At 68.7% G+C, this 43,226-nt stretch carries 37 protein-coding genes and 1 pseudogene; 13 read left to right on the plus strand and 25 right to left on the minus strand.

From position 1 onward, the window contains the following. The first annotated feature begins 313 nt into the window (after positions 1 to 313). Entirely contained in the window at positions 314 to 631 is a 318-nt protein-coding gene (locus ABTZ94_RS13915) for a hypothetical protein (RefSeq protein ID WP_351200756.1), read from the plus strand. 97 nt (positions 632 to 728) lie between these two features. Further along, entirely contained in the window at positions 729 to 2,951 is a 2,223-nt protein-coding gene (locus tag ABTZ94_RS13920) for a DEAD/DEAH box helicase (RefSeq protein WP_351200758.1), read from the plus strand. Positions 2,952 to 2,956: 5 nt separating this feature from the next. On the opposite strand, the gene ABTZ94_RS13925 is transcribed toward ABTZ94_RS13920, so the two are convergent. Further along, entirely contained in the window at positions 2,957 to 4,048 is a 1,092-nt protein-coding gene (locus ABTZ94_RS13925; protein ID WP_351200760.1) for a multicopper oxidase domain-containing protein, read from the minus strand. 286 nt (positions 4,049 to 4,334) lie between these two features. Between ABTZ94_RS13925 and ABTZ94_RS13930 the strand changes: the two genes are divergently transcribed. Further along, positions 4,335 to 6,827 (plus strand): ThuA domain-containing protein, encoded by a 2,493-nt coding sequence (locus tag ABTZ94_RS13930; protein ID WP_351200762.1) that lies wholly within the window; start codon positions 4,335 to 4,337, stop codon positions 6,825 to 6,827. Positions 6,828 to 6,901: 74 nt separating this feature from the next. After that, positions 6,902 to 9,055: an OmpL47-type beta-barrel domain-containing protein gene (locus tag ABTZ94_RS13935; protein ID WP_502967239.1), complete on the plus strand. Its 2,154-nt coding sequence runs from the start codon at positions 6,902 to 6,904 to the stop codon at positions 9,053 to 9,055. A gap of 181 nt (positions 9,056 to 9,236) precedes the next feature. On the opposite strand, the gene ligD is transcribed toward ABTZ94_RS13935, so the two are convergent. Beyond that, on the minus strand, positions 9,237 to 10,247 hold the full coding sequence (ligD, locus tag ABTZ94_RS13940) for a non-homologous end-joining DNA ligase (protein ID WP_351200825.1): 1,011 nt from the start codon (positions 10,245 to 10,247) through the stop codon (positions 9,237 to 9,239). A 97-nt stretch (positions 10,248 to 10,344) separates the two neighbouring features. Here ligD and ABTZ94_RS13945 point away from each other — a divergent pair, with 97 nt between their 5' ends. Next, positions 10,345 to 11,412, plus strand: a complete 1,068-nt coding sequence (locus tag ABTZ94_RS13945) for an ATP-dependent DNA ligase (protein ID WP_351200766.1) — start codon at positions 10,345 to 10,347, stop codon at positions 11,410 to 11,412. On the opposite strand, the gene ABTZ94_RS13950 is transcribed toward ABTZ94_RS13945, so the two are convergent. From ABTZ94_RS13950 to ABTZ94_RS14030, 17 genes are all read right to left on the minus strand, one after another. Further along, positions 11,395 to 12,645, minus strand: coding sequence for a lytic transglycosylase domain-containing protein (locus ABTZ94_RS13950; RefSeq protein WP_351200768.1), 1,251 nt, complete (start codon positions 12,643 to 12,645; stop codon positions 11,395 to 11,397). The two genes, ABTZ94_RS13945 and ABTZ94_RS13950, sit on opposite strands and share 18 nt — an antisense overlap. A 22-nt stretch (positions 12,646 to 12,667) precedes the next feature. Further along, positions 12,668 to 13,420 carry a hypothetical protein gene (locus ABTZ94_RS13955; RefSeq protein WP_351200770.1) on the minus strand — a complete coding sequence of 251 codons (753 nt, stop codon included), beginning with the start codon at positions 13,418 to 13,420 and terminating at the stop codon, positions 12,668 to 12,670. Positions 13,421 to 13,461: 41 nt separating this feature from the next. Further along, a complete protein-coding gene (locus tag ABTZ94_RS13960; RefSeq protein WP_351200772.1) occupies positions 13,462 to 13,992 on the minus strand; it encodes an Rv1363c family protein in 531 nt (176 codons plus the stop codon). A gap of 54 nt (positions 13,993 to 14,046) precedes the next feature. Then, complete coding sequence (locus ABTZ94_RS13965; protein WP_351200774.1) at positions 14,047 to 14,637, minus strand: hypothetical protein; 591 nt, start codon at positions 14,635 to 14,637, stop codon at positions 14,047 to 14,049. A gap of 23 nt (positions 14,638 to 14,660) precedes the next feature. Beyond that, positions 14,661 to 15,182, minus strand: a complete 522-nt coding sequence (locus tag ABTZ94_RS13970; protein WP_351200776.1) for a hypothetical protein — start codon at positions 15,180 to 15,182, stop codon at positions 14,661 to 14,663. Further along, on the minus strand, positions 15,179 to 16,441 hold the full coding sequence (locus ABTZ94_RS13975) for an MCE family protein (protein WP_351200778.1): 1,263 nt from the start codon (positions 16,439 to 16,441) through the stop codon (positions 15,179 to 15,181). Before ABTZ94_RS13975 ends, ABTZ94_RS13970 begins: the two co-directional genes overlap by 4 nt. Continuing rightward, entirely contained in the window at positions 16,438 to 17,592 is a 1,155-nt protein-coding gene (locus ABTZ94_RS13980) for an MCE family protein (RefSeq protein ID WP_351200780.1), read from the minus strand. Before ABTZ94_RS13980 ends, ABTZ94_RS13975 begins: the two co-directional genes overlap by 4 nt. Further along, a complete protein-coding gene (locus tag ABTZ94_RS13985) occupies positions 17,589 to 18,707 on the minus strand; it encodes an MCE family protein (protein WP_351200782.1) in 1,119 nt (372 codons plus the stop codon). The genes ABTZ94_RS13980 and ABTZ94_RS13985 overlap by 4 nt, the downstream gene beginning before the upstream one ends. A gap of 1 nt (position 18,708) precedes the next feature. Further along, a complete protein-coding gene (locus ABTZ94_RS13990; protein ID WP_351200784.1) occupies positions 18,709 to 19,728 on the minus strand; it encodes an MCE family protein in 1,020 nt (339 codons plus the stop codon). After that, positions 19,725 to 20,756: an MCE family protein gene (locus ABTZ94_RS13995; protein ID WP_351200786.1), complete on the minus strand. Its 1,032-nt coding sequence runs from the start codon at positions 20,754 to 20,756 to the stop codon at positions 19,725 to 19,727. Before ABTZ94_RS13995 ends, ABTZ94_RS13990 begins: the two co-directional genes overlap by 4 nt. After that, entirely contained in the window at positions 20,753 to 22,066 is a 1,314-nt protein-coding gene (locus ABTZ94_RS14000) for an MCE family protein (protein ID WP_351200788.1), read from the minus strand. The genes ABTZ94_RS13995 and ABTZ94_RS14000 overlap by 4 nt, the downstream gene beginning before the upstream one ends. After that, positions 22,066 to 22,869 carry an MlaE family ABC transporter permease gene (locus ABTZ94_RS14005; RefSeq protein WP_351200790.1) on the minus strand — a complete coding sequence of 268 codons (804 nt, stop codon included), beginning with the start codon at positions 22,867 to 22,869 and terminating at the stop codon, positions 22,066 to 22,068. The genes ABTZ94_RS14000 and ABTZ94_RS14005 overlap by 1 nt, the downstream gene beginning before the upstream one ends. Before the next feature lie 3 nt (positions 22,870 to 22,872). Then, a complete protein-coding gene (locus ABTZ94_RS14010) occupies positions 22,873 to 23,733 on the minus strand; it encodes an MlaE family ABC transporter permease (protein WP_351200792.1) in 861 nt (286 codons plus the stop codon). After that, positions 23,730 to 24,725 (minus strand): ABC transporter ATP-binding protein, encoded by a 996-nt coding sequence (locus ABTZ94_RS14015; RefSeq protein WP_351200794.1) that lies wholly within the window; start codon positions 24,723 to 24,725, stop codon positions 23,730 to 23,732. Before ABTZ94_RS14015 ends, ABTZ94_RS14010 begins: the two co-directional genes overlap by 4 nt. Before the next feature lie 703 nt (positions 24,726 to 25,428). After that, positions 25,429 to 26,871, minus strand: a complete 1,443-nt coding sequence (locus tag ABTZ94_RS14020) for a DUF6801 domain-containing protein (RefSeq protein WP_351200796.1) — start codon at positions 26,869 to 26,871, stop codon at positions 25,429 to 25,431. Between the two features lie 306 nt (positions 26,872 to 27,177). Beyond that, positions 27,178 to 27,864 (minus strand): hypothetical protein, encoded by a 687-nt coding sequence (locus ABTZ94_RS14025; protein ID WP_351200798.1) that lies wholly within the window; start codon positions 27,862 to 27,864, stop codon positions 27,178 to 27,180. Between the two features lie 438 nt (positions 27,865 to 28,302). Then, positions 28,303 to 29,235: a hypothetical protein gene (locus ABTZ94_RS14030; protein ID WP_351200800.1), complete on the minus strand. Its 933-nt coding sequence runs from the start codon at positions 29,233 to 29,235 to the stop codon at positions 28,303 to 28,305. Positions 29,236 to 30,260: 1,025 nt separating this feature from the next. Between ABTZ94_RS14030 and ABTZ94_RS14035 the strand changes: the two genes are divergently transcribed. From ABTZ94_RS14035 to ABTZ94_RS14050, 4 genes are all read left to right on the plus strand, one after another. Beyond that, complete coding sequence (locus tag ABTZ94_RS14035; protein WP_351200802.1) at positions 30,261 to 31,475, plus strand: PucR family transcriptional regulator; 1,215 nt, start codon at positions 30,261 to 30,263, stop codon at positions 31,473 to 31,475. 207 nt (positions 31,476 to 31,682) lie between these two features. After that, positions 31,683 to 31,946, plus strand: coding sequence for a hypothetical protein (locus tag ABTZ94_RS14040; RefSeq protein ID WP_351200803.1), 264 nt, complete (start codon positions 31,683 to 31,685; stop codon positions 31,944 to 31,946). Positions 31,947 to 32,260: 314 nt separating this feature from the next. Beyond that, entirely contained in the window at positions 32,261 to 33,088 is an 828-nt protein-coding gene (locus ABTZ94_RS14045) for an ATP-grasp domain-containing protein (protein ID WP_351200805.1), read from the plus strand. Between the two features lie 58 nt (positions 33,089 to 33,146). Further along, positions 33,147 to 35,222, plus strand: coding sequence for an MDR family MFS transporter (locus ABTZ94_RS14050; RefSeq protein WP_351200807.1), 2,076 nt, complete (start codon positions 33,147 to 33,149; stop codon positions 35,220 to 35,222). A gap of 26 nt (positions 35,223 to 35,248) precedes the next feature. Here the strand turns inward: ABTZ94_RS14050 and ABTZ94_RS14055 are convergent, their stop codons facing one another. Both ABTZ94_RS14055 and ABTZ94_RS14060 read right to left on the minus strand, forming a co-directional pair. After that, entirely contained in the window at positions 35,249 to 35,698 is a 450-nt protein-coding gene (locus ABTZ94_RS14055) for a YchJ family protein (protein ID WP_351200809.1), read from the minus strand. A 30-nt stretch (positions 35,699 to 35,728) separates the two neighbouring features. Next, positions 35,729 to 36,694: a GlxA family transcriptional regulator gene (locus ABTZ94_RS14060; protein WP_351200811.1), complete on the minus strand. Its 966-nt coding sequence runs from the start codon at positions 36,692 to 36,694 to the stop codon at positions 35,729 to 35,731. 53 nt (positions 36,695 to 36,747) lie between these two features. On the opposite strand from ABTZ94_RS14060, the gene ABTZ94_RS14065 reads away from it, so the two are divergent. After that, positions 36,748 to 37,164 (plus strand): cupin domain-containing protein, encoded by a 417-nt coding sequence (locus ABTZ94_RS14065; RefSeq protein ID WP_351200813.1) that lies wholly within the window; start codon positions 36,748 to 36,750, stop codon positions 37,162 to 37,164. Between the two features lie 279 nt (positions 37,165 to 37,443). Here ABTZ94_RS14065 and ABTZ94_RS14070 read toward each other — a convergent pair whose 3' ends face one another. The 3 genes from ABTZ94_RS14070 to ABTZ94_RS14080 all read right to left on the minus strand — a co-directional run bounded on the left by ABTZ94_RS14070 (position 37,444) and on the right by ABTZ94_RS14080 (position 39,444). Further along, positions 37,444 to 38,253 (minus strand): SAM-dependent methyltransferase, encoded by an 810-nt coding sequence (locus tag ABTZ94_RS14070; RefSeq protein WP_351200815.1) that lies wholly within the window; start codon positions 38,251 to 38,253, stop codon positions 37,444 to 37,446. A 94-nt stretch (positions 38,254 to 38,347) separates the two neighbouring features. Next, positions 38,348 to 38,584 (minus strand): DUF397 domain-containing protein, encoded by a 237-nt coding sequence (locus ABTZ94_RS14075; RefSeq protein WP_351200817.1) that lies wholly within the window; start codon positions 38,582 to 38,584, stop codon positions 38,348 to 38,350. Then, a complete protein-coding gene (locus tag ABTZ94_RS14080; protein WP_351200819.1) occupies positions 38,584 to 39,444 on the minus strand; it encodes a Sco1979 family transcriptional regulator in 861 nt (286 codons plus the stop codon). Before ABTZ94_RS14080 ends, ABTZ94_RS14075 begins: the two co-directional genes overlap by 1 nt. Before the next feature lie 209 nt (positions 39,445 to 39,653). Here ABTZ94_RS14080 and ABTZ94_RS14085 point away from each other — a divergent pair, with 209 nt between their 5' ends. Further along, positions 39,654 to 40,112, plus strand: a complete 459-nt coding sequence (locus ABTZ94_RS14085; RefSeq protein ID WP_351200821.1) for an ATP-binding protein — start codon at positions 39,654 to 39,656, stop codon at positions 40,110 to 40,112. After that, complete coding sequence (locus ABTZ94_RS14090) at positions 40,106 to 40,546, plus strand: hypothetical protein (protein ID WP_351200823.1); 441 nt, start codon at positions 40,106 to 40,108, stop codon at positions 40,544 to 40,546. Before ABTZ94_RS14085 ends, ABTZ94_RS14090 begins: the two co-directional genes overlap by 7 nt. 435 nt (positions 40,547 to 40,981) lie before the next feature. On the opposite strand, the pseudogene ABTZ94_RS14095 reads toward ABTZ94_RS14090, so the two are convergent. Then, positions 40,982 to 41,233 (minus strand): annotated as a pseudogene (locus ABTZ94_RS14095) (cysteine hydrolase family protein); the annotation flags it as partial. 108 nt (positions 41,234 to 41,341) lie between these two features. Here ABTZ94_RS14095 and ABTZ94_RS14100 point away from each other — a divergent pair. After that, positions 41,342 to 42,895: a CHAT domain-containing protein gene (locus tag ABTZ94_RS14100; protein WP_351200827.1), complete on the plus strand. Its 1,554-nt coding sequence runs from the start codon at positions 41,342 to 41,344 to the stop codon at positions 42,893 to 42,895. Positions 42,896 to 43,226 lie beyond the last annotated feature (331 nt).

Genomic DNA, 43,226 nt, shown 5'->3' on the forward strand with positions numbered 1-43,226 from the left:
GATGGGGCCTCCCCTGGTCGAGCGAAGCCGAGAGCTCGGGGAAGGAGCGTCGTTGACTGACGACAACGCCGCAAGCGGAGTCGCAGGGCGTCGGGCGCCCGCTCCCTATCGTGGGGGAGGTCGTTACGGTGGCAGGGGACCTTCCTGACGTTCCGAGTCTTGCACCGGGCAGTGACAACCGCAGCCCGCACCCGAGGGGCGGGCCGCGTCGGTGTCGAAACTGAGCGCCAGCCTGGCAAGCAGGGTGGGCGCGAGGCGCAGCGGCTCGGGGTCGGTCCGGGCCGTGACGTCGACGGGTTCGGGCAGGAAGCCCGTGGGCGCGCAGCGCTGCCTCCTGCTCGGCAAGGAGGGCGAGGCGTTCCGCGGAGGGGTCGGGGTGGAGCGGGCCCTTCACGTACACGGCATCGACATCACCGCGCCGCAGCGCCGCCGGCTCGGCGGCCCACTGGCGTTCGTGCTCCGAGGCGGGTACGTCAACGAGCGTGGCGTCGTCAAGTGCGAGTCCGGCGCAGGCGAGCGCGCCCTCGAAGCCGCGCGCACCGACTGGTTCCAGTCGCAGGCCCGCTCCTGCGCGCGGGCCCCGGAGATCCTGCTGCTGTCCCCGGCGGAACGCCGACCGCCCATGCCGTGAGCCGAAGGCACTGTCGGCGTCGCGTGGCACGATATGAATCGCTCGGGGCAGGTGCCGGGCAGGACGGCAGCCGGACTGCGCGGACAGAGGAACGTACATGACAGAGGCCGGACCGACGGAGGCCGGAGCCCCCACGGGAAGGGGCGCCCGGGAGCTGCTGGCGCAGGCCGAGCAACTGCTGGACACGGCGCGCACGGTGCTGGCCGATCACGCCCGCGCCGTCGATGCCGTGCACACGGCGCTGGCTCCGCTGCTCGATTCCCTCATCCGTCGCGAACTGTCGGCCATCCCGGTCTCCAGGCTCAAGGACGTCACCGAGGGCAGATTGCGGCTCGGCGCGATCGAACAGGCCGGCTTCACGACCGTCGGCCAGGTCCACGAGGCGAACCGTTACGAGCTCCGCCAGATCCCCGGGGTCGGCGCGCAGACCGCCGACCAGGCGCTGGCCGCGGCCGGGCAGATCGCCCACGCGGTACGGGACACCGTCGCGGTCCGGATGGACGTGGACACCCCGGACGACTCCACGACCGCGTTGGTCACCGCCTTGCACCGGCTGGTCGAGGCCGGTCCCGACGTCCGCCGGGCCGTGGATGCGGCGGGCCGGCTCGTCGGACGCCTCGATCCCTTGTTGGCCGCGGCGGGACCCGCGCGGGGGCGGCTGCGCATGCTGTTCACCCGGCGCCGGGCCCGCGCCCAGGCGCTGGAAGCCGTGACCTCGGTACGGGCCGCCGTCGCCGAGGCAGCCGCGCGCGGGCTTCTCCTGCTGTTCGGACAGGTGTCGGTCGATCTGCTGCGGGACGCGGAGTCGGACGTCGCGGCGTGGGTCGACTTCGAGCTGCGCTCCGCCGAGTACTACAGCCTGCTCGCCGAGATGTCGGACACCGGCCCGGACCGGGACGCGGCCGAGGGGTTCCTCCCGTCCGGGATCGCGGACCGGGTGCGCGATCTGCGGCTGGACGACGCCCATCTGCGTGTCTCCCTGCGCGGCTACCAGTCGTTCGGCGCCCGGTTCGCGCTCGCGCAGAAGCGGGTGATCCTCGGCGACGAGATGGGGCTCGGCAAGACCGTCCAGGCCATTGCCGCGCTCGCGCACCTCTCGGCGCGGGGCGAGACACACTTTCTGGTGGTCTGCCCGGCGAGCGTGCTCATCAGCTGGGCGCGCGAGGTCCGTTCCCGCTCCACCCTGCGCGCGCTGCCGGTGCACGGCCCCGAGCGACAGGGCGCCTTCACCGAGTGGCGTGAGACCGGCGGGGTCGCCCTCACCACGTTCGATGCCCTGCACACCCTGCCGCCCGCCCGGGACTGCGGCATAAGGCCCGGCATGCTGGTGGTCGACGAGGCACACTACGTCAAGAACCCCGAGACCCGCCGTTCCCGGGCGGTGTCCGGCTGGACGCAACGTACCGAACGGGTGCTGTTCCTGACCGGTACGCCGATGGAGAACCGGGTCGAGGAGTTCCGCAGCCTCGTCCGCCATCTCCAGCCCGAACTGGCGCCCTCGATCCACACCACCCATGGAGCCGCCGGTTCGCACGCGTTCCGCAGGGCCGTCGCCCCAGCCTATCTGCGGCGCAATCAGGAGGATGTGCTGACCGAACTCCCGGCGCTGGTGCAGGTCGACGAGTGGGAGGAGTTCAGCGAGGACGATCTCGATGCCTACCGCGAGGCGGTGGGCGCCGGGCACTTCATGCGGATGCGCCGGGCCGCGTACGCCCGGCCCGCTACGTCCGCCAAGCTTCACCGGCTGCGCGAACTGGTCGCGGAGGCCGCGGACAACGGCCTCAAGGTCGTCGTGTTCTCGTACTTCCGCGAGGTGCTCCTCACCGTCGGACAGGCCCTGGGAGAAAGCGTGTTCGGACCTCTCGCGGGGAGTCTCCCGGCCGCCCGGCGCCAGGAGATCATCGACGACTTCACCGCCGAGGAGGGGCATGCCGTCCTGCTGAGTCAGATCCAGGCCGGCGGGGTCGGGGTGAACATGCAGGCCGCCTCGGTCGTCATCATCTGTGAACCGCAGATCAAGCCGACGATGGAGCACCAGGCGGTGGCCCGCGCCCATCGGATGGGACAGATACGGACCGTCCAGGTGCACCGGCTCCTCGCGGCCGACAGCGTCGACGAACGGATGCTGAACATCCTGGCCCGCAAGGAGCGACTCTTCGACCTGTACGCACGGCGCAGCGCCGTCGCCGAGACGACGCCGGACGCCGTGGATGTGTCGGACGGGGCTCTGGCCCGACGCGTCGTCGAGGAGGAACAGCTGCGCCTCGCCACCGGAGCGGCCGGAGCAGCCGGAGCAGCCGGAGCGGTGTCCGAGACCTGACTGTGTCAGGACCCGTGCGCCGCCGGGCCGTGGGCAGCCGACTCCTTCGCCGTCTCGCCGGGAGCGGTTTCGCCCGAATCGGTCCTGCCGGGAGCCGTACTGCCCGGAGCGGTCTTGTCCGGAGCGGTCGTGTGGGTCGTCATGTCGTGCGGGTCGTACCCCGGCACGGTGCCGTCCGGCTTGGCGACCAGCAGCAGTCCGGCCATGCCCATGTCGGAGTGGCTCTGCACATGGCAGTGGTACATCCAGGCACCGGCGCCCACGTGTTCGCCCGCGATGACCTGGAACCCGAAGGAGTCCGCCGGGCCCACGATCTTCGTGTCGATGACCCGGCTCGGATCGTCGGGGCCGGCGAGCAGGCCGGTTCGGTTGTCCGCCCAGCGATGACCGTGGATGTGGAACGTGTGGTAGTACTCGCCGTGGGTGATCATGACCACTTCGAGCCGGTCGCCCACCGTGACCTCGAAGTCGGGGCCCTCATGGGCCGCCTTGTTGTTGATCGTCATGTCGTTGAAGACGATCGTGATCGTCCTGTCCGGCAGGATGTCTCCCTTGCGCCGGACGATCAACGGACCGTACAGGCCCTTGCGGATGCCGCCGGTGCCGTGGTCCGTTCCGACGACATGGTCGTGGTAGTGCCAGTAGCCCGCACTGCCCGGCTGCCAGGTGCCGTCCTTGCGCCGGCCCGGCGCATGGGTGCGCCAGGTGTAGGTGCGGGTGTCGCCCGGCTCGACGATGCTCCTGTTCATCCGGGTGCCGTCACTCGCGATGTCGTAGTCGACGCCGTGCGCGTGAAGACTGGCCGGCACGTCCATCGCGTTCTCGAACTCGATGTGCAGGGTGTCGCCCTCGTTGATCTCGATGAGGGGTCCGGGCACCGATGCCTTGCCCTTCTCCAGGGCGTACCCCATCCGACCGTCCGCCAGCTTCTCCGCGTACAGCTTGAGATGGCGGACGACACCTCCTGCCGGGGCGGTCTTGGGCGGGGCCTCTGCCGAGCCGGCCTCGATCGTACCGAGCGACAACGATGTCACGCCGGTCGCGGCCGCCACCCCACCGCTCACCAGAATCCGTCGGTTGAAGCTCCTTCTGTCCATGTCGAACTCCCCACTGCACTAAGGAATTTACGGAGTCTTTGTGAACGCGCCCGGCTCTCGGGGACTGCGGAGATACGGAGGTTACGGGGATCGTGGCGGCTTCAGGGGGCGCCGGGGTGGGCGGGGCGCGGGCACCCCCGGACGGCCCACACCGTAGCCGGGGGATCTTCGTTTATCCACACCCAGGACAAAGTTCGTGCCATTGCCGCCATAGCTATTGGCGAGTCGCGAAAAGAGGTCTAGCTTCATCCGCTGTTGCAGTGACCAAAGAGGGGTGGGTGACCACATGCAGCGCACACCACATCACAGGTCCAGATCGCGACGCGGACTTGCGGCGGCCCTGGCGGCCGGCGCACTGACCGCCTCCTTGCTCGGCGCCAACACGGCCAACGCCAGGCCCTATCCGGAGCCGCCGCGAAGTATGGCGACAACGTTGTCCCTCCCGTCGCCGCCGGGCGGCGCCAACGTCAAGGTGCTGGTGTTCCACGCCTCCGCCACCGAGGAGTCCCCGACCGTCGACGCCGGAATCGCGGCGATCGAGAGGATCGGTCTCACCGGGCCGGAGGCCGGCCGGTTCAGGACCGTCGCCACCGACGACCCGGCCGTCTTCACCAACGGCAAGCAGCTCGGCAAGTACAACGCCGTCGTCTTCCTGACCGGTGGCGGCGATGTGCTCGACCCGGAGCAGGAGGCTGGTCTTGAGGCGTACATGGAGGCGGGCGGCGGATTCCTCGGCATCCATGACGCGGCGCGCACCGAGCCGTACTCCGACTGGTTCACCGGCCTGGTCGGGGCCCGTCCGGCAGCCGGCAGCCCAACCAACGTACAACGTGCGACAGTTGAGATCGGGGACCGGCAACATCCGGCGACCAAGAACCTGCCGCTGGAATGGAAGCGCCCGGACAAGTGGCTGAACTGGACGAAGAATCCGTCCGGTGATGTGCACACCGTGGCGCGCGTCCGGGAGATCACGTACAAGCCGGGCACGAGCGCCAACGGCTGGGACCACCCGGTCTCCTGGTGCCGCGACTACGACGGCGGCAGGTCCTTCTACACGGCGATGGGCGGTACGGCCGACAGCTTCGCGGAGACCGACTTCCGCGACCATCTGCGCGGCGCGCTCGACTGGACGACGCGGATCTCGCAGGCCGACTGCAAGGCGACCATCAACGCCAACTACAAGGCGGAACGCGTCACTCAGCCCAATCAGGCTGGCCAGAACGACCAGATCGGCGAGCCGCACGGCCTGGTCGTCGCCCCGGACGGGCGGGTGCTGTACATCGGGCGCGGTGGCGCCGACAGCAGCAAGCCGGTCGTCACCGACTGGAACGACCCGGACATCGGCAAGGGGCTGGGACAGATCCATGTCTACGACCCGAAGACCGGGAAGGTCACCCTCGCCGGCGCGCTGACGATCTTCGGCAACAAGGGCGGCGGCGACGAGCTGGTCAAGGTCGAGGAGGGGCTGCTCGGGATCGAGCTGGATCCGGACTTCGAGAAGAACGGCTGGGTGTATCTCCACTACACGCCCCACTCGAAGATCGACCGCGACAAACAGATGGCGGTACGCCAGGTCTCCCGCTTCACCCTCGACCTGGCGACCAACAAGCTCGATCTGTCCTCCGAGAAGGTGCTGTTGCACTGGCCGGTCCAGATCCACAGCTGCTGCCACGCCGGCGGCGGGATGGCGTGGGACTCCAAGGACAACCTGTACATCGCCACCGGGGACAACAACTCCTCAGGCTTCAGCGACGGTTACTCCGGAAACAACCCCGCGCCCAACTACAGGGGCGTCTCGTTCGCCGATGCCCGGCGCACCGCGGGCAACACCAACAACCTCAACGGCAAGATCCTGCGGATCCACCCCGAGGACGACGGCACCTACACACTCCCCGAGGGCAACCTCTTCACCGGCAAGGAGCCCGACGAAGGCGGCGGCAAGACCCGCGGCGAGATCTATGTGATGGGTGTGCGCAACCCGGCCCGGATCTCCGTCGACAAGACCACCGACACGCTGTACGCAGGCTGGGTCGGCCCCGACGCGGGCTCGCCGAGCACCACTTGGGGTCCGGCCAAGTACGACACGTTCGCCGCGATCACCAAGGCGGGCAACCACGGCTGGCCGTACTGCATGGGCAACATGCAGCCGTACCGGGACCGCAATCTGCCGGACCCGAACAAGCCGCTCGGCTGGTACGACTGCGGCCATCCCAAGAACGAGTCGCCGAACAATGACGGCTTGGTGAATCTGCCGCCGATCACGTCCAACACCATCTGGTACTCGCCGCAGGGCGGTGGTGTGGACTACCCGCGTGACGCGTACGGCATCCCGAGCTACAAGGTGGAGGAGCAGAAGCAGCTCCTGCCGTGGCTGAAGGGCGGCGGCCAGGCCACGATGAACGGCCCGGTCTACAGGTACGACGCGGCGAGCACCAGCGCCGACAAGTGGCCCTCCTACTGGGACGGCAAGTGGTTCGTCGGAGACTTCTACGACGGCACCCAGCCGCGGCACGCCGTGCTCACCGACCCGAAGACGGCCGGCAAGGGCGGTCTGCCCACGCACGCCGAGTCCCTGAAGAAGATCATCCCGGTCGGGGCCGACGGCATCCGCAACCTGATGGACTGGAAGTTCGCCCCGGACGGTTCGCTGTACGTCCTGGACTACGGGCGCGGCTTCTTCACCTCCGACTCCAAGTCCGCGCTGTGGCGTGTGACGTACAAGGGCGGCGGTGCGACGCCGGCCGCCGAGGATCTGGCCAGGAAGGCGGCAGTGCAGTGAGACACCGTTCGATCTTCTCGCGACAGCGGTACGGGCCCGCCCGGTTGTGGCTCGCCCTGCTGGGTTCGTTCCTGATGGTGCTGGGGCTGACCTCGACGGCGGCGTACGGCCGTACGGCTGCTCCCGCCGCCGCGGCGGGAGACCAGGTCCTCACCTGGACGGCGGGCGACCCCATCGACCACTATCTGTCCGCTCCGAAGACCGCGGTGGCCGGCAGGGCGACCATCGTCTTCGAGAACAGCGCGGCGACCGGCAACACCACGGGGATGCCGCACACCCTCACCTTCAGCGTCTCGGACCCGGAGTTCAACAACGACGTCACGCTGAACATCCTGGCCAACCCGGCCGACGACCAGGGCGGCAGGCACACCGCCGAGGTCACGCTCTCCCCCGGCCGGTACTTCTACCACTGCACCATGCCCGGGCACGAGGCGATGCAGGGCATTCTCACCGTGACGGACGGCGGAGGTGCTGACACCACGGCACCCGAGACCTCGGCGAAGGTCGACGGCGACAAGAATGCCGACGGCGCGTACATCGGTCAGGCGACGGTCACCGTCTCGGCGACCGACGACAGCTCCGGCGTCGACACCGTCGAGTACGCGGTCGGGGCGGACGGCGCCTGGCAGCCGTACACCACACCGATCGTGGTGAACGAGGTAGGTACGCACACCATCCGGTACCGCGCCATCGACAAGGCGGGCAACACCGCAGCGGAGAAGTCCGTCGACTTCGCGGTCGCCGCACCGCCGACGGACGACAAGACGCCGCCGGAGACCTCGGCGACCGTGTCGGGTGAGAAGGACGACCAGGGGCAGTACCTGGGAATGGCGACGATCACCGTGACCGCCTCCGACACCGGGTCCGGTGTCAACACCATCGAGTACGCGGTCGGGGCGGACGGCGCCTGGCAGCCGTACACCGCCCCCGTGATGGTGCACGAGACCGGCACGCACCAGGTCCGCTACCGGGCCACCGACAGGGCGGGCAACACGACAGCGGAGAAGTCGGTCGAGTTCACCGTCGTCGCACCGCCGACACAGGACAAGACGCCGCCGGAGACCTCGGCCAAGGTCGCAGGCGACAAGAACTCCGACAACGCCTACATCACCAGCGCCAAGGTCACGGTCACCGCGACCGACGCCGAATCGGGCGTGGACAGGATCGAGTACTCGCTCGACGGCGGCCCGTACCTCGCGTACACCACCACCGTCATCGTCGACCGCGTCGGCTATCACACCGTCGCACACCGGGCGACGGACAAGGCCGGCAACACCTCCGTGGCGAAGCAGGTGTCGTTCACCGTCGCGGAGAGCGGGGGCGTACCGGCGCCGAACTGCCCTGAGTTCGACGAGCGCCTCACCGTCATCGTCGGCACGGTCGACACCGGAGTACCCAACCGCATCACCGGCAACCGCTGCACCATCAATGAGCTGATCGAGGACGAGAAGGACTGGTCGTCGCACGCGCTGTTCCTCAAGCACGTCGACAGCGTCCTGGACAAGCTGCTCGCCGCGGGTGTGATCGACGCACGCGAGCACAAGAAGATCTACCGGGCGGCCATGCAGTCGGGGATCGGCAAGCCGGGCCAGGACGAGGGCTACAAGAAGCTCTTCGACGGCACGGCGGAGTCGTTCGCCAAGTGGCAGCAGGTCGGTGGCGGCAAGTTCGGGCTCAATGCCGATGGCACGATCACCAGCTCCACCACGGTGGACGGCATGGGCATGCTCTGGTTCCCGGGACGGCAGTACGGCGACTTCTCACTGAAGCTCCAGTGGCGCGACGACGCTCCCGGCACGGGCAACGCCAACAGCGGTGTGTTCGTCCGCTTCCCGAACGTCCACGACAACCCGGAGGAGTCACGTCCGGAGTGGGTCGCCATCAAGTACGGCCATGAGGTGCAGATCCTCGACCGTCCGGACGGCGACATGTACAAGACCGGCTCGATCTACGGCTTCGACCGGATCGGTCTGGCCGGCGCCGGTGTTACGCCCAAGGGCACCTGGAACGACTACGAGATCCAGGTGGTGGACCAGCACTACTCGGTCTACCGCAACGGTGTCCTGCTGAACGAGTTCGACAACAACGGCGGTCAGGTCTTCGAGCCGCCGCGGGGCGACGATCCGGGCACCGATGGCCGGCGGTACGCCTCCGGTTACATCGGTCTCCAGGTCCACAGCACCACGGACGTGGTCTCGTACCGCGACATTCGTATCAAGGAGCTGTAGCCCGGACCGGCATCAGATGGCCGCGGCCGCATGCTGAGGCATGTGGCCGCGGCCGCGATGATGAACAGGAGCACGGCGGCGGGCAGATAAGGGGACGCCTTGAACGCCGCCCATCGGTCACCGGGGGCCGGTGGCCGGGCATGTTCCCCGCGCGGGGTGACGGGCTCCAGGTCGGGTGCGCTCATGCATCGCCGTCCCCGCCGTGCCGGGCCCTGCTCGGCTGGACCCGTTTCGGCTCGCCCGGCATCTTCGGGTACTCCGGCGGGTACGGCAGTTCGCCGAGCCCGTGCTCCCGCTCGTCCCGGTCGGCCAGCTCCAGCAGCCCGTCGAGCCGGAACGCGTGCTCGTCCATGTCCACGTGCACATCACCGGCCTCGGCATAGCGCCCGGGCATGGTCCTGATGTCGAAGTCGCGCGGTTCGGCGTCGTCGATCTCCTCCCAGCGCAGCGGGGCGGAGACCGGGGCGTGCGGGAAGGGGCGTACGGAGTAGGCGGAGGCGATCGTGCGGTCGCGGGCCGTCTGGTTGTAGTCGACAAAGATCCGCTCACCGCGCTCCTCCTTCCACCAGGCGGTGGTCACCCGGTCCGGCATCCGGCGTTCCAGTTCCCGCCCGGTGGCGATGGCGGCGCGCCGGACCGCGGTGAAGGTCCACTTCGGCTCGATGGGGACGAAGACATGGATGCCCCGGCCGCCGGAGGTCTTGGGCCAGCCGCGCAGACCGTGCTCGTCGAGGACGGACCGCAGCTCGTGGGCGGCCCGCACCGCGTCCGCGTAGTCCGTTCCGGGCTGTGGGTCGAGGTCGATGCGCAGCTCGTCCGGGTGGTCGGTGTCGGCCCTGCGGACGGGCCAGGGGTGGAAGGTGAGCGTGCCGAGGTTGGCCGCCCAGATGACGGCGGCGAGTTCGGTGGGGCAGATCTCGTCGGCGGAGCGGCCGCTGGGGAAGTCGATCCTGGCGGTGGGGATCCAGTCGGGGAGGTTCTTCGGGGCCCGCTTCTGGTAGAAGAACTCGCCCTCGACACCGTCGACGAAGCGCTGGAGGGTGGTCGGCCGGTCGCGCAGGGCGCGTGTGATGCCCGGGCCCACGGCCAGGAAGTACTCGGCCACGTCCCTCTTCGTATAGCCCTTCGCCGGGAAGTAGACCTTGTCCGGACTGGACAGCCGTACGGCCCGTCCGTCGGCTTCGAGCTCCACCGCTTTTCCCGCTGCACCCATGACGGTCACGGTAGGCCGGGTCCACATATGCCGCATATCGGGAGACTTAGGCGCGTCCGTCGGCAAGAATCGGGCCATGGATCTGCCGGTGATGCCGCCTGTGAAGCCGATGCTCGCCAAGTCCGTCTCGAAGATCCCGCCCGGTATGCAGTACGAGGCCAAGTGGGACGGTTTCCGCGCGATCGTGCACCGCGACGGCGACGAGGTGGTGATCGGCAGCCGTACCGGCAAGCCGCTCACCCGTTACTTCCCCGAGCTGGTCACCGCCGTCCGCGACAATCTGCCGCCGCGCTGTGTGATCGATGGCGAGATCGTGATCGCGTACGGCGGACGGCTGGACTTCGACCGGCTCAGCGAGCGCATCCACCCCGCCGATTCCCGGGTGCGGCTGCTCGCCGAGCGGACCCCGGCCAGTCTGGTCGCCTTCGACATCCTGGCGGTGGGCGACGATTCGCTGCTCTCCCTCCGGCAGTCCGAGCGGCGTGCCGTGCTGGAGGCGTCCCTGTCCGGCGCGTCGGCCCCCGTCCATCTCGCACCGGCGACCACGGACCGGGCAGTCGCCCAGGAGTGGTTCGAACGGTACGAGGGCGCGGGACTCGACGGCGTGGTCGCCAAACCGCTCGATCTGCCGTACCGCCCCGACACCCGGGTGATGTACAAGATCAAGCACGAGCGGACGGCAGACTGCGTGGTGGCGGGCTACCGCCTCCACAAGAGCGGCCCGGTCGTCGGCTCGCTGCTGCTCGGCCTGTACGACGCCGAGGGCGTCCTGCAGCACGTCGGGGTCTGTGCGGCCTTCTCGATGAAGCGGCGCGCCGAGCTCCTGGAGGAGCTGGAACCACTGCGCATCGAGCCGGCCGGCCACCCGTGGGCGGCCTGGACGGACGCGACGGCGCACGAGGGGGCACGACTGCCCGGGGCACCGAGTCGCTGGTCGGGCAAGAAGGACCTGTCCTGGGTGGCGCTCAGCCCGGAACGGGTTTGTGAGGTGGCGTACGACCACATGGAGGGCGACCGTTTCCGGCACACCGCGCAGTTCCGCCGGTGGCGTCCGGACCGCGCCCCGGACGGCTGCACGTACGCGCAGCTGGAAGAGGTGGTGCGGTACGACCTGGCCGAGGTGCTGTCAGCCGGCGGGCGCTGAGCCCGAGGGCGAGGCGCACGGCTCCTCAGTCGTACCCGGGTCGGGTGTCGGGGACTCGGTGGTTCCGGTCGAGTCGGTCGGGTCCGGTGACGGCGAGTCGCTCGGGCAGCCGGGGTCCGGGGCCGAGGTGCTGGGGTCGGGGCTGGTGCCGGGGTCCGGGGAGGCCGGTCCGCTGTGCGTCGGGTCAGGTGAGGCGGTGCCCGGATCGGTGGGGTCCGGGGACCCGGTGGGGTCCGGGGACCCGGTGGGGTCCGGGGACCCGGTGGGGTCCGGGGAGCTTGTCGGTGGGCCGGAGGGCCTCGGGGACGATGAGGGCGAGGGGCCGTGCGAACCGCCGGGCTGCGGGCCGATGACGATGCCGCCGCCCGGGGCTCCGGGACCGCCCACCGGGTGCGTCGGCTTGTTCGGTCCGCCCGCGCCGGGGCTCTTCGGGACGGTGCCCTTGCCGTCGGCCACCGGGTGGATGCCCTTGCGGTAGAACTCCAGCCAGGACAGCACGGTGCGCAGGTAGGTGTCCGAGTGGTTGTAGCTGAGGATCGCCCGGTCCAGGTCGGCCTTCACCGAAAGATCGCGCGGTCCGGCACAGAGGTAGTACCCGGCGGCGAGGGCGGCGTCGTAGACGTTGTTCGGATCGCGGCGGCCGTCGCCGTTGCCGTCCTTGCCCCAGTGCGCCCAGGTGGACGGGATGAACTGCATCGGGCCGACCGCCCGGTCGTGGGTGCTGTCGCCGTCGTACTGGCCGCCGTCGGTGTCCGGAATGTTGGCGAATCCGGCGCCGTTGAGGACCGGCCCGAGGATCGGGCCGAGCGTCGTGCCGTGGGCATCCACCCGTCCCCCGCCCGCCTGGCCCGACTCGACCTTGCCGATCGCCGCGAGTAACTGCCACGGCAGATGGCATCCGGGGTCGGTGCGTCCGAGCGCGCTCTCCGCCTTGCGGTAGGCAGCGAGCACCGTGGCCGGGATGCCCGCCTCGGCCCACGACCGCGCGACGGCCGGGCTCCGCTTCACACCGGCCTTCGGCGGCGTCGGCGACAGGAGCGGCGGCAGTTCGGTGTGGTACGAGTCGTCGTTGGGCACGTGCGACCACTTGACCTCGTCGGCTTCCTGGCGCTCCTTCGCGGTCTGTTCATGGCGGACGAGTCCCGGTGCCTGGGACGCGGTGAGCGCGGCCATCGCGGCGACCGCGGCTGCCGTGCCGCCGATTCCCCGGCGCATGATGCCGTTGAACCTCATGCGTGCTCCCCTCTCCCCCGGGTCACCGGGCGAACGTGTCGATGCCGGAGATCCGCCAGGTGTCGCCGCGGCGAACAGCGTCCACGGCGAACATGGCCGCCGCGTAGGTCGTCTCGTCCGACGTGCCAGTACGGGTGTTGCTCTGGTCCGCGAAGATCAGCAGCCGGGCCCGGTCGCCGTCGAGGAGTTCCACACCGCTGTCCGTGACGGTCGTGGTCAGCACGAGCTTCTGCTTCTGCCCCTGCTTCCGTACCTGCGCGAGCATGTCCGCGTGCTGCTGGACCGCCTTGCCGACCAGGTAACTCTTCACCGCGCGCTCGGACTTGGCGGGCGAGGCGTAGTTGTACGAGAACACCGCGCCCACCGCCTCGGAGATCTGCCCCTTCACCTCGCTGGTGCGGCTGATGTCGGTGAGGGCCGTGTTCCGGCGGGCCGGGTCGTCACGCAGGCTCGCGGCCGAGCCGAACGCCCAGGCGGCGAAGGCGCCGAGGAGCACGGTGAGGGCGCAGAGGACGGCGGGCAGCCGGATACGGAGGCGGGGCGGCGGCTCGCGTCGCGATTCCACCTTCTCCCGCTTCTGCGACTCCCCCGTATCGGCGTCGTCGGTGGCCACGTCATCGACAGTGGTGGCTTCCGCAGCTGGGGTCTGCCCGGACTCCTCATGTGATGTGCCCGGGGGCGCGGGCTTGCGCTGCGGGGCGGCAGCGGTGGCGCGTTCCGCGGCGACGGTGGCCAGACGGCGTTGACGGTTGACGAGGTGACGGGTCGTCGACATGTCCGGGGTCCTCTCGGGTGGCGGGGTGGGAGTCGGTGGCGTCAGCCGGCCGTGTTGCCGACGGGTGCCTGGCCGAGGGCGCTGAGCTTCCACCCCTCGGAGGTACGGGTGAGCTGCCCGAGCATCCGGCTCTCCTTCACCGCGGGCTTGCCCTTGGGCGCGGTCACGGTGACCCGCAGCGCCACCATCACCCCGGCCTTGCCGGCCCGGTCGTCGAGTTCGGTCACCGCCCCGGACAGAATCTGGGCCGTGCTGACGGTCTTCGCCTGCTGGATCTGCTTCACGAACGCGTCACGGCCGTTGACGAGTTGCTGGTGCAGATCTCCGGTGGTGGAGTCCTCCCAGCTGTCGAGGCCCTTCGCCAGCTTCCGGTGGTCCAGGGTGTTCATGTTCTGCACGGCCTGTTCGCCCGCGGCCAGCGCGTCGTCGCGGACCTGTGCGTACGCCGCCGATTCGTCGTGCGCGGCGTCGTAACGGGACACCCCGCCCCAGCAGGCCGCGACGGCCGCCGCGGCCGTCAACGCGATCGCCACCGCCACCAGCGGGTTCCTCGTCATCCGTACCCGTGCCATTGCTGTCTCTCCCCTGCGGCCGATCCGTGCCGATTTGGACGAGTGTGGGCTCTGCTATCTGGAGGTGATCTCGACAACGGTCCAGTGGCCGTCCCGCAGTTGGGCCGTGACGGAGAGCTGTGCCGCCGCCGTGGTGGCCGGCTTTCCTTCGCGTTCGTAGACCTGGTCGAGGAAGACGAGCAAGTGGGCGCTGTTGTCCGCCAGCCGGGTCACTCCGGCGCGTACGACATGGGTGGTGAGCGTCAGCTTCTGGTCTGCTGCCTGCTTCTCGACCTGGCCGAACAGGGCCGCGTACTGCTGGAGCGCCTTGCCCGCCAGGAGTTGTTTCGCCGCCTCCTTGGTTACGCCCGTTGCCTGCGGGCTGTAGGAGAAGACCTTGCCGAGCGCATTGCTGACATCGCCCGCGACGCGGGTGGTCGCCTCGCTGTCGGTCAGCGCACGGTTCGATGTGGCGGGGGTGTCGCGCAACTGCCTGCCCTTGGCGAAGAATCCGCCGCCGGCCGCGAGCAGCGCGACGACCAGTACCGCTGCCACGATGCGCGGCCACCGGCGGGCCGACTCGGGCGCGTCCGGCCGGTCTTCATCAGCGGCCGCGTCGAGATCCTCGACGCGGCCGACTTCCTCCACGTCCACGTCCGTGCTCACGACCTCCGCCCCTCCCCGCTGCTTCATGCGCCGCCCTTTACGGGGATCGCCGCGAGCGCCTTGATCTTCCAGCCGTCCGCGGTCCGGGCGAGCGTGGCCTCGAAGCGTTTACGTTCGGTGCCGCCCTTGCCGGTGCGCGGGGTGACTTCGACATCGACCGTCGCGATCAGTTCCGCCGTGCCGGTGCGCTCGTCGAGTGCGGTGAGCGCCGCGTCGGTGACCCTGCCGCGTGCGGTGGAGCCGGACTTCGTCAGTTCGCTCGCGTCCTTGCTCCGGGTGCGCCCCAGCTGGTCGTGCAGCGGCCCGGTGGAGGAGTCGAGCCAGGCGTCGAGGCCCGCGTCGACGCTCTTGGCATCCTTCCCGTCGAGGCTGTTCAGCCGGGCGAGGTGGCGCTTTCCGTCGGCCAGCGCGACATCGCGGTTCTTCGCGTACGACAGGTCTTCGTCACCGCGCGCGTCGGCGTACGACCAGCCGCCGAGTGCGCAGATCAGCGCGGCGGCGAGCAGTACCGCCCAGCCGCTCAGGGTCTTCGTACGGGACGTCATGCGCCGCCTCCCTGTCCGAGTCCCAGCAGGCCGGCCATGCCGTCGGCCGCCGACGGGGTGTCCCCGGTGACGCCGAGTGCGCCGGGAAGCCGGTCCGCCGAGTCGTGCCCGAGGAGCATCGAGCCGGGCTTGGCGGGCTCGGGCACGGCGCCGCCCTTCGGTGCGTTGGCGCTGCCTCGGACGTTTATGCCGGTGCCGGGCGACGAGGTGCAGCGTGCCTTGGTGTTGACCGGCGGCCCGGCCGAGGTGTCGAGACCGTTGCGGTAGACCGTGGAGCCGTATCCGGCGGTGCAGGGCAGCGGTTCGAAGAAGGTGACCGACATGCCGAACCGGGCCCCGTTCTCGTCCACCGCGCTCGATCCCGCGGCTGCCACCGCGGGCAGTTTCACCAGGAGTTCCTCCAGTCCGCGCTGCCGGGTGACGGCGACCTCGGAGGTGGTGAGCAGGTTCGCGACGACGACGCCGAAGCTCGGGTCGAGGTCCCGCAGCAGTCCGCTGATCTGGCCGGCCGCACCGGGGGCGACGGCGATCAGCTTGCGCAGGTCGGTGTCGGATCCCTTGAGTTCGGCGGCCAGTTGCTCGGCACCGGAGGCGAAGCCCTTGAGTGCTTCGCCCTGTTCGGCCTGGGTGCGCAGCACGGTCTCGCCGTCGGCCATCAGCCGGGTGTTGGCGGGGAGGGCGTCGTCGGCCGCCCGGACGAAATCGCTCCCGGTGTCCAGCAGCACCTGGAGGTCGTCTCCGCGCCCCTCGAACGCGGTGCCGAACTCGTCGACGACCGTGCGCAGGGATTCCGGGTCGACGGAGCCCGCCAGGTCGTTGATGCTGGTGAGGACGTTGGTGACGGGGGCCGGAACGGTGGTGTCGGCCTGGTCGATGACCGAGCCGTTCGCCAGGTACGGGCCGTCGGTGCGGGTGGGCCGCAGGTCGACGTACTGCTCGCCGACCGCGGAGAGATTGGCGACGACCGCCGTGAGGCTGTCGGGGATCTTCGGGGCGTCCTTCTCGATGCGCAGTTCGGCCTCGACTCCGTCGTCGGTGAGCTCGATCGGTCCGACCCGGCCCACGGACACGCCCCGGTAGGTGACGTCGGAGTGGGTGTACAGGCCGCCGGTGCGCGGGAGTTGGACGGTGACGGTGTAGTAGCCGCGCAGGCCGATGTAGTGGCCGAGGTCGGCGTACCGCACCCCCAGGTAGCCGAGGACGAGCACTGCGATGACCAGGAAGGCGATGTTCTTGAGCCGGATGGCGAGGGTGATCACCGGCCGCTCCCGTCCGTGACCGCCGTGGAGACCGAGGGCAGTGGCAGGGGCAGCGCCGAGCCGGATTTCGCGCTCGTGCCGACCGCGGTGGGCCGGGCGGTGTCCGGGACCAGCGGCGGGATGATCTGTGTGCCGGGCATGGCCGTCACATCCAGGTAGACGTTGAGGTAGTCGCCCTTCACCCCGCGCAGCACCTCGTCCGTGAACGGGTAGGTGAGCAGCACCTGGAGGGAGTCCGGCAGGTCGCTCCCGGAGTCGGCGAGCGCCTTGAGGGTGGGGGCGAGGGCCTTGAGGTCGGCGATCATGTCGGCCTTGCTCTTGTTGACCGTGTCGACGGCGACGGCGGAGAGGGTGTCGAGCGAGCGGAGCATGGTGAGAAGCGAACCGCGCTGTTCCTCCAGGACCTTCAGGCCGGGGCTGAGCCCGGTGAGGACCGTGCCGACATCCTGTTTACGGGTGGCGAGGGTGGCGGCGAGCCGGTTGACGCCGTCGAGTGCGTCGGTGATGTCTCCCTTGTGGCCGTCCAGGTTCGTGACCAGGGTGTCGACCCGGTTGAGCATGGAGCGGACCTGGGGTTCCTGTCCGGCGAGTGCCTTGTTGAGTTCGGTGGTGATGGTCTTGAGCTGGTTGACGCCACCGCCGTTGAGGAGCATCGACAGGGCGCCGAAGACCTCTTCGACCTCGGGGTTGCGGTTGGTCCGGGTCAGTGGGATCCGGTCTCCGTCGGCGAGCCTGCCCCGGGCGGTGCCGCTCGCGGGCGGTGAGAGCTGGATGTACTTCTCGCCGAGGAGGCTGGACTGTTCGAGGTGGGCGTAGGCGTTCTCGGGCAGTTCGACCTTGCCGTTGACCCTCATGGTGACCTTGGCGTTCCAGCTGCCCGAGTTCAGGGAGATCTTGGTGACGCGGCCGACGGCGACGTCGTTGACCTTCACCGAGGACTGCGGGGCAAGGCTGAGGACGTCCGCGAATTCCGCGGTGATCTCGTACGGGTGGTCTCCGAGGTCGGCGCCGCCGGGCAGCGGCACCTGGTCGATGCCGGTGAACGTCGGCAGGCCGGCGCCGGTGACGACCAGGGCCAGGCCGACGCCCACGGCCAGCACCGCGACGAGGCCTGTCGTGCGGGCTCCGGGTCTACGGAGGGCACGGCTCATCGGTTTGCCCCCTTCTGCTCCGTGGCGGTCTTCGCCGCGGTGCCGTAGACGGTGCCGACGGGTGGGAGCGGCAGGGCGGGCAGCGCCTTCTGCCGTCTGCCGTCGACCGGTGTGAGGCCCGCGAGCCCGGCGGCCGGGCCCTCGGTGAGCGGACCGCCCATGGAGAGCTCGTTGAGGTTCGTACGGCCGTTGAGGGTGCGGTTCACCGGGTCGTAGGCGTTGACCACGTTGTCCGCCGCGAGCGGCAGTGTGTCCATCGACTCGGCGAGCGAGGCACGCTGGTCGACCAGGGTCTGGGTGAGCGGCACCAGGGCGTCCACGTTCGCCTTCAGCGCGCCACGGTTCTTCTGGATGAAGCTCTTGACCTGGCCCAGAGCGGTGCCCAGTTCCTTCAGTGCCGCGCTGAGGTTCTCCTTGTCGTCGGCGAGGAACCCGGTGACGGAGTTGAGCTGCTGTTCGGCGGCGCGCACATTACCGTCGTTGTCCTTCAGCACGGTGGTGAAGGTCTGCAGGTAGGACAGCGTGTCGAAGAGGTTCCCGCTGCTCTTGTCGAGGGTCTTGGTCGCCTTGCCGAACTGTTCGATGGAGTTCCCGATGGCCTTTCCGTTGCCGTCGAGGTTCTTGGCGCCGGTGTCGAGGAGCCCGGAGAGCGCACCGTCCGCGTTGGCTCCGTCGGGGCCGAGGGCCGTGGAGAGCTCGGTGATGGACTCGTACAGCTGGTCGACCTCGACGGGGGTGGCGTTGTTCGCGGCGGGCAGTACGGCGTTGTCCGCGATCTGCGGTCCGCCGTTGTACGCGGGGGCGAGCTGGACGTAGCGGTCGGCGACGAGGCTGGGGGCGACGACCACGGCGTGCGCTTTCTTGGGGACCTTGATGCCCTTGTCGACCCGCAGGGTGACCTCGACCTCGCCGCCACGCGGCGTGACCGATTCGACCTTGCCGGCCCTGACGCCGAGGATCCGCAGGTCCGATCCGGCGTACACACCCGTGGCCTGGTCGAAGTAGGCGGTGATGGTCGTCGTTCCTTCGTCGTCCATCGCCATCACACCCGTGGTGGCCCCGAGGGCCACGACGGCGAGTCCGGCGCCGATGCCGACGATGCGCGTCATTCTCATCTCATCGGCCGCCTTGCTGCTTGGGTGGCTTGCATTCGGGTCCTGCGGGTGTCCCGGCGGGCAGGTAGTTCTTCGGGACGACCCCGCAGACGTAGTTGTCGAACCACCGGCCGCTGCCGAGGGTGTTGCCGACGAGCCGGTTGTAGGAACCGGCGAGCGACAGCACCTTGTCGAGGCTCTTGCGGTTCTTCACCAGCACCGCGGTGACCCGGCCGAGCGAGTCCAGGGTGGGCTTCAGCTGTTTGTTGTTGTCCTCGACGAGGCCGGTGAGCTGGGCGCCCAGGTTCCGGGTGCCGGTGAGCAGCAGATGGATGGAGTCGCGGCGCGCCTGGATCTCGCCGAGGAGCAGATTGCCGTCCTCCAGCAGGGTTTCGAAGCTGCTCTTCTTGCCGGCGAGGGTCTTGGTGAGCTGCTTGCTGCCCTTGAGGAGGGTGGCGAGCTGGGCGTCGCGTTCGGAGACCGTCCTGGAGAGGGCGGAGAGCCCGTCGGCGGCGCTCTTCACGTCCGGCGGGGAGTCCTTGAAGGTGGCGGAGATCGTCTCGAAGCTCTTGGCGAGCTGCTGGGTGTCGATCTCCCCGATGGTCTCGCCGAGTCCGTTGAACGCCTGGGTGACGTCGTACGGGGACGTGGTGCGGCTGACCGTGATGCGCTCGTGCGGATCCTGCGGGGCGTCGCCGAGCGGGTCGACGGCGAGGTACTTCTCGCCCAGCAGTGTCTTGATGGCGATGCCGACGGTGGAGGAGTTACCGATCCAGACGTCCTTGACCTTGAAGCGGACCTTCACCTTGGAGCCGTCGAGCGACACGCCGGTGACCTCGCCGACCTTCACTCCGGCGACCCGTACCTCGTCGCCCTCGCCGAGTCCGGCGGATTCGGTGAAGTCGGCGCTGTAGGTGGTGCCGCCGCCGATGAAGGGCAGCGAGTCGGCGCGGTAGGCGGCCAGGCCGACGAGGGCGAGGACGATCAGTCCCACAAGGGCCACGGCGACGGGGTTGCGTTCCCGAACGGGTTTGATTCTCATGCCTGGCACCTCGGCTTCGCGACCACGATGCCGGTGGGCGGGGCGCTGCCGTTGTCGGTGCTCACACCGCTGACCTTGGCCTCGCAGAGGTAGAGGTTGAGCCACGAGCCGTACGAGGCGAGGCGGCTGATCGCTTCCATCTTGGCCGGGGTCTTCCGCAGGAAATTCTCGATCTGCGGGGTTCCCTTGCCCAACTGGCCGGAGAGGCGGCCGAGTTGTTCGATGTCGTCCTTGAGGGGTTTGCGGCCGTCTTCGAGGAGGTCCGCAGTGACGGTGGTGAGCGCACCCATCGCGGTGACCGCCTGGCCGAGCGGTTTGCGGTCGCCGGAGAAGCCGGTGACGAGTTTCTGGAGGGTGACGACGAGGTCGTTGAAGCCGGCCTCGCGGTCGTTGACGGTCTTCAGGACCGTATTGAGGTTCTTGATCACCTCGCCGATCACCTTGTCCTTCGCGGCGACCGTGCCGGTCAGCGAGCCGACGTGCTGGAGGATGCTGTCGACGGTGCCACCCTCGCCCTGGAGCACCTGGACGATGGAGCCCGCGAGCTGGTTGACGTCCGGCGGGGAGAGCCCTTCGAAGAGCGGCTGGAAGCCGTTGAAGAGCTGGGTGAGATCGAGCGCCGGGGTGGTGCGGGAGAGCGGAATGGTCGCCCCGGCGGCGAAGCTGCGGCCGACCGGTCCGGCGCCCTGGTCGAGGTCGATGTACCGCTGGCCGACCATGTTGAGGTATTTGATCGAGGCGGTCACCGAGGCAGGCAGCCTGCGCCCCTTGCGGACGGCGAAACCGACCTCGGCGAGCCGCTTGTCGGCCACCTCGATGGACTCGACCTGCCCTACCTTCACCCCGGCGATCCGGACGCTGTCACCGACGATCAGTCCGGTGACGTCGGTGAACCTGGCCTTGTACGTGGTGGTGTCGCCGACGCCCGTATTGGCGATGGACAGGGCCAGGACGGTGGTGGCCAGAACGGTCACCAGAACGAAGACGATCGATTTCGCGAGCGGCCCGGCGAGAGAGCGGCGCTTCACTTGAGCTTCACCTCCGCACCGCGGAAGGCCGGACCGATGAGCACGCTGCTCCAGTCGGGCAGGGTCTGCGGCTGGACTTTCAGTGAGGGAGCGACCAGTTCGTTGACGAGTCGGCTCTCCTGCGGGGAATTGGGCATGCCGAGGGTGGAGTCCGTGTCCGGGGGCGCGGTACCGGTCGGCTCATCGGCGCGTGGCCGTACGGCCGGTGCGACCGCCCCGGCCGTACGGGCGTCCGCGGTTGGTACGGTCCGGCCGACGTACGGCACGGAGTAGCAGTGCGGTCCGCCGGTCGCGTCGTACACCGGGGTGTCCTTGCCGGGCACGTACTTGCCCTTGGACTTCACGGCCTTGACGGTGACGTGGAGTCCGGGCCGGTTCGTGCCCTTGCCGAGCGCCTTGTCCATGGCCGGGACGAAGCCCGCCATGGTCCGCAGGGTGCAGGGGAATTCGTCCGAGTACCGTGCCAGCAGTTCCAGCGTCGGCCGGCCCGTGGCGGAGAGCCGGATCAGATTGTTCTTGTTCTCCCGGAGGAAGGACGTGATGTCCTGCGCGGAGGCGGTCGTGGCCCCGTACAGGTCGGCGAGTTCCGCCTGCTGTTCGGCGATGGTGCCGCTGGTGGTGGTGAAGTCGGTGAGCGCGTCCAGGACATCGGGCGCGGCATCCCCGTACACCTTGCTCACCTTGACGAGTTCCTTGATGTCGGCGTTGAGCGTGGGGAGTTGGGGGTTGAACTTCTGCAGGTGGGCGTCGAGCGTGAGGAGCGTGTCGCCGAGCTTCTCGCCGTGCCCTTCGAGTGCCTGGGAGACCGCGCCGAGGGTGGCGGCGAGCTTCTCCGGCTTGACTGCGGTCAGCAGCGGCAGAACGTTGTCGAGGACCTCCTCCAGCTCGATGGCGTTGCTGGAGCGGTCCTGCGGGATGACGGCCCCGGCCCGCAGGGACTGCGCGGACGGCATCTCGGGCGGTACGAGCGCCACGAACCGTTCCCCGAAGAGTGTGGTGGGCAGCATCTGGGCGGTCACGTCGGCCGGGATGCGGTCGAGCTTGTCGGGCTGGATCGCGAGGGTGAGCCGGGCCCCGTCCCCGTCGGCCGAGATGGTGCGGACCTGCCCGACGACGACCCCGCGCAGCTTCACATCCGCGTTGTCGTGCATCTCGTTGCCGACGCTTCCGGCGCGGACGGTCACGGTGGCGTCGTCGGTGAAGTCCTTGTTGTACACCGAGACCGACACCCATACGAGCACGGCGGGCACGAGGAAGAAGGTGATTCCGGCGAGTCTGCGGCGCACGGTCTGCGCCCGGTGGGCATTCATCAGCCGGCCACCTTCACCGTCGTCGTGGCGCCCCAGATGGCGAGCGAGAGGAAGAAGTCGGTGACGCTGATGAGCACGATGGCGTTGCGCACCGACCTGCCGACGGCCACCCCCACCCCGGCGGGCCCGCCCGTGGCGTGGAAGCCGTAGTAGCAGTGGGCGAGGATCACCATCACGCTGAAGATCAGCACCTTGAGCACCGACAGCAGCACGTCGTCCGGGGAGAGGAAGAGATTGAAGTAGTGGTCGTAGGTGCCCGCGGACTGTCCGTTGAACAGGATCGTGATGTAGCGGGACGCCAGGTACGAGGAGAGCAGCCCGATCGCGTACAGCGGGATGATCGCCACGACTCCGGCGATGATCCGGGTGGTGACGAGGTACGGCATGGACCGCACACCCATCGCCTCCAGGGCGTCTACCTCCTCGTTGATCCGCATCGCGCCGAGCTGGGCGGTGAAGCCGGCGCCGACGGTCGCGGAGAGCGCGAGACCGGCGACGAGCGGGGCGATCTCGCGGGTGTTGAAGTAGGCGGAGATGAAGCCGGTGAAGGCGGAGGTGCCGATCTGGTTGAGGGCCGCATACCCCTGGAGGCCCACGACCGTGCCGGTGAAGAGGGTCATCGCGATCATCACACCGATGGTGCCGCCGATGACTCCGAGACCCCCGCTGCCGAACGCCACTTCGGCCAGCAGCCGCTGGACCTCACGCAGGTAGCGGCGCAGAGTCCGCGGGATCCAGATCAACGCCCTTGCATAAAAGGCGAGTTGTTCGCCCGACCGATCCAGCCAGCTGAGCATCGACATCGGTCAGCTCCCCTTCGCGGGGACGATCTGGAGATAGATCGCCGTGAGGATCATGTTCACGAAGAACAGCAGCATGAAGGTGATGACGACCGACTGGTTGACCGCGTCACCGACGCCCTTGGGGCCGCCGCGCGGATTGAGTCCGCGGTAGGCGGCGACCACGCCCGCGATGAAGCCGAAGATCAGCGCCTTGACCTCGCTGATGTACAGGTCGGGGAGCTGGGCGAGGGCGGAGAAGCTGGCGAGGTAGGCCCCGGGGGTGCCGTGTTGCAGGATCACGTTGAAGAAGTAGCCGCCGAGCGTGCCGACGACGGAGACCAGTCCGTTGAGCAGGACGGCCACGAGCATCGTGGCGAGGACGCGCGGGACGACGAGGCGCTGGATGGGCGAGACTCCCATGACCTCCATCGCGTCGAGTTCCTCGCGGATCTTCCGCGAGCCGAGGTCCGCGCAGATCGCCGAGCCCGCCGCACCGGAGATCAGCAACGCCACGATGATGGGGCTGGCCTGCTGGATGACGGCGAGGACACTGGCGCCGCCGGTGAACGACTGGGCGCCGAGCTGCTGGGTCAGCGAGCCGACCTGGAGGGCGATGACCGCGCCGAACGGGATGGATACGAGGGCGGCGGGCAGGATGGTGACGCCGGCGACGAACCAGAACTGTTCGATGAACTCCCGTACCTGGAAGGGCCTGCGGAAGATGTCGCGGCTCACGGTCCCGGCGAGGGAGAACAGCTTCCCGGTCTCGCGCAGCGGGGCGAGCAGCCGCGTGGGAGGCCGCTGCTCCGGCGTCTTCGGCCCGGTCGCGTCGGCCACGCCGGCCGTGGGCGGCTCGGGGGGCCGCACCGGCATGGGGGCCGTCACGGGCGTCCACCGCCCGCGGCCGGGGTGTAACTCTTCATGATGGCGGTACGGGCGGCCTCCGGCAGCTGGCCCATCATCGAGAGGACCCGTTCCCGGCGGCGCAGCGCTGCCTGCCGTACGGGCATGCCGGGGGACGGCTCCAGCTGCGGTACGACGGTGCGCGGGCCGTTGGCGGAACTGATGCCGACGCCATAGCCGTTCATCTCCTCGGCGGCGAGGGTGGCGGCGTCCTTCTCCTCGGCCATCCCGATGGGGCCCTCGCGGCGCCCTGCGAGGAATTGGGCGACGACCGGCACATCGCTGGTGAGCAGCACCTCGCGCGGCCCGAAGGTGACGAGGTTGCGGCGGAACAGCATGCCCATGTTGTCAGGGACGGTGGCCGCGATGTCGAGGTTGTGGGTGACGATGAGCATCGTCGCGTCGATCTGCGCATTGAGATCGATGAGCAGCTGGGAGATGTAGGCGGTGCGGACCGGGTCGAGTCCGGAGTCCGGTTCGTCGCAGAGAATGATCTGGGGGTCCAGGACGAGGGCTCGAGCCAGGCCGGCACGCTTGCGCATGCCCCCGGATATCTCGCCGGGCAGCTTGTCCTCGGCACCGAGAAGACCGACGATGTCGATCCGTTCCATGACGATCCGGCGGATTTCTGATTCCTTCTTGCGGGTGTGCTCACGCAAGGGAAAGGCGATGTTGTCGAACAGTGACATCGAGCCGAAGAGCGCACCGTCCTGGAACATGAGGCCGAAAAGCTTGCGGGTCTCCATGATGTCGCGCTCGGGGCTGTTGACCATGTCGACGCCGTTGATGAGGACGCGACCCTGCTCGGGTTTGAGCAGACCGATGACGGATTTCAGGAAGACGGTCTTTCCGGTGCCGGAAGGGCCGAGCATCACGCTCACCTCACCGGCGGGCAGTGTGAGACTGACGTCCTGCCAGATGTTCTGTTTGCCGAAAGACTTCGTCAGGCCTTCGACGACTACTTCGATTCCCATCGGCCCTCCCTCGACGTTGTGGTGAACGTAGTCATCTGTCAGCGCTCCGGCTCTGAGAAATCCAATGGCGGCTCGTCACCCGTGCACCAGGAGGCGCACGGTATGTCCGCCGAAACCGCCAGGACAAGCCGTTGAACAGCGGAAATCAACGAACCAGGTGCTGGGAGTGGATCACTTGTCACTCGTTGACAAAGCAGTCGCCCGGCTTTGTCGAAACATGCGCAAGCACTCCGGTGGACAGGTCGGGGCCCCACGGCCGATGAACCGGAGCCGCAGGACCCCGACAACCACGGGCGCTCCTCCCCCGGATGCGGGTCCGGGATGTGGAACTACCCGTCGGGAATTCGGGACATCGGGGTATGCGACCAGATGTCTCATGCGCCCCACAGGCAGGTACGGACGCAGTTTCGCGCTGGCCATACGGGACGCTACGACTGAGTAACCTGACTTCGCAATACTGGGCGCTGAACTTTCTCCGCGGTGCCGAAGGGGCAGCGATCCCTTGTAATCAAGTGAGTGATTGACGGGACGAACCTGTCCGGAAATGAGGATTTCCGTAGGGCGCGGGGATGTCGCCCGCTCGGGGATTGGCACCTGCCGCACATGCGAAGTGCCCGGAGAAATGCGGGGCCGGCCGCGCAGCAGCACGGCCGTCGGCCCCGGGCCCTGGACGGGTTCGGGGGCCGGCGGCCGTCGGACCGGGTCAGCGTTCCGGAATGGGCTTCTTCGCGGGACAGTCCGGGCTGTCGGGGTTGCTGAGCACGCAGAGCGGGGCCTGCGTCATCTTGATGTAGTTTCCGTCGCCGGAGATGGATGCCGTCATCAGCGGTGACAGGTCCTCGTCGACACCGCAGCCCGTGAATGCCGGGATATAGGTTTCACCACTCATGCTGCCGCCGCGGTTGACCGTGTATCCCGAGGGCGGATTACCCGTACCGAACGCATAAAGTGTCTGTTTGATCGGTTTTACCGTACGGCAGTTGTGGCCCACGTCGAGGGGTTCGCCATTGACACGGACATCACTGATGGTGAGTTCGAAGTCGGCGGTGACGGTCGTGTCCTCCGGGATCCTGGGGTCGGAGTTGTGGCTGACGGACTTGATGAGGGCGGGCGGGCCCACCTGCGACAACACCATGGTCGCGGTGGTCGGCATGAATCCGTAGGTGAGGAATGTCCCCTGCGTCGGAGGAAGTTGCCGACGTCCGTTGTAGTCGAATTCCGCCTCGCTGAGCACCGTGAAAGTGTCCGTGCACGGATCGGCGATGTACGTCTTCATCAGAACGACGTTCAGATGTGCGGGCCCGAGTCGCGCCGCCGAGTTGAGCTTCTTGACGTTCGTGAACCCTGCCACATATGTCTCGGCCGGCGTCGGAATGGAAAGCGGCGGGAAGGGGCACGGTTCGAGATCGGTGTCGCCCTGAGCCCTGGCCGCGCGGCGGGCGTCGTTCAGCTTCTCCCGCTGGCTGGGCGGGAGTTTCCCGGCGAGGTCGGGAAGGCCGGGGGTGGGCTCGACAGGTTTCTCCGCCGCCGGGCCGTCGATGGCCAACGAGGCGAGCGTGCCGTCCACTCCGTCCACGAGCCGGCAGGCCACGTCGATGGCCTTCGGTGCGGCATCCGAGCCGTCCTGCTTCAACGGGCTCAGAGCCAGGGTCAGGTCCGAGGCGGACAAGGTGGCGGTGCCGGGCGAGCCGAACGTGGCGGTCGGAACCGCGCCCGCCGCTTCGAGCCCGAGGCTGTCCTGCCCCGCGATGTCCTGCGCGGGAGCCGCGAGCCCCGACCAGTCGGCGGTGACGGACTCGTTCGACGTGGCGTGCACGACTTTCAGTTGTACGACGGCCGATACGGCCGTGGCGTCGAGCCCCGCCAACTCGTCCAGCGCGGCCTTCGGCAGGTCGACGTCCACCGTCACATCGCGGGGTTCGACCGCGCGGCCCACGCTGCCGCCTTCCGGAAAGCGCCCCGCGACGACGGCTGTCACCGCATGCGGACTGTCCGGGAATTCACATGTGTAGTCGAGGGATATCTCCGCCCGCTGAGAATCGGCTGCCGAATCCGCGCCAGGAATAAAGGTGGCCGCGACGACCAGGAGGCCACCTGCGGCAACTCGCGCAGGCTGGCGAGTTGTCCAGCGCACATTGACTGCCATGTCTCCATACCTCCGGGGCTCACATTCGGATCACCGCGTGGGCGTTTGATCCACCGGCAGCACCGCCCGACTTACCGGACGGTACGGTACGCGCCGCCGCAAGCGAGGGGAAGCAGTGAATCTTGAACGATTGATGAGGCACGACCATCGCTGTTCTTCTTGGCAATCAGTGACAATCAATGAAAAGGAAATTGTCAGTTCTTGAGTGCCGCGCCTACGTCCCTGGGCATCGGCACACCACCGGATGGCCCGGCCGCGACTTCTCTGGCCGGACCATCCGCTCCGAGCGATCGAGCGCGTAACCGGTCAGCTGTAGGTGATGACAGGCGAGGCGCCGGAGCCGCTCTTGACGGTGTAGGTGCCCTTGAAGGTCGCCGTCGCACCGACGATTCCGCAGCCTGCGCCCACCTTGTTGCTGATGGTCAGGGTGCGCGGGCCGGTCGCGGCGGGCGCGACGGCGAGGGTGCCGTTGGCGCCCCCGGCGGTCGGGTTGTTGTACTGGCTGTCGACCGATCCCGTCACCACGAAGGTGCAGGGCCCGAGGACGCTGGAACCCGAGACCGTGGCCTTGATGTTGTCGATGTAGCCCTTGGTCAGACCGGTCGCATTGGCTCCGGCGCCCGCCGTGTAGCCGCCCGGCGTATTGCCGTTGATCCGCCACGGACCGTTGGCCCCGGAGGTCTCGCTGGTGACGGTCCAGGTGCTGCTGAACGGACCGGTGCACGGCGCGTTGAACGTGGCCTTGGTGATCTGCGCGAGCACGGGCCCGGCGACGGGCGAGGCCGGAGCGTTGCCGTCGGCCGTGGCGGTGGCGCACTTGATCTGGTTGCCGACGTTGTCCGTGAGGATGGTCTGGCCGGCGGCACCGGTGAAGCTGCCCGTCGGCGTGATGTTCCAGGCCGCGGTGGGCCCGGCCAGCGCCGAAGGGGCGGTCAGAGCGACCGCGGCGGCAGCTGCGGCGGCCGCTGCCAGGATGCTCGTCTTCTTTCGCATAGAACTTCTCCCTTTTCCTGTCCCGTTGCTGAATCAGTGGGGTGCGACGCAGAAGGAAGGGGCTGTCACGACCCACCGTGGAATTTTCTTGGGGAGGTGCACCCGCCGATGTAGCGAGCGGGTTGCTGCTTCGCCAGGAATCCTTCGGACACATCATGTGTGCGAAGGATTCCGACGGAGTCGACATTCCGCCGGAATGCTCTGTTCAGATTCGGGCGATGACATTGATTGATTTGATGTCTTCCCGACTACCGTGCGGTACGTTACCCCACCGATTCGGAATCGAGAAGGGATCCGGCTCTTCCTGTCTTTCGCTCCACATTCCGGCAGCGCAAGATAGATCGTGAGCCGCCCCGTCAAATCGAATGACGATCAACTTCCGGCAATGACAGGCGATATGCCGGCTCCGCTCACGACGGTGTCCGAAGAAACGGGGCTCTACCGCGCGGCGGAGTGCCAGTACCGCGAGAGCGCCTTGCCCTCGTCCGGTGCCAGGCCCGCCGGGTCGTAGGGGCTCGCGAAGTACGTCGCGGTGTCGTTCAGCACGACGTTGTTCTTGCCCGCTGCCGAAGGCAGGCTGGTCTTCAGGTTGACCGCCCAGTCCAGCAGGCCGGCGCCACAACCGCTGGCACCCGGAACCGCGTAGCCGGAGTCACCCTGGTCGGCGCCGCTGAAGACGTAACGCCCCATCTCACCGGTATCACCGGGCGTCCCGTCGCCCGCGAACTGCTGGAGCGAGAGGGAGGGGGCCGTCGTGTTCTGCGGCTTCAGCACGATCGGGTTCGAGGTGGTCCCGATGTAGCACTTGTCTCCGAGGAACGGGTTCCGCAGATGAATCCGGACCGGGATCGACAGGATCGGCTGGCCGGTGCCGAAGCTCGCGGCCATGTTGAAGTCCCTCGGGGCACCGGCCGGCTCGATCGTGGCGGTCACCTTGTTGAGAGTGCTGTTGGTGATCTGATTACAGATTCCCGAGACGACGGGGATACCGCTCGGGCACATGAGGCCGAGCAGACCACCTGGCAGGTCCGCGGAGTCGGCGACGAGCGCACCCTCCGAGGGAGCGATCAGCGACGTGGTGCCGTCGCTGTGCTGGATCACTCCGAGTTGGAGGTCGGTGTTGCCGGTCGGCACCTGCGTATTGCCGAGCTTGATCGACCCGCTGGCCGAATGCGAGGAGATACAGGTCGCGATGTTCGTCACGCCGTCGGCCGCCAGCATGGCGGGCGCATCCACCGGGCACCGGCTGAACGGCGCCCAGTGCCCGTTCAGTTGAGTGGCTGCGGTGGCTGTTCCGGTGGAGAGCACGGCGACGAACGCGGTACAGGCTGCCAACAGCCCCATGCGCGCTCCGGTCGAAGCGATTCTCATGTCGTCCCCTCTTGACTGCCGCCCCGTTGGGCGGCGTCGTACATGGAGTTGGCCGGTTTCAACGCAGGCGGCATCGGCGCCAAGGGTGACTGCATGCGTTGTGTGCGGGACTTTCCGGGGCACAGCTGCGTCGATTGAACGCTGACGGCCCGATTTCAGTCGTACGTCGCGGGTGGATCCGGAGCCGGAAGACCGACAGTGATTTACCGGCGAATTGCATGCCTTAGACCGACCGGCAAATGGGGGGTGGGAGAAGGAGCGGGGCTGGGTGCGTGCAGCTGCGAGGCGGAGGATTGAGGCATGGCGGAGCCATGGTGATTGACGACAACGCGGCAGATGTGCGTGCCCAGCCCCGCGACGCCGCCCCCCATTTGCCGGTCGGTCTTAATTGGCCGAGCCGTGATGTTACTTGCGAGAAACACGGAGACACAATCCTGCCGGTTAAGATCTTTTGCGATACCCGGTTTTTGATCCAGAAATGAGCAGACGGACACCGAGGGCTTGTCAACGGATGCGCATTCAGAGGCGCGGAGGGCGTGCTCGCGGGGTGCGGGACACCCTCCCGCAGAGGGAAGTCCGACCGGCGGCGGCGCCCAGTCGCGGGGAACGCGCCACTCGGTGCGGCGACGACCCGGCCACCCCTGCAGACCGGCCGCGTACGGTCTGCGCGCGGGCGCGACCGCGCAACCGAGGAGGTCGACCCAGGACTGCGTGAAGACGGCGCACGCCGTCGACCGCCACTCCCGCCGCCCGCCCCCCACATTCACCGGCGCCGGCCTTTTGTCGTCGAGGAACAAGCGGCCGAAATACATTGTCCGAAAGTGAGCACTGCCGCCCACCTGCGCCGAAGTCCACTATGCGGCCAAGATGTGTGCCCCCTGCACTTCAATCTTGCACAAGTGGTGGGCAGAGCAGCTGACTTGGTCTATCTTCATCGCGAACTTGGTACGCACCTGCCGGTTGATGGGAGCGCTTTCCCCCCACCGCCTCACCCCCACCGGGCGCCGGAGAGCAAGGGGACAGTCATGCCAAAACTCATACAGCTGTCGGACACCGAAGACCCGCTGGGCCCGCTCCCGCAGGAATTCGCCGCAATCATGCGGCCCGAACTGCCGAGCCTGATCAAGGAAATCGGCGTCGAGGTCACCCGGGCCTATCCGGAATACGCGCGTCTGCTCAACGGCCCGAACGGTCAGGCCATTCGCGTCGGTGTGGAACAAAGCCTTGCGTCATTCGTCGATCTGGTCGCCGAGCCCTCCTCCCCCACCACGCTCCGCGACGACATGTGCCGCCGTTTCGGACGGTTCGAGGCCTATGAGGGCCGCAACATGGAGACGCTGCAGGGCGCCTATCGGCTCGGCGCCCGGGTGGCACTGCGCCGGGCCAAGAAGGTCGGCCGGAGTTACAACTTCTCACCGACCCTCATGCTCAGCTTCGCCGATGCGCTCTTCGCCTATATCGACGAGCTCGAATCCCTGTCCAGGGAGGGCTTCCTGGAGGTGCAGTCGCAGACCGGCGAGCAGAGCCAGGCCATGCGCCGGCGCCTGCTGCACCTGATCCTCGCCGGCCGCCCCGCGCCCCGTACCGCCGTCGCCGAACTGTGCGAGCAGACGGGATGGGCGCTCCCCGACCAGGTCACCCTGGTTGCCGCACGCTCCCCCGCCGGCCTGGACAGGGCCGTCGCGGACCGCGACATCCTGGCCGATCTCAGCTACCCCCAGCCGCACTTACTCATCCCCGGCGCACTCGACGACGCGCGAAGACGCATGCTGGACCAGGCTCTCCTCGGCACCCACGCCGCGATCGGCCTGACGGTCCCCACCGCCCTGGCCTCGGACTCGATCCGCTGGGCCCGCCGCGTCCTCGAACTCGTCGACGCGGGCGTCATCGAGGACGCGCCCGTCATCCTCTGCGAGGACCACCTCATCACCCTGTGGCTGCTCTCCGACCCGGCCCTCGTCGACCAGCTCGCCCAGCGGGAACTGGCACCGATCTCCGGAATCAGCGCCACCCGGCGGGAGCGGCTGATCGAGACGCTGCGGATCTGGCTGGACACCCGCGGCACCGCGGCCCACATGGGCGAGCTGTTGGATGTGCATCCACAGACGGTCCGCTACCGGATGCGCAATCTTGAGTCCATCTTCGGCGGGCAACTGGCCGACCCCGAGAGCCGGTTCTCCACCGAGGCCGTGCTGCGCGCGCTCCAGTTACGGTCCCGGGGTGATGAATCCCCCGGGTGAGTCGGCTTTCAGCCGGATCACTGCACTTACCGCGAGTCAAATTACTTACGAGTAAGGCGAAATAGCCGGTCACTCTCAAACGGTTGCCACACGGAGACGTTCTCAACGAGAAACCCGGAAGTGCGTCCCGTACACATGGAGAAGCCGGCCGCCCACCTGGCGGCCATACCGAGAACCACCTCCTGGCCAACCATTCGAGAGGGCCCCATGACCGCCTCGCACCTCCTCGTCCCCGTGCCGATCCCGGACCGGGTCGCCGCGTTGATCGGATCCTGCATCCCCGCGCACATCGTGGAGGCGGAGTTCGATGCCGAATGCGCCGCGCGCGAGGTGCGCAGGTTCCGTGGCCCACGGCTCTGCGTCGAGGATCAGGCCGACCGCGAGCAGGCGCTCGCCGAGCTGGCCCGCGCCAACAAGATCCTCGCCGCCCACCACCCCCGACTGCCGGTGCGCCCCGCCGACTCCTGGTGACCCATCCGCAATCCAGCGGCTGGTGTTCGCGCGGGCGATCTCCGGACGCCGCACCCACGGACCGGGTGCCCGCCCCCGCCCCGCCGTTCGACCAGCCGGTCGGTGGTCGCTGCGACTTCCCCATCCGCCGCATCCGGGTCACCGACCGGATTGGGATCCGCCGCGGCGGGCGGGAGAATGTCGGGCAATGGCGGCGATTGCGACGCGGTCGACTCGTGCGGGGCAGACCGTTCGACCGCTCCGGGGTTGCCGGCGGGCAACACTGTCAAGATCGTCGAACCACCGTCCGCCGAGATAACCCAGGGGAGAACTTCATGCCCGCCGGCCCGCGCCCGTCCGTCCTCTTCGTCACCGACCTTGCCTACGAGGCCCGCGGTCGCCGCTACTGCGACGAGGACATCTATCTGACGTCGCGGCTGCGCGAGGAGTTCGATGTCGCGCTCTGCCACCCCCGGGACGCGGCCGCGCTACTCGACGGTTTCGACGCGGTCGTCGTGCGCAACAGCGGTCCGATGCTGCACCACCAGGAGGCGTACGACGCGTTCTGCGCGCGGGCGAGGGAGCTGGGCATGCGCGTCTACAACCCGCTGCACGGCCGCGGGGACATGGCGGGCAAGCAGTATCTGGTCGATCTCAGCCGGGCCGGATATCCGGTGATCCCCACGGTGGACCGGGCGGCGGATCTGCGGTTGCTGCCCGCGGCCGCGGAGTATGCGCTCAAGCCCAAGCTGGGCGCGGACTCGGTCGGGCTGCGGTTCATACGGGAGGCGGCGCTGCCGGAGAGCGACGACGGCACGCTGCTCGTCCAGCCGCGGATCGACTTCCGTTACGAGGTGTCCTTCTACTTCATCGACCGCGACTTCCAGTACGCGCTGTACGCACCGCATCCGGAGCAGCGGTGGGTGCTGGAGTCGTACGAGCCGAGCACCGCGGATCTGGAGTTCGCCCGGAGTTTCGTGGAGTGGAACGGTCTCGACCGTGGCATCCAGCGGGTCGACGCCTGCCGGACCCAGGAGGGCGAGCTGCTGCTCGTCGAGTTGGAGGACCTCAATCCGTATCTTTCGCTGGACCGGGTGGCGGAGCCCGTACGGGAGGCGTTCGTGACCCGTATGAAGGCTTCCCTGCGGGATCTGATGGCCTGACGACACGTCCGGCCGTCCCCCACATGCGGGAGACGGGGGCCGATGTGAGGGTGCAGACGTGACTACTGCCAGCGAGACCGCCCCCGCCGCGCAGAGTGCCGTCGCACCGCCCGTACTCGATCCGCGCCGCCGGAACATCGTCTTCGCGACGATCGTGCTGGGGATTCTGCTGGCCGCCCTGGACCAGACGATCGTCGGTACCGCACTGCCGACGATCGTCTCGGATCTCGGCGGCGCGGCGCATATGTCCTGGGTGGTCACCGCGTATCTGCTCGCCGAGACGGTGGCGACGGTGCTGGCCGGTAAATTCGGCGACCAGTTCGGCCGGAAGATCATCTTCCAGCTGTCGGCCATCATCTTCATCACCGGTTCGTTCCTGTGCGGTCTCGCGACCAATATGACGCTCCTGATCGTCTGGCGCGGACTGCAGGGCATCGGCGCGGGCGGGCTGATGGTCACCTCGATGGCGCTGATCGCCGATGTGATCCCGTTGCGCGAGCGGGGCAAGTACCAGGGTGCGATGGGTGCGGTCTTCGGGGTGTCGACGGTGATCGGGCCGTTGCTCGGGGGGCTCTTCACCGACCATCTGAGCTGGCGCTGGGCGTTCTACGTCAATGTGCCGATCGCGATCGTGGTGGTCGTCGCCGCCGCCCGGACGATCCCGTCGGTGAAGGCGGCCGGGCGGCCCGTGATCGACTATCCGGGCATCGCGATGGTCACGGTCGGCGCGAGCGCACTGATCCTTGCGACGAGCTGGGGCGGCAATGAGTACGCATGGGGGTCGCCCGTCATCATCGGTCTCTTCGCGGGCGGAGCCGTCGCGCTGGCGATCTTCTGCCTCGTGGAGTTCCGGGCGAAGGAACCGATGCTGCCGATGCGGCTTTTCCGGAATCCCGTGTTCACCGTCTGCTCGGTCCTGAGCTTCATCGTGGGCTTCGCGATGCTCGGTGCGATGACCTTCCTGCCGACGTATCTGCAGTACGTGGACGGGGACTCGGCGACCATCTCGGGGGTACGGATGCTGCCGATGGTCATCGGGCTGCTCGGCGCCTCGATCTTCAGCGGCAACATGGTCTCCAAGACGGGCCGGTACCGGATCTATCCCATCGTGGGCTCACTCGTCATGGCGGTCGGGCTGTTTCTGCTCTCCCGGATGGGCCCGGACAGCGGGGTGTGGCTGGAGTCGCTGTACATGCTGGTGCTCGGCGTCGGCATCGGGCTGTCCATGCAGGTGCTGACGATCGCCGTACAGAACACGGTCGACTACTCGGATCTGGGCACGGCGACGTCGGGCGTGACGTTCTTCCGTACGCTCGGCAGCTCCTTCGGCGCGGCGGTGTTCGGCACGATCTACGCCAATGCGCTGAAGCCGAATCTGACCGACGGCGTCGCCGCGGCGGCACGGGCGGGCGGGGACCCCGCGGTGCTGACGAAGGCCGCGCAGAGCCCGCAGGGGCTGCACAGTCTGCCCGCCGCGCAGTCCGCACCACTGGCCCAGGCGTACGCCGACACGCTGCACACCGTGTTCCTGTGGACGGTGCCGGTCGCGGTCCTGGGGTTCGTCGTGGCGCTCTTCCTGAAGCAGATGAAGCTGCGGGACACGGCACGGGTCGGCTCGACGGACATGGGCGAGGGCTTCGCCCAGCCCAGTGACGGCGACTCGGCCAAGGTCCTGGCATTCACCGTGGCCAAGATCCTGCGCGGAGCGGGTCCGGACACGGCCCGGCGGATCGTCGCGGAATCGGACACCCGGCTGGACATGGCGGGGGCCTGGGCGGTGATGCAGGTCGAGCTGTTCACCCGGATGGTCGGCCATGCGGGTCTGAAACTGATCGCGGCCCGGCACCGGGTTCCGCCGGAGGTACTGGTGCCGGTCTTCGACCGGATGATCGAGGAGGGCTATCTCACCGGCGACGGTCATCTGTTCACGCATACGACCGCCGGGAGCCGGGAGGCCGCGGCGATCAACGACGCGTGGGCGCGGTGGCTCAATGAGCGTCTGGACGAGCACGGGACACGCCCGGACGACCGGCAGCTGCGCGCGGCGGTGGATGTGATCGCCAAGCGGTTGCTGACGGAGGACCTGACGCAGGCACTCTCGCCGCAGAGGTCGCGGCCGGCGGCCGCCATCTGAACGGGCCCGGTCACCGCGCGACCGGGTCAGTCGGCGAAGACCGCGGTCGAGTACACCCAGGCGCCCTCGTACCGGACGAAGCGGCTCTTCTCGTGGAGCGAGTCCGGCCGTCCGTCGTCCGTGTAGTGCGCGCGGAAGGTGACCGTACCCGTGGTGTGGAACGCGCTGCCGTCCGTCGTGTCCAGGATCTCCAGCCGCACCCAGCGCATCCCGGGATCGAAGTCGACGGCCGGCGGCCGGGTGTCGGGGTGCCAGGTGCGGAGCAGATACGTCTCGTCCCGGACGACGAATGCGGCATACCTGGAGCGCATCAACGCCTCGCAGGTCGGCGCGGCGACGGTCCCGGCGTGCAGCCGGCCACAGCAGTCCGCGTAGGCGGCGGGCAGGCCGCACGGGCACGGCGACTGCGCGGTGATCGCGGAAGGCCGCGCTCCTGCGGTGGCGGGCCGCTTCGGTCGTGTGGTGCGTCGTGACATGCGTCCATTGTCACCCGCGGTCCGGGCGGCTCAGCCGGGCGGGGTGAAGCGGCGCCGGTACTGGCTGGGGGTCAATCCGGTGCGGCGGCGGAGCTGGGTCCGCAGATTCGTCGCCGTACCCAGTCCGCTGGCGCGGGCGACCACGTCGAGGCGTTCCTCGCCGCGTTCCATCAGCCGGCAGGCGAGGGTGATCCGGCGTTCGGTCAGCCAGCCGAGCGGGGTCGTGCCGAGCTGGGCGCGGAAGCGGCGGTGCAGGGTGGCCGGGCTGACTGCGGCGCGGCCGGCGAGGCCCGTCACGGTGAGATCCGTGCCGAGTCGTTCCTCGGCCCACGTGAGGAGCGGGCCGAGCGAGGTGTCGGCGACGTCAGGCAGGGGGTGCTCGACGAACTGGCGCTGGCCGCCGTCGCGGTGGGCCGCGAAGACGAGGCGGCGGCTCACGGCGGCCGCGATCTCCGCGCCGTGGTCGGAGCGGATGATGTGGAGCCCGGCGTCCAGGGCCGCGGCGCTGCCGGCGGCGGTGACCACCCGGCCGTCTGCGACGAACAGCACATCGGGGTCGAGGTGCACCCGCGGATGGCGGGCGGTGAAGGCGTCGGCCCAGCGCCAGTGGGTGGTGACCCGTCGCCCGTCCAGCACACCGGCGGCGGCCAGCGTGAACGTACCCGTACAGAAGCTGACCAGCCTCGCTCCCCGGGCGTCCGCGCGCCTGATCGCGTCGAGGACGGCCGGATCGGGTTCGGCCTCCGGGTCGGGGCGGTTCGGCACGATGACGGTGTCGGCCCGGTCGACGGCGTCCAGTCCGGCGACCCCGGAGAGCTCGAAGAACCCTTGGTGCATGCGCACGGTCGAGGCCCCGGCGCAGAGCCCGAACGTGTACCAGGGCACGGGCAGCTCGGGCCGGCGCAGCCCGAAGAGTTCGGTGGCCACGCCCATTTCGAAGGGGTTGGAGCCGACGGAGACGATCATTGCGACACGGTGCGAGGATTCTTGCGCCATATGCGATTCCTAGCACTCACCGAGGGTGGGAGCCAAGGCCGAGCATGGGGATCATGAGCGATGACACGACGAAGACCGCGCCCGACCCGATCCTGCTGAGCGATGCGCTGAAGACGTTCGAGGCACTGTGGAGCCCACGGATCGTGACCCGCGTCAACGACTACGACGTGCGGATCTCGAAGGTCCGCGGCGAGCATGTCTGGCACGTCCACGAGTACACCGACGAGTTCTTCCTGGTGCTCGACGGTGCGCTGGACATCCGGCTGCGCGAGACGGACGGGGAGCGTACGGTCACCCTTCACACCGGCGCCGTGTTCGTCGTGCCGCGCGGGACGTGGCACAAGCCGTCGGCCGTCGACGGTGCCTCGGTGCTGTTCTTCGAGCCGTCCGGTACGCCGTCGGTGGGCGACCGGCACGACGAGGTCCCCGAGCACGTGGATGTGACGACCGGCCACGCGCTGGGGAACTGAAAGCACCGTTGAACCAACGAAGTTGACACTGTGACGGGCCTCGGGTCAGAGCCCCTGCGATGGAGATCAACGAGCCGTCCTCCGCCGAACGCCGCGTATGGGACGCCTTCCCGCGCGGCGTTCCCGTCGGCTTCCGTACCGGCGTGGCAGCCGAGGGCGACCCGGAGACCGGGGCGGACCGGGGGCGGAGCAATCGTGTCCGGGTGGGTGCTCGCCACGACGGTCGCCGTCGGCATCACCCGCCCGGTCAGCCGTCAGTGACGGGGCGTGGCCGGGCGATCAGACCTTGCGGGCCACGCCCGCGTAGCCCGGGATCGGCTCGTCGCCGGCTACGTCCACGGGCTCGCCGAGTTCCGGGTGCCAGTCCGCGGAGAGCGTGACACCCGGCTCGACGGGTTCGAGTCCGTCGAAGAACGTGGTGAATTCGGCATGGGAACGCAGGCGCAGCGTCATCCCGCGGGCCTTGTACAGGGCGGACGCCTTCGCCGCACTCTCCGGGTCGAAGTCCCCGGTGGTGTGCGAGAGCACCAGGTAGCTGCCGGAGGGGAGCCGCTCGACCAGGCGGTCGACGAGTTCGGCCGCGCCGTCCTCATCGTCCAGGAAGTGCAGCAGGGCCAGCAGCGACAGCGCGATCGGCTTGTCGAAGTCGAGGACCTTGCCGGCCTGCTCCAGAATGACTTCCGGCTTGCGTGCGTCGGCCTGGATGTACTCGGTGGCGCCCTGCGGGGTGGAGCGCAGCAGGGCCGCCGCGTGCGCGAGGACGATCGGGTCGTTGTCGCAGTAGACGATGCGCGCGTCCGGGACGGTCCGCTGGGCGATCTGGTGGAGGTTCGGCTCGGTGGGGATGCCGGTGCCGATGTCGAGGAACTGGCGGATGCCGTTCTCGGCCAGCCACCGGGTGGCCCGGTGCATGAAGGCCCGGTTGACCCTGGCCATGTCGCGCCCTCTGGCGTCGAGGGCCAGCAACTGCCGGGCCATCTGTTCGTCGACCGGATAGTTGTCCTTGCCGCCGAGGAACCAGTCGTACATCCGGGCGGGATGCGGCTTGCTGGTGTCGATCTCGATGGCTCGGGGCTCGTGCCCGGTCATAGCGCGCTCCATGGGTCCAGACGTCGACGAACAATAAGAGTGTGGGGCGGGGGCGTGCTCCGGCACTGCGGATTCGGGTGAGAAGGTCGCGGATTCAGGTGAGAAGGAAGTCTGCCTGGCCGGACTTGGCCCCCTGGATGAAGGCGGCGATCTCACGGTGGGAGTAGATCAGGGCGGGGCCATCGGGATCGGCGGACTGGCGCACGGCGACTCTGCCGTCGGACAGCTTCATGGCTTCGACGCAATTGCCTCCGTTCCCACCGCTCCACGGCTTGTACCAGCCCTCGGAGCCGAGTTTGGCAGCCGGCATGCCGTTGTATATGGGTTCCATCACAGCTCCTTGCGGAAGTCCCAGAGGATTTCCTTCGTGCGTTGTGCAGTTGCGGCCTGAGCCGCCATGCGGTCCATGACTTCGAGGTAGGAAGCCACCTCGGGGCGCGCGTCGAAGTAGACGGCTCCGGTCAGGTACTCGCTGTAAACCATGTCGGGGAGTTCGGGGACGCCGAAGCGGAAGAGGACGAAGGGGCCGTAGGTGCCCGGATGGTGACCGGTCGAATATTCCGCGATCTGCAGCGTCACATGGGGCATCTCGGTCGCTTCGAGCAGCCGGTCGATCTGCCCGCGCATGGCGTCGGCGCCGCCGACGGGACGGCGCAGCACCGTCTCGTCCATCACCACCCACAGCTTCGGGGAGTCCGGTCTGGTCAGCAGGGACTGACGCTCCATCCGCAGCGCCACATGGCGCTCGATGTCCTCGGGCCTGGTCTGGCCGACGGCTCCGGTGCGCATCACCGAGCGCGCGTAGTCCTCGGTCTGCAGCAGTCCGGGGACGAAGTGCGGCTCGTACATGCGCAGGAGACTCGCGGCGCCCTCCAGGCTGACGTACATGCTGAACCAGTCGGGCAGCACATCGTGGAAGCGCTGCCACCAGCCGGGTTTATTGGCCTCTTCGGCGAGCTCCACGAAGGCGTCGGTCTCGTCGTCGGCGATCCCGTACGCCTTCAGCAGCACCTGGACATACGGGATTTTGAGAGCGACCTCGGCGGTCTCCATCCTGCGTATCGTCGCAGGTGCGACCCGCAGCACCTTGGCAGCCTGGTCGCGGCTCAGGCCGACACGCTCCCGCAGATCCTGCAGGCGCTTGCCGAGAACGACCTGACCCACGGTCGGGGCGGACCGCGGTTCGCTCACTTCAGACCTCCCGATGCGCTGTTTGCCAGCAGTGTGCCATGCGCGGGCCATCCGGGACACTGCCACTCTGAATTTTTCAGAGTGCCTCTTGCCAAGTGATCTCGACAGGGGGAGAGTTGGTGAGTGAACCAGTTCACGTAGTCACGGCCGCCCCCCCATTTGCATGGGATCGCGGAGTGTGACGCAGCCCCCACTGTGAGGAATCGGTTGTGGCACCTGGCAGTGCGCTTATCCCCCGGCTCATGGATCTCAGCCCCGGGACGGAGGCGCTCCGGTACTGCTTCGCGCTGCCTGCGCACCCCGAGTCGGTGGCCGGTGCACGGCGACTGACGAGGGCTCGGCTCGACGAATGGCAGCTGGACGAGGACACGCACGAGGCGGCGATCCTGATCGTCTCGGAACTGGTCACCAACGCGGTGGTGCACACCGAGAGCGCTCGCGTCGTCTGCGAACTGCACTGCCTCGACAGACGGCTGCGGATAGCCGTACAAGACCAAGGACACCAGCCCGGCGGGCCGCAGCTGTGCCGCACCGCCGATGACGAGCACGGACGCGGCCTGCTGCTCGTCGACGCGATGAGCAGCTCCTGGGGTTCCCGCGACGCGGGCAACGGCTCGGGCCGCATCGTCTGGGCGGAACTGCCGCACGGCTCGGAGCGGTCATGTTGAAGAACGCAATGTCCCATCTGCTCGGAGCGCGCCGCTCCCGTGAGCCCCGGCGCGCCGTCGGCACGGGCACGGTGCAGTTGCCGCTGCCGCCCGCGCTGTCGGCGAGCCTGGGCTGCGACGCGGTGGGGGTTCCGTCCCGGTACGGCCTCCGGCTGATGTCTCATCTGCCACGCACCGGTTGCGTCTTCGCGGATGCCGACCGCTGGTGGTGGATCGTGCCTGCGGGCTCCGACCTCGATCTGGACTGGCCCGCGCAGGCCGCCTATGCGAAAGGGGCCCGCGTTCCGGCCGTGCAGCCCCGGCTGATTCACCAGCCCGAGAACCGCACGCCGTACACCCCGCCCATCCCGCTCTTCCTGATGGTGTGCCAGCTCACGGGTGTGACGCCGTCGTGGGCGCCGTCCGGCGGCGCACGCACTGTCTCCGCTTCCTGACGCGGTCCGGCCGCCGAGCTGCTGACGCCGCATCCGGCGGGCTCGCTGGGCAGGTCGACGGCTGACCTGCTGCTTCACCCGCCGACACGTTGCGTTGCCGGCGGGGCCATTGCATGACGGGCAGCGCGCACCGGGCTGCGCCCGGCGTCCGCATTTCACCGTAACCAGCAGCTGCGGGAAAGCCAGTTGAAGTCCATTCCGCTCGGTCTACCGGTGGGAGGCCGGAGGCCGTCCACTGTGGCTGCCACACTCGAGGCGGTTGCGGACCTCGCCGGCCCGCTCACGATTCGTTTGACCGGTCTCTCGCCGAGGTCGCGGCCGGTCAGTGACCTGGCAGGTATACGGCTGACCGGGCATGCGCGATCGACCGCGCACGCCCAGCTCCTTCCCAGGCTGCCGGACGGACAGAGATGGTGTTGTCCGCCCTGTCTGCCGCTATTGGGGTGCGATGCCATCGAGCCAGCTGTCGACGGGGACGACCTCCGCCCACTGTGGGAACAGCCGTTCGGTGAGGACCCGGTGCACCTCGGGATCGGTGTCCAGGCAGGCGTCGGCGAGGACGGTGAGGCCGAAGTCCAGGTCGTTCGCCTGACACAGGGTGTACAGGACCGCAGCGCTGGTGGCGATGCCGGTGAGCACGAGGCTGTCGATACCACGTGCCCTGAGCACTACGTCGAGGTCACTGCCCGGGCGGGACATCGCGGAACCCTCGCTGAGGGAGCTGGGTATGACCGGCCCGCCCCAGGCGCGCCCCGCCCCCGTCTGTGGTGGTGCCCCACCGGCCTGCTGGCCCTGCTGCCGCTCCACGCCGCCGGGCTCCCGGACCGCGGCGCCGGCCCCGCGGCACCGGCCAGCACGTGCGTCCAGGACCGGGTGACCCCCTCGTACACACCTACCCTGCGCGCCCTGCTGGGCAGTTGCGCCGCCGTACGTCCCCCCGCGCCGGGAAACCGGATGCTGGTGGTGGGTCTGCCATCGACTCCCGGCCACCGTCCGCTGCCCCAGGTCGAGGACGAACTGGCCGTGCTGAGCGCGGCGGTCCCCGCCTCGACGGTGCTCCGGGGCGAGCGCGCGACCCGCCGGGCCGTACGGGACGGGCTGCGCACACACCGCTGGGCGCACCTGAGCTGCCACGGCGGCCAGGACCTGACACGGCCCTCGCAGGGAGGTGTGGTGCTGCACGACGCGGTGCTGACCGTCGCCGACCTGAAGTCCGACCGGTACGCCCACGGCGAGTTCGTCTTCCTCTCCGCATGCCAGACCGCCCTCGGCGGAGCAGGGGTTCCCGACGAGGCCATGGCCGTCACCAGCGCTTTCCAGTACACCGGGTGGCGGCAGGTGGTCGGCACGCTGTGGTCGGTCGGCGCCATCACGGCCGCGGAGGTGACCGCGGACGTCTACGACGCGCTCGCCTCCGACGGAACCCTGAACACCGACGGGGCGGCACAGGCGCTGTACGGGGCGGTCCGGAAACTGCGGAAGGCGGGCCATCCGCCCCCGTGTCTGGGCGCCGTTCGTGCATTCGGGCATCTGATCCACCACCGCGAGGGAGGAACACCGACCATGCGCTCAAAGCACCGAGGGAAGGGCCCGCACACATCGGACGACGATCCGCCGGACGGGGGTCCGTCGGGCGAGGACGCCCTGGATCTGCCCCCGGAGACCGTCGAACGGCAGGAGCTCGCCCAGCAGTTGTTCGACCTCGGGCTGTACGAGCCGGCGGAGTCGGTGATGCGGGACCTCCTCGCCGACTACGAACGCTTTCTCGGCCCCGGACACCCCATGACGATCTCCCTGTACGACACGCTGGGACACACGCTCTACCAGCGGCGGCTTCTCCCCGAGGCCGAAGCCATGCACCGTGAAGCGTACGAACGCGCGGCACGGCACCTCGGCACCGACGCCCATGAGACGCTCGCCTACGCGCACAATCTCGGGGCGGCACTGGTGATGGGCGACGAGTGGGACGAAGGGCTGGCCCTCATCGGACAGACGCTGGAAGGCCGCGACGCGGTTCTGGGCCCCGGCCACCCCGACACCCTGGACACCGCCTCGCTCCTGGGCTCGGTGCTGTTCAAGGCGGGTGACCAGCAGGAGGGCTACGAGCTGCTGAACCGTGCGTACACCGGCTACCAGGCGGCCGTCGGCCCGGACCACCTCCAGACCCTCGCCGTCGGCGGCGACTTGGTCGCCGCGCTGCACACCCTGGGACACCGGCGCGAAGCGGGCCTGCTGCTCGTCGACATCCTCGGGCACTACGCGCGCACCCTCGGCCCTCACCATCAGCTGACGCTGGAGACCCAGCAGCGCCTGAGGAGGATGAGCTGGTTCATCAACATCACCTGCTGATGAACCGGCGGAACGGCAGGGCGGACACGGGCGAGCCAGAGGCCGGATTCCCTGCGGCCCGACCTTCTACCAGGTCCTCGACATCATCCAGGACCTGATACGGGCCTGGACCGGCGAATGCCCCACCTGCCACCGCGAATTACCCACCACACGCCAACCAGGGCACACCGGACCACTTCAGACCTAACGAAGTACTACGGCTGTCCCGTAATCCCTGGCGGGACAGCCCTTAGGCGCAATGCCGTTCGGTTAGCCATCTGACGGGCTTGGCAACGTGCTGATCTCGATGTGGACGGTGGTCCTGTGGGTGCGGTGGTCGATGTCGCGGCCG

The sequence above is a fragment of the Streptomyces sp. NPDC002785 genome (assembly GCF_040295565.1).
Taxonomy (GTDB): Bacteria; Actinomycetota; Actinomycetes; order Streptomycetales; family Streptomycetaceae; genus Streptomyces.

What these genes read in the sequence shown, in the direction of transcription:
- ABTZ94_RS13920 (WP_351200758.1), top strand. Translation starts at nt 729, where the DNA reads ATGACAGAGGCCGGACCGACGGAGGCCGGAGCCCCCACGGGAAGGGGC.
- ABTZ94_RS13925 (WP_351200760.1), bottom strand. Translation starts at nt 4,048, where the DNA reads ATGGACAGAAGGAGCTTCAACCGACGGATTCTGGTGAGCGGTGGGGTG.
- ABTZ94_RS13930 (WP_351200762.1), top strand. Translation starts at nt 4,335, where the DNA reads ATGCAGCGCACACCACATCACAGGTCCAGATCGCGACGCGGACTTGCG.
- ABTZ94_RS13935 (WP_502967239.1), top strand. Translation starts at nt 6,902, where the DNA reads ATGGTGCTGGGGCTGACCTCGACGGCGGCGTACGGCCGTACGGCTGCT.
- ABTZ94_RS13945 (WP_351200766.1), top strand. Translation starts at nt 10,345, where the DNA reads ATGGATCTGCCGGTGATGCCGCCTGTGAAGCCGATGCTCGCCAAGTCC.
- ABTZ94_RS13950 (WP_351200768.1), bottom strand. Translation starts at nt 12,645, where the DNA reads ATGAGGTTCAACGGCATCATGCGCCGGGGAATCGGCGGCACGGCAGCC.
- ABTZ94_RS13955 (WP_351200770.1), bottom strand. Translation starts at nt 13,420, where the DNA reads ATGTCGACGACCCGTCACCTCGTCAACCGTCAACGCCGTCTGGCCACC.
- ABTZ94_RS13960 (WP_351200772.1), bottom strand. Translation starts at nt 13,992, where the DNA reads ATGGCACGGGTACGGATGACGAGGAACCCGCTGGTGGCGGTGGCGATC.
- ABTZ94_RS13970 (WP_351200776.1), bottom strand. Translation starts at nt 15,182, where the DNA reads ATGACGTCCCGTACGAAGACCCTGAGCGGCTGGGCGGTACTGCTCGCC.
- ABTZ94_RS13980 (WP_351200780.1), bottom strand. Translation starts at nt 17,592, where the DNA reads ATGAGCCGTGCCCTCCGTAGACCCGGAGCCCGCACGACAGGCCTCGTC.
- ABTZ94_RS13985 (WP_351200782.1), bottom strand. Translation starts at nt 18,707, where the DNA reads ATGAGAATGACGCGCATCGTCGGCATCGGCGCCGGACTCGCCGTCGTG.
- ABTZ94_RS13990 (WP_351200784.1), bottom strand. Translation starts at nt 19,728, where the DNA reads ATGAGAATCAAACCCGTTCGGGAACGCAACCCCGTCGCCGTGGCCCTT.
- ABTZ94_RS14000 (WP_351200788.1), bottom strand. Translation starts at nt 22,066, where the DNA reads ATGAATGCCCACCGGGCGCAGACCGTGCGCCGCAGACTCGCCGGAATC.
- ABTZ94_RS14005 (WP_351200790.1), bottom strand. Translation starts at nt 22,869, where the DNA reads ATGTCGATGCTCAGCTGGCTGGATCGGTCGGGCGAACAACTCGCCTTT.
- ABTZ94_RS14015 (WP_351200794.1), bottom strand. Translation starts at nt 24,725, where the DNA reads ATGGGAATCGAAGTAGTCGTCGAAGGCCTGACGAAGTCTTTCGGCAAA.
- ABTZ94_RS14020 (WP_351200796.1), bottom strand. Translation starts at nt 26,871, where the DNA reads ATGGCAGTCAATGTGCGCTGGACAACTCGCCAGCCTGCGCGAGTTGCC.
- ABTZ94_RS14025 (WP_351200798.1), bottom strand. Translation starts at nt 27,864, where the DNA reads ATGCGAAAGAAGACGAGCATCCTGGCAGCGGCCGCCGCAGCTGCCGCC.
- ABTZ94_RS14030 (WP_351200800.1), bottom strand. Translation starts at nt 29,235, where the DNA reads ATGAGAATCGCTTCGACCGGAGCGCGCATGGGGCTGTTGGCAGCCTGT.
- ABTZ94_RS14035 (WP_351200802.1), top strand. Translation starts at nt 30,261, where the DNA reads ATGCCAAAACTCATACAGCTGTCGGACACCGAAGACCCGCTGGGCCCG.
- ABTZ94_RS14040 (WP_351200803.1), top strand. Translation starts at nt 31,683, where the DNA reads ATGACCGCCTCGCACCTCCTCGTCCCCGTGCCGATCCCGGACCGGGTC.
- ABTZ94_RS14045 (WP_351200805.1), top strand. Translation starts at nt 32,261, where the DNA reads ATGCCCGCCGGCCCGCGCCCGTCCGTCCTCTTCGTCACCGACCTTGCC.
- ABTZ94_RS14055 (WP_351200809.1), bottom strand. Translation starts at nt 35,698, where the DNA reads ATGTCACGACGCACCACACGACCGAAGCGGCCCGCCACCGCAGGAGCG.
- ABTZ94_RS14060 (WP_351200811.1), bottom strand. Translation starts at nt 36,694, where the DNA reads ATGGCGCAAGAATCCTCGCACCGTGTCGCAATGATCGTCTCCGTCGGC.
- ABTZ94_RS14065 (WP_351200813.1), top strand. Translation starts at nt 36,748, where the DNA reads ATGAGCGATGACACGACGAAGACCGCGCCCGACCCGATCCTGCTGAGC.
- ABTZ94_RS14070 (WP_351200815.1), bottom strand. Translation starts at nt 38,253, where the DNA reads ATGACCGGGCACGAGCCCCGAGCCATCGAGATCGACACCAGCAAGCCG.
- ABTZ94_RS14075 (WP_351200817.1), bottom strand. Translation starts at nt 38,584, where the DNA reads ATGGAACCCATATACAACGGCATGCCGGCTGCCAAACTCGGCTCCGAG.
- ABTZ94_RS14090 (WP_351200823.1), top strand. Translation starts at nt 40,106, where the DNA reads ATGTTGAAGAACGCAATGTCCCATCTGCTCGGAGCGCGCCGCTCCCGT.